Source organism: Saccharopolyspora sp. NPDC047091, from assembly GCF_040643635.1.
GTDB lineage: Bacteria > Actinomycetota > Actinomycetes > Mycobacteriales > Pseudonocardiaceae > Saccharopolyspora_C.
In genome coordinates this window covers 1-56672 of the sequence record NZ_JBEYUS010000035.1, presented here as the reverse complement: position 1 = coordinate 56672, position 56672 = coordinate 1, and the positions used below count along the sequence as shown (strand labels likewise).

The window sequence follows — 56672 nt, the reverse complement described above, 5'->3', positions numbered from 1 at the left end:
TGCGGGTTGCGGTAGTGGTCCAGGATGATCTCCTGGTACATCTGTTCGAGCTGCATCACACGTCCTTCAGCCGTTCACCCGACACCGAAGAAACGCTGGGCCTCCCGCACAGCTTCCCCGAGCGCCCGGACCTCGTCCAGATCGTTGTACAGGTAGAAGCTGGCGCGGACCGTCGCGGGCACGCCGAACGCCCGGTGCAGCGGCCACGCGCAGTGGTGGCCGACGCGCACCTCGACGCCCTGGCTGTCGAGGACCTGCCCGACGTCGTGCGGATGCACGCCGTCGACCACGAACGCGACGGTGGCGCCGCGGGACTCGGTGGTCCCCGGGCCGATGATGCGCACCCCGTCGATCGCCGAGAGCTCCTCGATCGCCGCCGCGGCCAGCTTCTTCTCGTGCGCGGCGATGCGTTCCATGCCGACGACCGACAGGTAGTCCACGGCCGCGCCGAGCCCGACGACCTGGGAGGTCATCGGCACGCCGGCCTCGAACCGCTGCGGCGGTTCGGCGAACGTGGACCGGTCGATGTGCACCATCTCGATCATCGACCCGCCGGTGAGGAACGGCGGCATCGCGCGCAGCAGCTCGTGCCGCCCGTAGAGCACGCCGACCCCCGAGGGCCCGAGCATCTTGTGCCCGGAGAACACCGCGAAGTCCACGTCGAGCTCGGCGAAGTCCACCGGCGCGTGCGGCACCGACTGGCACGCGTCGAGCACGACCAGCGCGCCGACCTGGTGCGCCCGCGCCACGATCTCGCCGAGCGGGTTCACCGTGCCGAGCACGTTGGACTGGTGCGCGACGGCGACGACCTTGGCCCGCTCGGTGAGCACCCCGGACAGGTCGGACAGGTCGAGCCTGCCGTCCTCGGTGACGCCGAACCAGCGCAGCGTCGCCCCCGTGCGGCGGCACAGCTCCTGCCACGGCACGAGGTTCGCGTGGTGCTCCATCTCGGTGACCACGACCTCGTCGCCCGGGCCGAGGCGGAAGCGCTCCGCCTCGGGCCCGGACGTCGCGGCGTTGCTCATCGCGTACGCGACCAGGTTGACGCCCTCGGTCGCGTTCTTGGTGAACACGACCTCGTCCACCCCGGCACCCACGAAGCGGGCGATCTTGGCGCGGGCGTCCTCGTAGGCGTCGGTGGCCTCTTCCGCGAGCTGGTGGGCACCGCGGTGCACCGCCGCGTTGGAGGTCTCCACGAAGGCGCGCTCCGCGTCCAGCACCTGGCGGGGGCGCTGCGACGTCGCCCCCGAGTCCAGGTACACCAGGCGCCGGTCGTCGCGGATCGTGCGGCCCAGGATCGGGAAGTCGGAGCGGATCGCCGCGACGTCCAGCGGGCCCGCGGCCGCACCGGCAGTGGTGAGGGGCTGAGCGGTCATGACTGCGCGACGGCCTCCTTCTTGCCGGTGAACCGCACGTAGCCGTTCTTCTCGAGCTCGTCGGCCAGCTCCGGCCCGCCCGACTCGACGACCTTGCCGCCGGCGAACACGTGCACGTGGTCCGGCGTGATGTGGTTCAGGATGCGGGTGTAGTGCGTGATCAGCAGCACGCCCTTGTCACCCTTGGACGTGTACCGGTTGACGCCCTCGGACACGACGCGCAGCGCGTCGACGTCGAGGCCGGAGTCGGTCTCGTCGAGGATGGCGAACTTCGGGTCCAGCAGGTCCAGCTGCAGGATCTCGTGCCGCTTCTTCTCGCCGCCGGAGAAGCCCTCGTTGACGCTGCGCTCGGCGAACGACGGGTCGATGTCGAGCTCGGTCATCGCCTGCTTGACCTCCTTGACCCAGTGCCGGATCTGCGGTGCCTCACCGCGGACGGCACCGGCGGCGGTGCGCAGGAAGTTCGACATGGACACGCCCGGCACCTCGACCGGGTACTGCATGGCGAGGAACAGGCCGGCGCGGGCGCGCTCGTCCACGCTCATCTCCAGCACGTCCTCGCCGTCGAGCAGGACGGAGCCGGAGTCGATCTGGTACTTGGGGTGCCCGGCGATGGCGTAGGCCAGGGTGGACTTGCCGGAACCGTTCGGGCCCATGATCGCGTGGATCTGGCCGGAGTCGATCGTGAGGTTCACGCCGTTGAGGATCGGCTTGGCGCCCTCCTCGGTGAGGACGGAACCGTGCAGGTCCTTGATCTCCAGGGTGGCCATTGTGCTGTGTTCTCCTGGTACGTGGGGAAAGGAAGTGGGGGCGGCGTCAGGCGCCGACGACGGCCAGCTCGGCCTCGATCGCGGCCTCCAGCCGCTCCCGGACCGCGGGCACCGTGATCTTCTGCAGGATCTCGCCGAAGAAGCCGCGGACCACCAGTCGGCGGGCCTGCTCCTTCGGAATGCCGCGTGCCTGCAGGTAGAACAGCTGCTCGTCGTCGAACCGGCCGGTGGCGCTGGCGTGACCGGCGCCTTCGATCTCACCGGTCTCGATCTCCAGGTTCGGCACCGAGTCGGCGCGGGCGCCTTCGGTGAGTACCAGGTTCCGGTTCAGCTCGAAGGTCTCGGTGCCTTCGGCCGCGGCCCGGATCAGCACGTCGCCGATCCACACCGAGTGCGCCGCGTCGCCCTGCAGCGCGCCCTTGTAGAGCACGTTGCTGCGGCAGTTCGGCTGCGCGTGGTCGACCAGCATCCGGTGTTCCAGGTGCTGGCCCGCGTCGGCGAAGTACAGGCCGAGCAGCTCGGCGTCCCCGCCCTTGTCCCCGTAGGTGATCGTGGTGTTGACCCGGACCAGGTCGCCGCCGAGGGTCACCGCCAGGTGCCGGAACACCGCGTCCCGGCCCAGGTAGGCGTGCTCGGAGCTGACCTGGGTCGCGTCGTCGGCCCAGTCGTGCACGGACACGACCGAGAGCCGGGCGGAGTCGTCGGTGATGAACTCGACGTTCTCGCCCAGCACGCCGGAGCCGCGGTAGTCGAGGACGACGACCGCTTCGGCGAACCGCTCGGCGCGGATCTGGATGTGCCCGAACGCCGTCTCGCCCTCGCCGGGGCCGTGCACGACGACGCTGACCGGCTCGGCCGGCTGCACGTCCTTCGGGATGGTGATGACGGTGGCCTGCTCGAAGGAGCTCCAGGCCTGCGCGGCGATCCGGTCGGCGGGCACGCCGCCCTTGCCGAGGCGCTCGTCGTCGCGGCCGACGGTCTCGACCGTGACCTCGGCGCTCGCCTCGACCTCGACGTTCAGCGAAGCGGTGGCCTGCGCGGTGCCGTCGTGCAGCCCCTTGAGCCGCTTGATCGGGGTGAACCGCCAGTCCTCCTCGCGGCCGCCGGGGACCTCGAAGGCCTCGACGTCGTAGGAGGTGAAGCGCTCGCCGCGGGAGGACTGCGGCACGACCGCGCCCCCGTGCGAGTGCTCCGTCAGGCCGTGCTGGGCGTCGGCGGTGTCAGTGGTGCTCGTCATGTCAGCCGACGGCCCCTTCCATCTGCAGCTCGATCAGGCGGTTCAGTTCCAGCGCGTACTCCATGGGCAGCTCCCGCGCGATCGGCTCCACGAAGCCGCGCACGATCATCGCCATCGCCTCGTCCTCGGTCAGACCGCGCTGCATCAGGTAGAACAGCTGGTCGTCGCTGACCTTGGAGACGGTGGCCTCGTGGCCCATGGACACGTCGTCGACGCGCACGTCGACGTACGGGTAGGTGTCCGAGCGGCTGATCGTGTCGACCAGCAGCGCGTCGCACTTGACCGTGGAGGCCGAGTGGTTGGCGCGCTTGGCGACCTTCACCAGACCCCGGTAGGAGGTGCGGCCACCACCGCGGGCGATCGACTTGGAGACGATCGTCGAAGAGGTGTGCGGAGCCATGTGCTCCATCTTCGCGCCCGCGTCCTGGTGCTGGCCCTCACCGGCGAACGCCACCGAGAGCACCTCGCCCTTGGCGTGCTCGCCCATCAGGAACACCGACGGGTACTTCATGGTGACCTTGGAGCCGAGGTTGCCGTCGACCCACTCCATGGTCGCGCCCTCTTCGGCCTTGGCCCGCTTGGTGACCAGGTTGTAGACGTTGTTCGACCAGTTCTGGATGGTCGTGTAGCGGCAGCGCGCGCCCTTCTTGACCACGATCTCCACGACCGCCGAGTGCAGCGAGTCGCTGGAGTAGATCGGGGCGGTGCAGCCCTCGACGTAGTGGACGTAGGCGTCCTCGTCGACGACGATCAGCGTCCGCTCGAACTGGCCCATGTTCTCGGTGTTGATCCGGAAGTAGGCCTGCAGCGGGATGTCGACGTGCACGCCCTTCGGCACGTAGATGAACGAGCCGCCGGACCACACCGCGGTGTTCAGCGCGGAGAACTTGTTGTCCCCGGCCGGGATGACCGAGGCGAAGTACTCCTTGAAGGTCTCCGGGTGCTCCCGCAGCGCGGTGTCGGTGTCCAGGAACTGGACACCCTTCTCCTCGAGGTCCTCGCGGATCTTGTGGTAGACCACCTCGGACTCGTACTGGGCGGCGACACCGGCGACGAGCCGCTGCTTCTCCGCTTCCGGGATGCCCAGCCGGTCGTAGGTGTTCTTGATGTCCTCGGGCAGGTCCTCCCAGCTCTGGGCCTGCTGTTCGGTCGAGCGCACGAAGTACTTGATGTTGTCGAAGTCGATGCCCGACAGGTCGGCGCCCCAGTTCGGCATCGGCTTGCGCTCGAACAGCCGCAGCGCCTTCAGCCGCGCCTCGAGCATCCACTCCGGCTCGTCCTTCTTGGCCGAGATCTCCCGGACGACGTCCTCGTTGAGCCCGCGTCGCGCGCCTTCGCCCGCGACGTCCTTGTCGGCCCAGCCGTACTCGTAGTTGCCCAGGGTCGCCAGCGTCTCCTCTTGGCTGAGCTGGCCAGAGGTGTTCGACGCCGTGGTGGGTGTGCGCTGCTCGGCAGCGGCAGTCATACGGACTCCCCTCCGTCAGGAATCGGGGCGGTCTGCCGCCCGTCGGTCTGGGACCGGTCGTGGGCGGCCGGATCGGTTTCGGCCGACGCGGATTCCGGGATGACCTGGGTCTCCGGGCCGCGATCGGCGGTTCGCTCGGACCGCGTGAGCGGTACGTGCGTCGTGCAGGCCGCGTCGCCGTTGGCGATGGTGGCCAACCGCTGCACGTGGGTGCCGAGGACTTCGGCGAAGGCCTCCGTCTCGGCTTCGCACAGCTGCGGGAAGTCCGCAGCGACGTGCGCCACCGGGCAGTGGTGCTGGCAGAGCTGCTCGCCGGAGGCCACGCTGCGCGTCGAGGCAGCGTAGCCCTCGCGGGTCAGCGCACCGGCGAGGACCTCGGCCCGTTCGGCCCTGGTCCGCGCGGCGGCCAGCGCCTCCCGGTGGTGGGCGACCAGTGCGGCGATCCGCTTGCGCGCGAACTCCCGCACCGCCTGTTCACCGTCGGTGTCGGCGATGAACCGCAGCGCCGCCACGGCCAGGTCGTCGTAGGCGTGCCCGAACCTGGCCCGGCCGACCTCGGTCAGCAGGAACAGCTTCGCGGGCCTGCCCCTCCCCCGGCGCTGCCGGGCGGAGGACTCCCTGGTGTAGGCCTCGCCTTCGGCGACCAGCGCGTCGAGGTGCCTGCGCACCGCGACCGAACTGATCCCGAGGGCTTCGGCCACCGCCGCGGCGGTGATCGGCCCGCGCTCCAGCAGGAGGCGGGCGACCGAGTGCCGGGTCCGCCCGTCCCCGGACGGCGCACCGGCACCCGGGGCTGCGGCGCCCGAGTCGGCGGCCGCGGCCGGAGGTGACGTTCCAGCGTTTTTCACAACACCGATGTTACCTATTTAGCTCCGGCACACCAGACCGCAGGTCCATCAACGTGACCCGGATCACTCCGATCGGCGGTTGCGCGACGGCGGGACGCCCCGCCCGACCCCTGCCCTAAGCTTCGGTGCCGTGGGCGCAGGCGAGACGAACCAGCAGGACGAGGCCGGGCCGGGCGAGTCAGCGACCTCCGGCACACCGGACGCGGGCACCGGATCCCGGAACGCGACCGGACGGCAGGACGCCACCGGCACCGCGCCGACCGGCGCTGAGCAGGACGAACGCGGCACCACCCGGGTCGCCGAAGCGCCCCCCAGCAGCGACACCGCCTACGCGGGCGATGCGCCCGCCGAGCACCAGCCCGCCCCGCTGGACGCCCCCGAACGCCGCCAGCTCGACCTGGTCCGCCGCTTCGGCACCACCGGCTCGCTCGTGCTCGCCTTCGGCGCCATCGGCGCGGGCGCGGCGCCCGTCGACAACCCGCTGATCGGGGTGCGGCTGCTCGGGCTGCCCGCGCGCATCCCCACCGTCGCCATGGCCTGCGCCTGGCTCGGCATGCTCATGGTCGTCACCGCCTGGCTGTGGCTCGGCAAGCTCTCCTGGCCCGGCCGGGACCGGATGGTCAGCCGCACCCAGATGGACCGCACCGTCGTCATGTGGGGGCTGCCGCTGGCCGTCGCGCCACCGCTGTTCAGCACCGACATGTACACCTACCTGGCGCAGAACGCGGTGGCCGCGCTCGGCATCAACCCGTACACGCTGGGGCCCGCCACCGCGCTCGGCGTGGACCACCCGCTGGTCGCCAACGTGCCGAACATCTGGCGGGACACGCCCTCCCCGTACGGGCCGCTGTTCCTGCTGTTCGGCCAGCACCTCGGCCGCGTCATCGGCGACGACGTCGTGTTCGGCGTGCTGCTCTGGCGAGTCGTGATGATCATCGGGCTGGTGCTGGCGATCTGGGCGATCCCGCGGCTCGCCGCCCGCTGCGGGGTGCACCCGGTGGCCGCGCTGTGGCTCTCCGCCGCCAACCCGATCACGCTGTTCCACGTGGTCAGCGGCGCGCACAACGAGGCGCTGCTGGTCGGCATCATGCTCGCCGCGATCGAGCTCGGGCTGCGCTGGCGCGGACCGATCGGCGTGGTCCTCGCCGGGGTGCTGCTCAGCATCGGCGGCGCCATCAAACCGCCGGGCTTCGTCGCGCTCGGCTTCTTCGGCATCTACGTGGCGCGCAGGCGCGGCGGGCGGATGCGCGACCTCGTCGGGGTCGCCGCCGTGCTCGGCGTACTCATGCTGGGGACCATGACGATCATCACCGTGGCCAGCGGCTGGGGCCTCGGCTGGATCGAGACCTACGACGTGCCGAACCGGATCAAGACCTGGCTGGCGCCGATGACCGCGTTCGGCATGACCGGCGGCGGCGTCGGCATGCTGCTCGGCCTCGGCAACCACACCAACTCGATGCTGGTCATCACCAAGATCTTCGGGTACGCCATCACCGGTGTGGTGTGCGTGCGGCTGCTGTGGCTGTCGTTCAAGGGGCGGATCGAACCGCTCGCCGCGCTCGGCATCACCCTCGGCACGCTCGCCGTGTTCGGGCCGGTGCTGCACCCCTGGTACCTGCTGTGGATGGTCGTACCGCTGTCGCTGTCCACCAACGACCACCGGTTCCGGATCGGCGCGGCCACGATCTGCTCCATCGTCGCGCTGGTGGTCCCGCCGACCGGGGCCGCCTACATCCTGCGCGCCTACCAGATCCCGTTCGCCGTCATCGCCTCGCTGCTCGCCTTCGGGATCCTGCTGTGGCTCGTGCGGGGCAAGGTGCCGCCGCTGCTGCCGACCCGGAAGGATGAGCGCCCCGTCACGTCATAGGCTTGGACGTCGTGAACGAAGCCGCGAGCACCCCCACGCCCGGCCCGGTGATCGCAGGACCGGCCGCCGACGGCGACGCGCTGGACGTGCGCGGGCTGACCAAGCGCTTCGGCGGCACCACCGCCGTCGACGGCTTGGACCTGCGGATGCCGCGCGGCAGCGTGCTCGCCCTGCTCGGGCCCAACGGCGCGGGCAAGACCACCACCGTCGAGATCTGCGAAGGCTTCCAGCGGCCCGACGGCGGGACGGTGCGGGTGCTCGGGCTCGACCCCGCCACCCAGGGCGAACGGCTGCGGCCCCGGATCGGCGTGATGCCGCAGGGCGGCGGGGCCTACCCGGGCGTGCGGGCCGCCGAGATGCTGGAACTCATCGCCACCTGCTCCGCGGACCCGATCGACCCGCGCTGGCTGCTCGACGTCCTCGGGCTCACCTCCGCCGGGCGCACCCCGTACAAGCGGCTCTCCGGCGGCCAGCAGCAGCGGCTGTCGCTGGCCTGCGCGCTCGTCGGCAGGCCCGAGCTGGTGTTCCTCGACGAACCCACCGCAGGGCTCGACCCGCAGGCCCGCCACCTGGTGTGGGACCTGGTCGCCGCGCTGCGCCGCGACGGCGTCGGCGTGCTGCTCACCACGCACCTGATGGACGAGGCCGAAGCGCTCGCCGACCGGGTCGTCATCGTCGACCACGGGCGCGCCGTCGCCGACGGCACCACCGCCGAGCTCACCGCCGACCCGCAGGGCAGGCAGGAGCTGAAGTTCCACTCCGAACCCGCGCTCGACCTGGACCTGCTGCTGGCCGCGCTGCCCGAGGGCTACGAGGCCGTCGAGCAGCGCGCGGGCCGCTACGTGGTGCGCGGCACCATCGACCCGCAGGTCGTCTCCACCGTGACCGCGTGGTGCGCGCGGCACGGCGTGTTCGCCAACGAGCTGCGGGTGAGCAGGCGCAGCCTGGAGGACGTGTTCCTCGACCTCACCGGACGGGAGTTGCGCTCGTGAACCACGGCGCCACCAGGACAGGCGGGACCGGCACCACCGGGACCGAACTCGCGCACGACGACCGGGACGCCCCGCGCCCCGGCGAGCGGTTCCCCGCGGGCACCTTCGCGCCCGCCCCGGGGCGCGGCCGGGCGCTGCGGATGCTCGCCGCGCACACCCGCATCGAGGCGCTGCTGATCATCCGGCACGGCGAGCAGGCGCTGCTCACGCTGATCATCCCGCTGGCGCTGCTGATCGGGCTGAGCACGCTGCACATCGGCACCGTGCCGGAACCGCGGGTCGACTCGGTGGCGCCGCGCATCCTCGCGCTGGCCGTGATGTCCACCGCGTTCACCGGGCAGGCCATCGCGCTCGGCTTCGACCGCCGCTACGGGGTGCTCAAGCGGCTGTCCGCGACGGCGCTGCCGCGCTGGACGCTGATCAGCGGCCGGGTGCTGGCGACGCTGCTGGTGGTGGCGCTGCAGGCGGTGCTGCTGGGGATCACGGCCGCGCTGCTGGGCTGGACGCCGAGCCCGGTCGGGATCGTGGCGGCGCTGCCGCTGCTGGTGCTGGGCACGCTCGCGTTCGGCGCGGCCGGGGTGCTGGTCGGCGGCGCGTTCCGCGCGGAGATCGTGCTGGCGGTGGCGAACGCCATCTGGTTCGTGCTGCTGCTGGCCGGCGGCCTGGCGCTGCCGATGAGCGATCTGCCAGGGCCGGTGGGCGCGATCGCGGGACTGCTGCCCTCGGGTGCGCTGGCCACCTCGCTGGAAGCGGCGCTGGAGCACGCGGCGCTGCCGGGCTGGCAGCCGGTGCTGGTCCTGGTGGCCTGGGCCGCGGCAGCCGGAGCGCTGGCGGTGCGGACTACTCGGTTGACTTGATGTTCCGCTCCTTCGGCGAGAGGGTCGGGTGGCGGAACCTCAGCGCTTTCCTCGCTGCGGGATCGTTTTCACCGGTGGCTCCGCCACAGGCGAAAACGCTGTCCTCGCGAGGAAACCGCTGAGAACCCGCTGCGGTGCCGGGTGCGCGCGTCGTTGCTGCTCAGCGGCTTCGCCGCTGACAGGACAGTGCGCTGCCGCGGGTGCGGGGGTGCTCGCGGGACTTCCGGGCCCTGGGGTTACCGGAAGTAGGGTGAGGGCATGACCGAACCGCACGCCGACGCGACGCCCGGTGCCGAACTGGCCCGCCCCTGCCACCGCAGCCTCGAACCGCTGCACTCGCTGATCTACTTCAGCCCCGAGGCCGACGAGGCCTTCGCCGCACTCGGCCTCGACGGCACCCGGATGCGCTACTTCGCCGGCCGCGCCGCCCCGATGGGCGCCGTCGGCGCCGGGGTCGTCGCCGCCACCTTCTACAACTTCAACCCGCTGGTGATCGCCGAGGTCATCCCGCAGGCCTGGGCGATCACCACCCCGGATGCCGTCGTGGCCGCCCGGTTCCGCGCCGCCGACGCCGCGCTGCGCAAGCTGCTCGGCCCCGACACGATCGCCTCCGAAGAGCTCGCCGAGGCCGCCGCGCTCGCCCGCCGCGCCACCGAGGCCTGCCGCCCCGAAGCCCGCCCGCTCTACGCCGGGCACGCCGACCTGGCCTGGCCGGAAGAACCGCACCTGGTGCTCTGGCACGCCCAGTCGCTGCTGCGCGAGCACCGCGGCGACGGTCACCTGATGGTGCTGCAGGCGGTGGGCCTCACCGGGCTCCAGGCGCTGGTCCTGCAGTCCGCGGCCGGCGACGGGCTCTCCCGCCAGTTCTCGCAGGCCAGCCGCGGCTGGTCCGACGACGAGTGGGCGCAGGCGCAGCGCGAGCTCGCCGACCGCGGCCTGCTCGACGCCGACGGCGAGCTCACCGAGCAGGGCGTCGCGTTCCGCGAAGACGTCGAGCAGCGCACCGACGCGCTCGCCGCCGCCCCCTGGGCGCACCTCGGTGCCGAGAACGCGCAGCGCCTCGCCGGGTACGGCAAGAAGCTCAGCACCCAGGTCCTCAAGGCCGGAGCGTTCCCGAAGGGCACCTTCGCCCGCGAGAAGCGCGTGGAGTGACCTGCGGCGCACCACCTGGCGGCCGGGGGATGCGGGACGGCGAATACCATCGATGCGTGCCGTCGTCGATGCTGTCCCGGATCCCGGCCGCCGACCACCGCCTGGTGCGCTGGCTCGCGCTCGCCGTCCTCATCACCCAATCGCTGATCTCGGTGACGGGTTCGGTGGTGCGGGTGACGGGTTCCGGGCTCGGCTGCCCCACCTGGCCGCAGTGCTTCCCCGGCAGCATGGTCCCGATCGACCACCCCGAGGTCGCGACGCTGCACCAGGTGATCGAGTTCGGCAACCGCACGCTGACCGGCCTGGTCGGGTTCGTCGCGCTGGCCTGCCTGATCGCCGCGTGGCTGGTGCGCCCGCGCCGGCCGCGCCTGGTGAAGCTGGCGCTGGTCATGCCGCTGGGCGTGGTCGCGCAGGCCGTCATCGGCGGCATCACGGTGCTGGTGGACCTGAGCTGGTGGAGCGTGTCCATCCACTTCATGGCCTCGGCGGTGCTGATCTGGCTGGCCGCGTACCTGTACAAGGCCGCCGGTGAGGGCGACGAGCCCGCGACGCAGGTGCTCCCGGACCGGATGCGGTGGCTGCTGGTGGCGCTGACCGCGGTGACCGCGGCGATGCTGGTCGCGGGCACGCTGGTGACCGCCGCCGGGCCGCACGCCGGGGACGCCGACACGCCGCGGCTCGTCGTGGCGGTGCCGACGCTGGTCGAGGTGCACGGGCTGCTGGTGATGGCGTACGTGTGCCTGCTCGCGGTGTTCGGGGTGTGGCTGCGCGCCGCCCGGCCGACGAAGGCGCTGCTGAAGGCCTACGGCGCGGCGTGCGTGCTGGTGCTGGCGCAGGGCGCGCTCGGCTCGGCGCAGTACCTGCTCGGGGTGCCGGGGGTGCTGGTGGTGCTGCACGTGCTGGGCGCCACGCTGGTGATCACGGCGACCGCGCTGCTGTGGTGCGAATCCCGCTACCGCGGACCGGTCCCGCAAGTCCCCGCCGCCGAGTCCGCGGAACCCGTTCCCGCCTGACTCACATCCGCAGCGCGCCGCGGCGTTCCCGCTCCCAGCGCTGCCAGAGCTGGGGCATCTCGCCCGAGAGCCACTTGTAGAACTCGTGCACGGTGCGCAGCCGCCGGGCCCGCTCGCCTTGGCCGCTGAACATCCGCAGGCCGTCCTCGGTGAGCTGTTCCAGGCCGGTGACCTGCTCCATCCGGTGCCGCACGAGTTCCGGCCAGTGGTGCTCCTCGACGCGGTAGAGCGCCGCTTCGCGGCCCTGCCGGGTCGTCTTGGAGATCACCCCGAGGCGCAGCAGCAACCGCACGTTGGTGCTGACGGATCCGCTGCTGGCGTTGAGGCCGTGCGAGAGCTCGGCCGCGGTGCGCTCCGGTGGGTCGCAGATCAGCAGGAACGCGAGGATGCGCCCGGCGATGAGCGGCATTCCCTCGGTGGCTTCGAAGTGCGCCGCCATCTGCTCGATCCACTCGGGCATGGCGGGACGGTCGGTGCGCTGGGCGTACTCGGTCACCTCTGGTGCCTCCGACTGATCGACTTCAACCGATGCTGAAACCATAGGCGGAGAAGAACGGCGAAGCCACCCCGACACGCCCCCGAGCAGCTCAGCCGCGCAGCGCCGCGCGCACCGCAGACGCGAACCGCGGCTTCGCCTCCGGATCGGCCTGCCGGAACCCCAGCGACGGTTCGGTGAGCTCCAGCTCCAGCAGCAGCGGCGATCCGTCGTCCCGGCGCACCAGGTCCACCCGCGCGTACAGCAGCTCCGACCGGCGCATCCGGTGCAGCGCCGCCGCCGCGTCCAGCGCGTCCTCGGCGAGCCTGCGCAGCGCCGGATCCGGCCGCACTCCGAACCGCTCCCCCGGTCCCGGGCCCGCGGCCACTGGATCCGGCAGCATCGCGCCCTTCCCGAACGCGTGCGAGAAGGTCCCGCCGAGGAACACCAGGGCCGTCTCGCCCTCCCGGTCCACCGCCCGCTGGTAGGGCTGCACCAGCACGGTGTGGTCCTCGGCGTGCAGCGCGGCCAGGTGCGCGCCCGCCGCGTCCCGCTCCCCCGCCGCGAACCGCGCCGCACCCCGCGAGCTCGCCCCCACCGAGGGCTTCAGCACGAACTCGAAGTCCGGGCAGCGCAGCGGTTCGCCCGGGGCGACCAGCTCGGTCGGCACCACCGGAAGGCCCTGCGCCGCCAGGTCGGCGAGGTAGGTCTTGTCGGTGTTCCAGCGCGCCACTCGCGCCGGGTTCACCAGCGCGGGCACCGACTCGCACCAGGCCAGGAAGTCCTTGCGCCGCAACGGGTAGTCCCAGGTGCTGCGCAGCACCACGAGCTCGGCGGAACCGAACGGTGCCGTCGGGTCGTCCCACGGCGCCCAGGCCGCGGGCACTCCCAGCTCGGCCAGCACCTCCGGCAGGTCCGCGTCGTCCGCGTTCGAACCGGGGAGCTCGGCGCAGCTGGCGAGCAGAACCCGAGGTGCCGGTCTCACCGGGCTCGCGGGCCGGCCATCTTGCGGCGGTGCGCCGGCCCGATCTGCAGAGCGGCCGTCGTGTCGCCGTCCCACTCGCCCCCGGTGACCTGCTCGACGGCCTCGACCACGGCCTCCCCCGCCGCGACGTCGGCGACCAGCACGTCGCCGAGCGCGCCGTCCTCGCCGATCAGCACGATGCGGGCGCCCGCCTGGCCGAGGTTCTCCACCACGGCTCGCGCGGAACCGCCGTGGCCCGCGGCGAACGCCTTCACCCTGGCGATCGCCTTCGGCTCGGGCGCGGTGCTCTGCTCGGTGTCGTTCTCGGCTGCCATGCGGGTGATCCTAGACAACCACCCCGACGACACGGGCCGAACAGTTACCCAGGCCACCGCCCGCCCGCCGCCACGCCTGCGAGAGTGGGAACCGTCCCGGCGGCCGTTCCGGTGCCGGGCGGACGAGGCGAGATCTTGGAGGCACGCATGCGCGCGATTCGGATTCCGGCCCACGGCGGACCGGAGGTGCTGGAGGCCGCCGAAGCGGACCGGCCGACGCCGCAGTCCGGGGAGCTGCTGGTCGAGGTGTCCGCGGCCGGGGTGAACTTCATCGACACCTACCAGCGCAGCGGCCTCTACAGCGTGCCGCTGCCGTTCACCCCCGGTGTCGAGGGCGCGGGCACCGTCCGCGAGGTCGGCCCGGACGTCACCGGCTTCGCCCCCGGCGACCGGATCGCGTGGGCCATGTCGCCCGGCGGCTACGCCGAGCAGGCCGTGGTGCCCGCCCGCGGCGCGGTGCACGTCCCGGACGGCGTCGAGGACCGGACGGCGGCCGCCGCGATGCTCCAGGGCATGACCGCGCACTTCCTCGTCGACGCCACCCACCCGATCCGCCCCGGCGAGACGGCGCTGGTGCACGCGGCGGCGGGCGGGGTGGGGCTGCTGCTCACCCAGCTGATCAAGGCGCGCGGCGGGAACGTGATCGGGACCGTGTCCACCGACGAGAAGGAACGGCTGGCGCGCGCGGCGGGTGCCGACGAGATCATCCGCTACACCGAGGCCGACGTGGCCGAGGAGGTCCGCGACCTCACCGACGGGCGCGGCGTGGACGTGGCCTACGACGGGGTCGGCAAGGACACCTTCGACGGCAGCCTCGCGTCGCTGCGCCCGCGCGGCACGCTCGCGCTGTTCGGCGCCTCCAGCGGGCCGGTGCCTCCGGTGGACCCGCAGCGGTTGAACTCGGGCGGCTCGCTGTTCCTGACCCGGCCGTCGCTGGCGCACCACATCCTGGACCGGGAAGAACTGGACCGGCGGGCCCGGGAGATCTTCCAGGCGGTGCGGGCGGGCGAGCTCGACGTGCGCATCGGCGGGACCTACCCGCTCGACCAGGCGCGGCAGGCGCACGAGGACCTCGAAGGCCGCCGCAGCACCGGGAAGCTCCTGCTGCTGCCCTGATCGCACCGGGCGCGCGGCCGCTCCGTCCCGCGGTCGGGCCGGCCGCTCACCTGGAACTTCCGGGGTGTCGCAGCCGACTGGTCGACCGTGATCGATCGTGTGATCGGGCGGCGCGGCGCGCTGGCCCTGCTCGCGGCCGGGCTGCTCGGCGGCTGCCGCCCGGCTCCGGCCGAGACCGGGCGCGGACTGGTGACCTTGGACGGCGGGACGGCCCGGCTCGCCCTGCTGCTCGGCCGCGAGCAGGTGGGCACGGTGGCGCTGCCCGGTGGTGATCCGGTGCTGCCCGCGATCGAGGCGGCGCAGGGCTCGCCGGTGCGCGACCTCGGCGGCGCGGGCGGGCTCGACCTGGAGGCGCTGGCACGGCTGCGCCCGGAGGTGCTGGCCGGGCACCGGCTGCCCGGCGTCCCGGCGGAACTGCTGCGCGGCCTCGCCCGGTTGCGGCTGGTGCGGCGGACCGGGGACGTGCGCGCGGACGCGCTGGCGCTCGGCGCGGCGGTGGGCTCGACCGGAGCCATCGCCGCGTGGGAGGACTTCGAACGGGACCGCGCCGACCTCGCCGCCCGGCTGGCGAACCGCCGGATGCCGACGATCTCGGTGCTCGGCGCGGGCCGCGGCGACGGGGTCGTCACCACCGTGTCCACCGCGACCGCCGCCGGGCAGGTGCTGCGGGCGCTCGGCGCGGCCCGGCCACCGGCGCAGGAGGCGGTCGCCGACGGTCCACTGCCGTTCCCGGAGATCTCCGGTGAGCGGCTCGGCGAGCACGATGCGGACCTGCTGGTGCTGCTGCGCGGCGGCGCCGGTTCGGTGCGGGAGCAGCCGCTGCTGCGGACCCTGCCCGCGGTGCGCGCGGGCCGGGTCGTGGCGGCCGACCGGTTCGAGTGGGCCGCGCTGGCCTCGCTGCCCAGCGCCCGCTGGGTGCTGGCCGACCTGGCCGGGCTGCTGCTGGACCGGGCGGAGCCGCTGCTGGGGATCGGCTCTCCCCCGGGCTTGGACCGGCTCCGCGCCTTCCGCGCCCGCTGACCGACCTACCGGCGGCACCCTTGGCCGGAGCTCAGCCGACCGGCGTCGCCGCCCTCCGGAGGTCAGCCGACCGCACGCTCCCGTCCGGAGACCAACCGGCCCGCGTCGCTCCCGTCCGGACACCGACCGACCGCACGCTCCCGTCCGGAGACCAACCGGCCGGCACTGCTCCCGCCCGAGGTCGACCGACCCGCAGCGCCCCTGACCGGAGATCAACCGAGCGGCATGGCTCCCGCCCGAGGTCGACCGACCCGCGTCGCTCCCGTCCGGAGCTCAGCCGACCCGTTTGCGCAGCCGCAGCCCGAAACCGCCCGCGGCCAGCAGCACCACGCCCACCAGCAGCACGATCAGCGGACCGCCCAGCGCACCACCGGTCCAGTGGTACAGCGCCTCCGGCACGGCCACGGTCACCCCGAGCACGCCGAACACCAGCAGCACCGCGGAGCGCAGCGCCACGAACGCGGCGAAGCAGCCGACGGCCAGCACGAACGTGATCGCGTAGCTCCACGACTGGTGCGCCACGGCGGTCCACTGCGCACCGGTGAGCGCGGTCGCCGCCGCGATCCCGAAACCCACGTCGCGCCGCACCCGGCCCGCGCGGCCGCGAGCGGGCAGGTCGAGCACGCCGCGCACCGCGAGCACCGCCCACAGCCCGCCGAGCACGATCAGCACCAGCATCTCCGGGACCGACCCGCCGCCCGGCAGCTCACCGGCCAGCGCGATCCCGGACCAGTAGGCGAAGACACCGGTCGCGACCAGACCCGGCACCGCGGGCAGCAGCGCGTACCCGGCGGCGGCCGCGACCAGCCCCAGCGCGCTCGCGGCCAGCGAGGAATCGGTGCCGTCCAACCCGGCCACGACCGCCATCGCCGCGGCTCCGGAGGCCAACGCGAGCAGCGCGGACACGATGCGGCTGCGCCGCGAGGGCGCGTCGGCGGCGAGCTCCCGCGCGCCGCGCGGACCGCCCGCGATGAACCCGGCGGCGAGCACGAGCACCGCGGTGGCGGCGACCAGCAGCCCTACCCGGGCCGGGACGGACAACGTCTCCCAGGACATGCCGACCAGCAGCGACGCGCCGCCGAGCACCAGGGCACCGCCCGCGTACCCGAGGACCTCCCAGATGCCGCCCGCGCGCTGCGGTGCCGGTTCGGCGGCGAACTCGGTGCGCACCGCCTCGGCCTGCTCGGACGTCAGCGTGCCGCGTTCGACGAGGCGCTCCAGCGCCTGCCGCTGCCGCGGGGGCAGTTCCGCGCTCATCGGTCTCCCTCCGCCGTTGATCGGCGCCCACGGTCGCACACCTGCACGAGCGCGTGGTGGACGGTCGCGGCGGCCCGCAGGAAGGACCAGGTGAACGCCTCGCTCGCCCCGGCGGGGAGTCGCCCGGGAAGGGTCAGAACGGCCAGCCCAGCACCGGCAGGCCCAGCGCCGAGTCCACCGCCAGCGCCACGCACACGATCATCAGGTACGTGTTGGACATGTGGAACAGCCGCATCGGCTTCGTCGGCTCGCCCCGCTTGGTCGCGGTGTGCAGCCGGTGCGCCAGCCACAGGAACCAGGCGCCGGAGAGCACCGCGAACGCGGTGTACAACCACCCGGTGGCCGGAGCGAGCAGCAGCGTCCACAGCACCATCAGCCAGCTGTAGGCGACGATCTGCCGGGACACGTAGGCCGGTTCGGCGACGACGGGCAGCATCGGCACGCCCGCGCGCTCGTAGTCCGCCTTGTACTTCACCGCCAGCGCCCAGGTGTGCGGCGGCGTCCAGAAGAAGATGATCCCGAACATGACCAGCGCGGGCCAGTCCACCCGCCCGGTCACCCCGGCCCAGCCGATCACCACCGGCATGCAGCCGGCGGCACCGCCCCAGACGATGTTCTGCGCGGTGCGGCGCTTGAGCACCAGCGTGTAGACGAGGACGTAGAACAGGATCGTGGCGACCGCCAGCACCGCGGCCAGCAGGTTCGTCGTCGCCCACAGGAACCCGAACGAACCCAGCCCGAGCACGATCCCGAAGATCAGCGCGTGCCGGTTGGAGACCGTGTGGCGCACCAGCGGCCGGGCCCTGGTGCGCTGCATGACCTGGTCGATGTCGGCGTCGGCGACGCAGTTGAGCGCATTGGCGCTGCCCGCGGCCAGGGTGCCGCCGACCAGGGTGGACAGCACCAGCCACGGCGAAGGGATGCCGCGCTCGGCCAGCAGCATCGCCGGGATGGTGGTGACCAGCAGCAGTTCGATGACGCGCGGCTTGAGCAGCCCCAGGTAGGCCTTGAGCAGGTCGCCGGGCCGCGTCGCGTGCCGCTGCGCTCCGCTGACCGGGGTCTCGGTGCTGGTCACGAGGCCGCTCCCGCGAGCCGTCCGGCGAGCTCCGCCGCACCGGGGAGCGCGGCCGGGACCGCGCCGTGGTGTCCGCCCGAAGCGCACCGCATCGCAGGCATGGGACTCCTCGTCAGCTCGGGGTGACCGCCGGAACGACGGCGACCGACCGCCCTGAATAGTAGGCGCGCTACACCCCGCCGCCGACCGCAGGGTCCGGGCCGCGGCGCCGCGGGACCGGAGTCGGCGGCGCCGGTACCGTGGGGTGAGCCACCGGACACGCTCCGCGCGGAAGGAACACCCGCCGCGCCGCGTTGCCGGTGGTGGGTCCGCCGCACCGTCGCGAGATCGGTCCCGCGGCGGTCGAGGCGCCGCCGGGCGGGCGACGTACCGCGAACCGGGCCGGACACCGGCCGTGGCGCCCCGGGCACGCACCGTCGGCAGCCTGGGGAGCACGGCGGTGGCGATGCCGGTGCGCTGCACGAACACCGACCGGCACGGTTCGACTCCGCACGACGAGGGGTCTCCGGCGATGCACGCGGTTGACCCGCGATCCTCTCACCCCGGTGGGGGACCGCATCAATTCAGGCGGGCCGCCGCGCGTCCACGAGGTCACGACTAGGCTGCCCGCTGGACGAGGGATAACTGCGGTCCGAATCGGTCCGGGTCAGCGGGCGACGCGCCGGAGCCGCGAAGGACCGCTTCGATTGAAACTTGGAGCTGCGTCCGTGTCCGTCACCGACGATCTTGCCCGCTTGACCACCAAGCGACTGCCCGCAGACTGGACCGAGTTGGACCAGCGCGCCGTGGACACGGTCCGGGTGCTGGCCGCCGACGCGGTCGAGAAATGCGGCAGCGGGCATCCAGGCACCGCCATGAGCCTGGCCCCCGCCGCCTACGCGCTGTTCCAGCGCGTCATGCGGCACGACCCCACCGACGCCGACTGGATCGGCCGCGACCGCTTCGTGCTGTCCGCCGGTCACTCCAGCCTGACGCTGTACCTCCAGCTGTTCCTGTCCGGGTACGGGCTGGAGCTGGACGACATCAAGGCCCTGCGCACCTGGGACTCCAAGACCCCCGGTCACCCGGAGTACTGGCACACGCCCGGCATCGAGACCACCACCGGCCCGCTGGGCCAGGGCCTCGCCAACGGCGTCGGCATGGCCATCGCCGCCCGCCGCGAGCGCGGCCTGCTGGATCCGGAGTCGGCACCGGGCGAGAGCCTGTTCGACCACCAGATCTACGTGATCGCCTCCGACGGCGACATCGAGGAGGGCGTCACCTCCGAGGCGTCGTCGCTGGCGGGAACCCAGCAGCTGGGCAACCTCACGGTGATCTACGACGCGAACGAGATCTCCATCGAGGACGACACCAAGATCGCGCTGTCCGAGGACACCGCGAAGCGCTACGAGGCCTACGGCTGGCACGTGGTGACCGTCGACGGCGGTGAGGACGTGGCCAGCATCCTCGACGCGCTGGACGCCGCCAAGGGCAAGCCCGACCAGCCGACGCTGATCGTGCTGCGCACCGTGATCGGCTTCCCGGCGCCGACGAAGATGAACACCGGCAAGGCGCACGGCGCCGCGCTGGGCGGCGACGAGATCGCCGGCATCAAGAACGCGCTGGGCTTCGACCCGGAGCAGACGTTCGAGATCTCGGACGAGGTCCTCGCGCACGCTCGCAAGGTCGTCGACCGCGGCCAGGCCGCGCACGCCGAGTGGCAGCAGCGTTACGACGAGTGGGCCGCGGCGAACCCGGAGCGCAAGGCGCTGCTGGAGCGCATCCGCGTCCGCGAGCTGCCCGCGGGCTGGCACGAGAAGCTGCCGACCTGGGAGGCCGACGGCAAGGGCGTCGCCACCCGCAAGGCCTCCGGTGAGGTGCTGTCCGCGCTCGCCGACGTGCTGCCGGAGCTGTGGGGCGGCTCCGCCGACCTGGCGGAGAGCAACAACACCACGATGAAGGGCGTCGACTCGTTCGGCCCCACCCAGATCTCCACGAACTCGTGGAACGCGCAGCCGTTCGGCCGGACGCTGCACTTCGGCGTCCGCGAGCACGCCATGGGCTCCATCCTCAACGGCATCGCGCTGCACGGCGGCACCCGCCCCTACGGCGGCACGTTCCTGATCTTCAGCGACTACATGCGGCCCGCGGTGCGGCTCGCCGCGCTGATGAAGGCCCCGACGATCTACGTGTGGACGCACGACTCGATCGGCCTGGGCGAGGACGGCCCGACGCACCAGCCGATCGAGCAGCTCTCCTCGCTGCGCGCCATCCCCGGCCTGTCGGTGGTCCGCCCCGCGGACGCGAACGAGACCTCGTTCGCGTGGAAGGCCGTGCTGGAGGACACCAGCGCCCCCGCCGGTCTGGCGCTGACCCGCCAGGGCGTGCCGACGCTGGAGGGCACCGACGCCGAGGGCGTCGCCAAGGGCGGCTACGTGCTGGCCGAGGCGTCCTCCGGCACGCCGGAGCTGGTGATCATCGCCACGGGTTCCGAGGTCCAGCTGGCCGTCGAGGCCAGGAAGGTCCTGGAGGCCGACGGCGTTGCCACCCGTGTGGTGTCGATGCCGTGCGTCGAGTGGTTCGACCGGCAGGACGTGTCCTACCGCAGGCAGGTGCTGCCGCCGTCGGTGCGCGCCCGCGTCTCCGTCGAAGCCGGCATCGCCCAGTCCTGGCACCGGTTCACCGGCGACTTCGGCGAGAACGTGTCGATCGAGCACTTCGGCGCCTCGGCGGACTACAAGACCCTGTTCGAGAAGTTCGGCTTCACCACGGAGGCGGTCGTCGACGCCGCCCGGCGGAGCCTGGAGAACGCGCGCTCGAACGCGTGAGTGGAGGTATTGCAGTGACGAACAACCAGAACCTCACCGCGCTCAGCCAGGCGGGCGTGGCGATCTGGCTGGACGACCTGTCCCGCCAGCGGATCACGTCCGGCAACCTGACCGAGCTGATCAACGACTACGCGGTCGTGGGTGTCACCAGCAACCCCACGATCTTCGCGAAGGCGCTGTCCAACGCGGCCGACTACAACGACCAGGTCCGCGAGCTCGCCGCCCGCGGCGCGGGCGTGGACGACACGGTCCGCGAGCTGACCACGAAGGACGTGCGCGACGCCGCCGACGTCTTCCGCAACGTCTACGAAGCGGGCGACGACGGCCGGGTCTCCCTGGAGGTCGACCCGCGGCTGGCCCACGACACCGACCGCACCGTCGCCGAGGCGCTCGAGCTGTGGAAGGCCGTCGACCGGCCGAACCTGATGGTCAAGATCCCGGCGACGGTCGAGGGCCTGCCCGCGATCACCCGGGTGCTGGCCGAGGGCGTCAGCGTGAACGTGACGCTGATCTTCTCCGTGGAGCGCTACCGGGACGTCATGGACGCCTACCTGGCGGGCCTGGAGCAGGCGAAGGCCAACGGCCACTCGCTGAGCTCCATCGCCTCGGTCGCCTCGTTCTTCGTGTCCCGGGTGGACACCGAGATCGACAAGCGGCTGGAGGGCATCGAAGGCGGCCAGGACCTGCAGGGCAAGGCGGCCATCGCCAACGCCCGGCTGGCCTACGCGGCTTACGAGGAGGTCTTCTCCTCGGACCGCTTCCAGGCGCTGGCCGCCGACGGTGCGAAGCCGCAGCGCCCGCTGTGGGCCTCCACCGGCGTGAAGGACCCGGCGTACTCCGACACCCGCTACGTCGACCAGCTGGTGGCGCCGAACACGGTGAACACCATGCCGGAGGCGACGCTGTTCGCCACCGCCGACCACGCGCAGGTCGAAGGTGACCAGGTCCGCGGCACCAAGGACGCCTCGCAGCAGGTGTTCGACGCGCTGACCGAGATCGGCATCGACCTCGACGACGTGTTCGCGGTGCTGGAGCGCGAAGGCGTGGAGAAGTTCGAGAAGTCCTGGGAGGAACTGCTCGACACCGTGCGCGAGCAGCTCGACCAGGCCAAGTAGGCGAACGGCCGTTCCACCGCGGGTGTGCCCCGCGCCCGCCCGGGGCACGCGACATTCCACGGAATTCGCGTGCCCCGGGTGCTGTGGCGGGTGGGCCCGGTCAGGCTCATCGGGGTAAGCCCGCGGCGGAGGCGTCCGGTCCGCCCACCGCCGACGTCGCCCATTCCCTAGACACGAGGAAGCAGATGGCAACCGAAACTTCAGTCGAGATCGCAGACGAAGGCCTGGCCGGGGAGGCTCGTGCGCTCGCCGAGCGGCTGGCCGCCGACGGCGCGGCGAGCGGTCTCGCCGCAGGCGACGCCACCCTGTGGGGCCCGGACGCCGAGAGCGAGGCGTCGATCCGGCTCTCCTGGACCACCCTGCACGAGACCTCCCGTCCGCTGCTGGCGGAGATCGCCGAGCTGCGCGCGGAACTGCACGCCGACGGCGTCGACCGGGTCGTGCTCGCCGGCATGGGCGGGTCCTCGCTCGCCCCCGAGGTGATCACCGCGACCGCGGGCGTGCCGCTGACCGTGCTGGACACCACCGACCCGGGTCAGGTCGGGGATGCGCTGTCCGGCGACCTGGACCGCACCGTGCTGGTGGTGTCGTCGAAGTCCGGCACCACCGTCGAGACCGACAGCCACCGCCGCATCTTCGAGGCCGCGTTCGCCGCGAACGGAATCGATCCGGCTACCCGCATCGTCGTGGTCACCGACCCCGGGTCACCGATGGAGACCGCGTCCCGCGAGGCCGGGTACCGGCGGGTCTTCACCGCCGACCCGAACGTGGGCGGCCGCTACTCGGCGCTGACCGCGTTCGGGCTGGTCCCGGCCGGGCTCGCCGGCGCCGACATCACCGCGCTGCTCGACGAGGCCGCCGGCGCGTTCGAACTGGTCCGGGCGGACTCCGCGGACAACCCGGCGGTGCGGCTGGCCGCGGCGTGGGGCGCGGCGCACGAGCGCGGTGCCGAGAAGCTGGTGCTCGCCGACGGCGGCTCCGGCATCCCCGGCTTCGGCGACTGGGCCGAGCAGCTCATCGCCGAGTCCACCGGCAAGCAGGGCACCGGCCTGCTGCCCGTGGTCGTGGAGAACCCGCAGGCCCCGGGCTTCGCCGACGCGGGACGCGACGCCACCACCATCGCCATCGGCGGCGCCGTCGACGGCGCGCAGCTGGTGACCTCCGGCCCGCTGGGCGCCCAGATCCTGCTGTGGGAGTTCGCCACCGCGCTGGTCGGCAGGCTGCTCGGCATCGACCCGTTCGACCAGCCCGACGTGGAGGCCGCGAAGAAGGCCGCCCGCGCGCTGCTCGACGGCCCCGACGGCGGCCCGGTGGTGACGCCGTCGCTGGTGTCCGGTTCCGTCGAGGTCTACGCCTCCGGTGACTGGCTCACCGCGGGCGTGGGCACGGTGGCCGAGGCGCTGCGCGCCTTCGTCAAGGCCGCGCCCGAGCACGGCTACCTGGCGGTGCAGGCCTACCTGGACCGCCTCGACGACGCCTCCGCCGCGCTGCTGCGCCCGGAGCTGGCCCGCCGCACCGGGCTGCAGACCACGTTCGGCTGGGGACCGCGCTTCCTGCACTCCACCGGCCAGTACCACAAGGGCGGCCACCAGAACGGCGCGTTCCTGCAGGTCACCGGCGAAGCCGAGGAGGACCTGCCGGTGCCGGAGCGGCCGTACGCGCTGGCGGGCCTGCAGCGCGCGCAGGCGCTCGGTGACGGCCAGGTGCTCGCCCAGCACGAGCGCCCGGTGCTGCGGCTGCACCTGACCGACCGGGCCGCCGGCCTGGTCGAACTGGTCAAGGCCGTTCAGGAACTGCACGACGAGAGGGGTGGGGCGTGAGCTCCAGAGACCTGCCGCGCAACCCGCTGCGGGACCCGCGCGACAAGCGGCTGCCGCGGATCGCCGGTCCGTCCGGCCTGACGATCTTCGGCGTGACCGGGGACCTGTCCCGCAAGAAGCTGATGCCCGCGATCTACGACCTGGCCAACCGGGGGCTGCTGCCGCCGGGGTTCGCCCTGACCGGCTTCGCCCGCCGGGACTGGGAGGACCAGGACTTCATGCAGGTCGTCTACGAGGCGGTCAAGGAGCACGCGCGCACGCCGTTCCACCAGTCCGTGTGGGACCGGCTGGCCGAGGGCATCCGCTTCGTGCCGGGCTCGTTCGACGACCCGGCCGCGTTCGACCGGCTCGCCGAGACCGTCAAGCAGCTCGACAAGGAGCGCGGGACCGGCGGCAACCACGCCTTCTACCTGTCGGTGCCGCCGTCGGCGTTCCCGACGGTGCTCACCCAGCTGTCCCGCTCCGGGCTGACCGACCAGTCCCCCGACCAGTGGCGCCGGGTGGTCATCGAGAAGCCGTTCGGGCACGACCTGGAGAGCGCCCAGCACCTCAACAAGATCGTCAACGAGGTGTTCCCCGAGGACTCGGTGTTCCGCATCGACCACTACCTCGGCAAGGAGACGGTGCAGAACATCCTGGCGCTGCGCTTCGCGAACCAGCTGTTCGAGCCGCTGTGGAACGCCCACTACGTCGACCACGTGCAGATCACGATGGCCGAGGACATCGGGCTCGGCGGCCGCGCCGGGTACTACGACGGCATCGGTGCGGCGCGCGACGTCATCCAGAACCACCTGCTGCAGCTGATGGCGCTGACCGCGATGGAGGAGCCCGTCAGCTTCTCCCCCGAGGACCTGCGCGCGGAGAAGCTGAAGGTGCTCTCGGCGACCAAGCCGGTCGGCCCGTTCAGCGAGACCACCGCCCGCGGGCAGTACACCGGTGGCTGGCAGGGCGGTTCGCTGGTGCCCGGCCTGCACGAGGAGGGCGGCTTCGCCGGCGACTCGACCACCGAGACCTACGCGGCGATCACCCTCGAGGTGGAGAGCCGCCGGTGGGCCGGGGTGCCGTTCTACCTGCGCACCGGCAAGCGCCTGGGCCGCCGCGTCACGGAGATCGCCGTGGTGTTCAAGCGCGCCCCGCACCTGCCGTTCGACGACACCATGACGGAGGAGCTGGGCCAGAACGCCCTGGTCGTCCGGGTGCAGCCGGACGAGGGCGTGACGATGCGCTTCGGCTCGAAGGTCCCGGGCACCTCGATGGAGGTGCGGGACGTGACGATGGACTTCGGCTACGGCCACGCGTTCACCGAATCCTCCCCGGAGGCCTACGAGCGGCTGATCCTGGACGTGCTGCTCGGTGAGCCGTCGCTGTTCCCGGTCAACGCCGAGGTGGAGCAGTCCTGGCGGATCCTCGACCCGGTGCTGGACTACTGGGCGGCGCACGGAGCGCCGGAGAACTACAAGGCCGGGACGTGGGGGCCGTCGACCGCGGACTCCATGATGACCCGCACCGGACGTGTCTGGAGGCGCCCGTGATCATCGACCTGCCGTCGACGACCACCTCGCAGGTCAACAAGAAGATGGTCGAGCTGCGCGAGACCGGCGGTGCCGTCGCGCTCGGCCGGGTGCTGACCCTGGTGATCGTCACCGGTGACGGCACCGAGACGGAGAAGGCCATCCAGGCCGCCAACGACGCCAGCCGGGAGCACCCCGCGCGGGTGATCGTGGTGGCCCGGGGCTCCAAGGAGGCCGCGCCGCGGCTGGACGCGCAGATCCGCATCGGCGGGGACGCGGGTGCCTCGGAGGTCGTGGTGCTGCGCCTGTACGGCGCGCTGGCCGACGAGGGCGCCGGTTCCGTGGTGCCGCTGCTGCTGCCGGACGCTCCGGTGGTGGCGTGGTGGCCGACCGAGGCCCCGGAGGTCCCGGCGAAGGACCCGATCGGGCTGCTCTCGCACCGCCGGATCACCGACGCGGCCGCGGAGCCGGACCCGATCGAGTTCCTGAAGACCCGCGTCGGCTCCTACGTGGAGGGCGACACGGACCTGTCCTGGACCCGGCTCACCTCGTGGCGCGCGATGCTCACCGCCGCGCTGGACCTGCCGCCGTACGAGGCGGTGACCAGCGCCGTCGTCACCGGTGCCGCGGACTCCCCGTCCACGGACCTGCTGGCGGCGTGGCTGGGCGCCTACCTGGAGGTGCCGGTGTACCGGGTGGAGCACCCGCGCGGACCGGGCATCGTCTCGGCCGAGCTGCGGCGGCCCTCCGGTTCGGTGAAGATCGTGCGTCCGGATGGCAAGGTCGGCACGCTGACCCAGCCGGGCCAGCCGGACCGGCGGCTCTCGCTGCACCGCCGCGAGGTGCGGGACTGCCTGGCCGAGGAGCTGCGCAGGCTCGACCCGGACGAGATCTACGAGATCACCCTCGGCGGGCTGGCCGGGATCCGGCGGGTGGACGAAGCCCCGCCCGCCGACGAGCAGGAACCGGCGCAGGCGGAGTCCGAGCCGGAGCAGGCGGAAGGCGAGGCATGAGCGGGCAGGAAGTCGTCGTGCACGGCGACGGCGAGGTCCTGGCGGCGGCCGCCGCCGCCAGGCTGATCACCCGGATCGTGGACGCGCAGGCCGCGCGCGGTTCGGCGTCGGTGGTGCTCACCGGCGGCCGCACCGGCATCGGCGTGCTGGAGCAGGTCCGGAACTCCCCCGCCCGGGACGCCGTGGACTGGGCGAACGTGGACGTGTACTGGGGCGACGAGCGGTTCCTGCCGGACGGCGACCCGGAGCGCAACGAGACCCAGGCGCGGGCGGCGCTGCTCGACCACGTGGCGGTGGACCCGGAGCGGGTGCACCCGATGGCCCCGTCCGGCGGGAAGTTCGGTGAGGACGCCGACGCGGCCGCCGCGCACTACGCGGAGCTGCTGGCCACGATGGCCGAGCCCGCCGTGGAGTTCCCGGTGCCACGCTTCGACGTGCTGCTGCTCGGCGTCGGCGAGGAGGGGCACACGGCTTCGCTGTTCCCCGACACGCCGTACGTGCGGGAGCAGGAGCGCGCGGTGGTGGGCGTGCACGACTGCCCGAAGCCGCCGCCGACGCGGATCTCGCTGACGCTGCCCGCGATCCGCGCGGCCGCCGAGGTGTGGCTGATGACCACGGGTGCGGCGAAGGCCGAGCCGGTGGCTGCCGCGCTGGGCGGTGCGGATCCGGTGGACATCCCGGCCGCGGGCGCGGTCGGGCTGGAACGCACCCTGTGGCTGCTGGATCCGTCGGCGGCGCCGCGAGGCTGAGCACCGCTGATCGAGCCCGGGCCGTCCGCTCCCCCTCGGAGCGGACGGCCCGTTCGCGTGAAGTGGCCTTTCGTTTTTCCGCAAAATTGGACCTTGGGGGCGTCCACTTCGGCGGCGCAGGATGAGCGCATGACCGAGCCGACCACCGCACCGCCGTTGTCCGCGACGCCCCGCACCTCGCTGGGCCGCAAGAAGGACCGGGCGCGTACCGACCGCGCCGACCTGCACGACGTCCTCGACGGGGCGCTGATCTGCCACCTCGGACTGGTCCTGGACGGACATCCGCAGGTGCTGCCCACCGGGTACGGGCGGGACGGCGACGTGCTGTACCTGCACGGCTCGACCGGGGCGCGCAGCGTGCTCGCGGCGAGCGGGGAACCGGAGGTGTGCGTCGCGGTCACCCTGCTGGACGGCGTCGTGTACTCCCGCACCATCAACGACCACTCGATGAACTACCGCAGCGCGGTGATCTACGGCAGGCCGCGGGCGGTGCTGGACCCGGCGGAGAAGCTGCACGGGCTGCGGGTGCTGTCCGAGCACCTGGCGCCGGGTTCGTGGGAGCACGCGCGGGAACCGGACGCGAAGGAGCTCGCGGGGGTGGCGGTGCTGGCGCTCTCGCTCGCGGAGGCCTCGGTGAAGGTCCGCTCGGGTCCGCCCACCGACGACCCGGCGGAGCACGGGGCGGGTGCCTGGGCCGGCGTGCTCCCGCTCCGCACCGAGTGGGGTGTTCCGGAGGCCGCCCCGGACCTCGCCGACGGCATTCCCACCCCGCCGCACATCACCGACCGCCGGAACCCCGCAGGCTGAGCGTCCACCGCGCCACGAACGAGCCTGTCGTCCTCCGGTCGGCGGCGACACCGCTGAGCCCGACCGGCCACTCGATCGACCGGCGCGGCCGCGAGCTCTCGGCCACCTCCTCGCGAGCACGGCGCCGTCGCCTGGAACCACCGGCCCCCCGCGGCGAGGACGCGGCCGAGGACCCACCGAGCCGCACGAGCCCGATCACGCCCGGCGGAGCCAGGTGTCGAAGTGGCGGTGCCGGAGCGCGTAGCGGCAGCGCAGCAGCCGCCACTGGCCGTACCCGGTGAACCCCGCGTGCTGCTCGGCGCGCGCCCCGGCCAGCAGCGCCCACGCCCCCACCGCCAGGTCGTCGGCGATGGCGTTGAGCCGGTAGCGGGCGAGGCGCTGCTGGTCGGGCCTGCCGTCGACGATCTCGGCGGCGCGCCGCCACTCGTCGTCGAGCTGGCAGGTCTCCACCAGCAGCGCCGCGATGTCGTGGTGCGGGTCGGCGTTGCCCGCGACGTCGAAGTCGACGAGCCGCACCTCCCCCGCCGCGCCGAGCAGCACGTTGGAGGGGCTGCCGTCCCGGTGGCAGGGCCGCGAGTCCCGGCCACCTGCGCGCAGCACCGCGCCGATCCGGCGCACCCGCTCCCGCATCCAGGTGAAGTCGACCGGCAACGGGACCTGCACGGCCGCGGCGGCCTCGGCCCACTGCTCGACGTCGTCGAACACGTCGCGGTCGACGGGCATCTTCGGCCCGCGGTGCAGCATCCGCTTCGCCGCGACGACCGCACCGAGCACGTCCGGTTCGCGCAGGTGGTGCGGCTGCAGCGCCTGGAACGTGGCGGGCAGGCGTTCATAGCCCACGGCTCCCACCTCGGCCGCGATGGCGCGGACGGCGGGCCCGACGCCGGTGGTGTGCGCGACGGCCGCGGATCCGGCGGCCCGCGCGGTGTCGACGAGGCCGGTGAGCGCGTCGGGCAGCACCGTCGCGAACCAGCCGTCCAGGTCACCGCCGAGGAACAGGCAGTCGTGCACGGCGGCCTGCCGGGTGCGGTCCAGCCGCGGCGGCACCGCCCGCTCGTACTCGACGTCGTGGCGTCCCGTCAGGGCGTGCAGCGCCCGCCGGGTACGCGGCTCCCGCGTGTCCGGACCGGCGCTCATCCGGCAGTGCTTCCCACTCCTCGGACGTTAGGAGCGGGAGGCGCCGGTCCTGCTACGCGCGCGTGTCCGGCGGGTCAACTGCCGCGGCGCAGATGTCCACCAGGTAACCGAACCGGACATCCGCCACCATCCGGGCGAGATCCGATGTCCGCCGCGTGTCCGGCCGCGCACCGGCACGCCGGCGACCTCGGCAGCACCGAGGTGAACGACCCATCAGCCCAGCAGGAGTGGGCGGGTGGGCCATTCACCCGGGTGAATCCGGCGTTCCGGGCTCGTTCACGGCTCGGCGAGGACGACGACCCCGTCGTGATCGCTGACCAGGTATTCGCCGGGCACGAACCGCACGCCGCCGAGCTCCACCGGCTCGTCGAGGACGCCGTCGCCGTTCTTGCTGCTCTTGCGCGGGTTCGAGCCGAGCGCCTTGACCCCGAAGTCCATGCCCGCCAGCACCGCGGTGTCGCGCACCGCGCCGTTCACGACGATGCCGGTCCAGCCGTTGGACCGGCCGAGCTCCGCGATCAGGTCCCCGACGAGCGCGGTGTGCACCGATCCGGCGCCGTCGATCACCAGCACCTGCCCGTCGCCCGGTTCGGACAGCACCTTCTTGAGCAGCGCGTTGTCCTGGAAGCAGGTGACCGTGCGGATGCGTCCGGCGAACACCTCGCGGCCGCCGTACTGCCGGAACTGCACGTCGCAGCTGCGGATGGCCGGGCCTTCGCGGTCCGCGAGGTCGGCGGTCGACAGGTCCATCGCAATCTCCTCGGCTGGGCCTGCGGCGCTCGCGGCGCCGCACCTTCCCGGGCGCCGAGCCGGCGCGGGCGGCAGCGCCCGGAGCATGATCCGGCGAGCGTATCCGCGGATCAGCGCGCGATGCGGGTTCGGGCGAGCAACGCCACAGCGCTCAGGCGGGAACGGGCGCGGTCCCGTCGTGCTGCGCGCGCAGCCAGCCGCACCATTCGGCGAATCCTTCACCGCGTTTCGCGGACAACCGCACCACCCGGATCCGCGGATTGATGCGCTGCGCGTGCGCGATGAATCGGTCCACGTCGAAATCGAGGTGCGGCAGCAGATCCACCTTGTTCAGCAGCACCAGATCGGTGCTGCGGAATACGTGCGGATATTTCAGCGGTTTGTCCTCGCCCTCGGTGACCGAGGCGATGAGCACCCGGTGGTGCTCACCGAGGTCGAACAGCGCGGGCGCGGCGAGATTGCCGATGTTCTCGATGAACACCATGGATCGCCCGGCCGGTTGCAGGGAACGCAATCCTTCGTCGACCATGTCGGCGTCGAGGTGCCCGCCGGAACCGGTGTTGATCTGCACCACGCGGCAGCCCGCGGCGCGCAGCCGGTCGGCGTCGAGGTGGGTCTCCTGGTCGCCTTCGATGGCCGAGATCGACATGGTCGAGCCGAGCTCGCGCAGCGTGCGCTCCAGCAGCGTGGTCTTCCCGGAGCCGGGCGAACTCATCAGGTTCAGCGCGAGAATCCTGCGCCGTGCCAACGAGTTCCGCGTCCGCTCCGCCTGCGCGTCGGAGATCCGCTGCCGGGGGACCGCACCGTCCGAAGCGGACGGTCCTTCGTGGCCGCACGGTTCGGGGAAGTCCGGCCCCGACACCCGGACCCCGGCGCGGCCCGCTGCTGCGTACCCACCGCGCATGATCTCTCGCACCTCCAGCTGTGGCGTCCGGGCGGATTCCGGCTGATCCGTCCAGGCGCGGTAAAGATCATCTCATCGTCGCAGAGAACCGTTCGGTTCTCCATACCGGAATGGCCCGCGAAACGCACTCCGCACGCACATCACGCGGATAGAGCAATGCGCACGGCATCGCCGGAAACGGTCAGTGACCTGGCGGCGAGCCGGAACCGCGCTTTCCCGTTCCGCTCCCCCGCCGGCGCCGTCGAATGGTTCGGCGCACCGCGGCGGATCCCCCGACATCCGACCACCGCCGATGGGCGGCGCGCATTCGTCGCGGAACGCGCGCACGACCCGGCCCCCAGCGCAATTCCCACCGGCCCCGGCACGCACGCCCTCCCCCGGAACGGGGCAACCGCGCCCGCGCGGGGCGGCTGCTCTCGGACGACACCATGCGGGCCTGCTTCCTGCGACGACGCCGTGCTGCGGTGCGCCCCAAGCTACGACCGGGCCGCGACGGCCCACAACTCGATGTTCCGGCCCGGAGGACGAACGAAGGCGGGCCGGAGAGGTCTCCGGCCCGCCCGCGGTGGACTCGCCGTCAGCGCCCCTGGCGCTTCTTCAGCTTCGTCAACGCCTCTTCGAGGATGGCCATGCCGTCGGAGTCGCTGCGCCGCTCCTTGACGTACGCCAAGTGGCTCTTGTACGGCTCGTTGCGCCGCGCCTCCGGCGGGCTCTGCTCGTCCTGGCCCGCGGGCAGCCCGCAGCGGGGGCAGTCCCACTGGTCCGGCACCTCGGCGTCCATCGAGAAGAACGGCCGCGTGTGGTGGCCGTTGGCGCACCAGTAGTCGACCCGCCTGCGCGGTGCCGACTCGCCCCGCTCCGATTCGCCCATCGGGCCCGCGCCGACGCGCGTGCCTCGGATCGCGTTACCGCCAGTCATGCACTCTCACCCACCAAGCCGCACGGAGGACCGGCCGCACCGGCCGGCCGCTGTTGGTCAACCGCTGCCAGCTCGCCGGACCGTCAACCGATCTTGATCAGCAGCCCGGTACCGATGATGCAGATCACCCAGACCGCGATGACCACGATCGTGATCCGGTCCAGGTTCTTCTCCGCCACGCTGGAACCGGACAGGCTCGACTGCATGCCGCCGCCGAAGAGCGAGGAGAGCCCGCCGCCCTTGGCCCGGTGCAGCAGGACCAGCAGCACCAGCAGCACGCTCGTCAGGATCAGGCCGATCTGCAGGATTAGATTCATCACGTCCTCGTTCACACAGCGGTTCGCCACCGAGAGTACCGGTTGGCGTTCGTCCGGTGGACCGCCGTCCGCCTTAGCGCCGGTGTTCCCCCGGGTTCGGTGGGTGCACCGCCCCGGCCGACGAGGTCGCGCGGCCGGGGCGGTCGCGGTGCCGGCCCGTGCGGACCGGCCTGCGGATCACGGCAGCGGGCCGCCCGCCGCCATGGCGCTGAGCTTGGTGAACTCGTCGCCGTTGAGGCTCGCGCCGCCGACGAGCGCGCCGTCGACGTCGCTCTGCGCGATCAGCTCACCGATGTTGCTGGACTTGACCGAGCCGCCGTAGAGCACCCGCACCTCGTCGGCGATCTCCTTGCCGTACTTCTCGGCCAGCGCCACGCGCAGGGCCGCGCACACCTCCTGCGCGTCGGCGGCGGTGGCGACCTTGCCGGTGCCGATGGCCCACACCGGCTCGTAGGCGACGACGACCGAGCGAACCTGCTCGGCCTTGAGGCCCTTCAGCGCGTTGATCAGCTGGGTGGTGCAGTGCTCGACGTGCCCGCCGGATTCGCGGACGTCGAGCTGCTCGCCGACGCACAGGATCGGGGACATGCCGTTCTTCAGGGTGGCCCGCACCTTGCGGCCGACGACCTCGTCGGTCTCCGCGTGGTACTCGCGGCGCTCGGAGTGGCCGACGACCACGTAGCTGCAGCCGAGCTTGGCGAGCATCGGCCCGGACACGTCACCGGTGTAGGCGCCGGAGTCGTGCTCGGAGACGTCCTGCGCGCCGTGCTTGAGCAGCAGCTTGTCGCCGTCGATCAGGGTCTGCACGCTGCGGATGTCGGTGAACGGCGGGATGACCGCCACCTCGACCTTCGCGAAGTACTTCTCGGGCAGCGCGAAGGCGACCTTCTGCACCAGGGCGATCGCTTCCAGGTGGTTCAGGTTCATCTTCCAGTTGCCCGCGATCAGCGGAGTCCTGGCCATGCGGAGTCCTTTCCTGCGGCGAAGCCGCTAGTCACCACGTCCGGAGGTTCGGGCGCTCAGGCTTCGCCTTCGAGGACCGCGACCCCGGGCAGGTCCTTGCCTTCGAGGAATTCCAGCGACGCGCCACCACCGGTGGAGATGTGCGAGAACCCGTCCTCGGGGAGGCCGAGGGTGCGGACCGCGGCCGCGGAGTCGCCGCCGCCGACGACGCTGAACGCGTCGGAGTCGACGATGGCCTGCGCGACGCCCCGGGTGCCCGCGGCGAACGCCTCGAACTCGAAGACGCCGGCGGGGCCGTTCCAGAACACGGTGCCCGCGGTGCGCAGCGCGTCGGCGAACAGCTCGACGCTGCGCGGGCCGATGTCCAGGCCCATCCAGCCTTCCGGGATGGCGTCGGCTTCGACGACCTGGGTGTTCGCGTCGGCGGCGAAGGCGTCGGCGACGACCACGTCGACGGGCAGCACCAGCTTGTCGCCGTGCTTCGCGAGCAGGTCGCGGGTGGCGTCGAGCTGGTCGTTCTGCAGCAGCGAGGAACCGACCTGGTGGCCCTGCGCGGCCAGGAAGGTGTAGGCCATGCCGCCGCCGATGAGCAGCTTGTCGACCTTCGGCAGCAGCGCTTCGATCACGCCGAACTTGTCGGAGACCTTGGAGCCGCCGAGCACCACGACGTAGGGCCGCCGCGGGTCGCCGACGAGGGTGCGCAGCACGTCCACTTCGGACAGCACGAGGCCGCCCGCGTAGCCCGGCAGCAGCTTCGCCACGTCGTAGACGGAGGCCTGCTTGCGGTGCACCACGCCGAATCCGTCCGAGACGAACGCCGCGCCGTCGCCGACCAGGTCGGCCAGTTCGCGGGCGAACGCGCCGCGCTCGGCTTCGTCCTTGCTGGTCTCGCGCGGGTCGAACCGCACGTTCTCCAGCAGCGCCACCGAACCGTCGGCCAGCGCGTCCACGGTGGACCGGGCCGACGCGCCGGTGACGTCCTCGGCGACGGCGACCTCGGTGCCCAGCAGCTCACCGAGCCTGCGCGCCACGGGGGCGAGGGAGAACTGCGGGTCCGGCTCGCCCTTGGGGCGGCCGAGGTGGGCGGTCACCACGACCTGCGCACCGGCCCCGGTCAGCTTCTCGATCGTCGGCAGCGAGGCCCGCACCCGGCCGTCGTCGGTGATCCTGTCGCCGTCCAGCGGAACGTTGAGGTCGGCGCGCAGCAGCACGCGTCGCCCCCGGACTCCTTCGGACAGCAGATCGTCGAGGTTCTTCACGTCTGCTCCTCATGTGAAAGAGAAGGCCCGCACGAGCACGGCTCATGCGGGACCTTCAACAAGCTTCCGACCATCCGAACTCGTGAGCTCGCCGTCCAGACGTCCGACCGCTGGCGACCATCGTCCTGTCAGCGGCGAAGCCGATGAGCAGTGACCACGCACGCAGCAGGACCACCCGCGGGTTCTCAGCGGGCCTCTCGCGAGGACGGCTTTTTCCCTCGTGGCGGAGCCACTTGGGAAAAAGATCCCGCAGCGAGAGGCCCACTGAGGTTCCGCTACCCGAGCTCAGAGCAGAACGAGCCCGTCAGGCCAGCTTCGCCCCGACCAAAGCGGAAAGGTCGGCGAGGCGGTTGGAGTAGCCCCACTCGTTGTCGTACCAGCCGACGATCTTGACCTGGTCGCCGATGACCTTGGTCAGCGGCGCGTCGAAGACCGTGGAGGCCGGGTCGGTGACGATGTCGCTGGAGACGATCGGGTCCTCGCTGTAGCGCAGCACGCCCTTGAGCGGGCCCGAGCCCGCAGCGGCGCGGAACGCGGCGTTGACCTCCTCGACGGAGGTCTCCTTGCCGAGGGTCGCGGTGAGGTCGGTGACCGAGCCGGTCGGCACCGGCACGCGCATGGCGTAGCCGTCGAGCTTGCCGTTGAGCTCGGGCAGCACCAGACCGATGGCCTTGGCCGCACCGGTGCTGGTGGGCACCACGTTGATCGCGGCACCGCGGGCGCGGCGCAGGTCCTTGTGCGGGCCGTCCTGCAGGTTCTGGTCCGCGGTGTAGGCGTGCACCGTGGTCATCAGACCGCGCTGGATGCCGAAGGTGTCGTCGAGCACCTTGACCATGGGGGCCAGGCAGTTCGTGGTGCAGGACGCGTTGGAGATGATCGTCTGCGAGCCGTCGTACTTGTCGTCGTTGACGCCGAGCACCACGGTCAGGTCCTCGCCCTTGGCGGGCGCGGAGATGATGACCTTCTTGGCGCCGCCCTCGTCGACGTGCTTGCGGGCGTCCGCGGCGTTGGTGAAGAAGCCGGTGGACTCGACGACCACGTCCACGCCCAGGTCGCCCCAGGGCAGCTTGCCCGGGTCGCGCTCGGCCAGGATCTTGATCTGCTTGCCGCCCACCTCGATGCCTTCGCCGGTGACCTTCACGTCCTGCTCGAGGCGCCCGAGGACGCTGTCGTACTTGAGCAGGTGGGCCATCGTCGCGACATCGCCCAGGTCGTTGGCGGCCACGATCTCGATGTCGTGGTCGCTGGCGGTCGCAGCCCGCCAGAAGTTCCGCCCGATGCGGCCGAAGCCGTTGATCCCTACGCGAACGGTCACGCCTATCTCCTCGTGACTGACCCTGCCGCCTCGACGCGACGGGTGAGCGGTTGGTGGATTCCTCAGCACCCTATCTGTCCGCGCCAACTGCGCAGACGACCGGGCGCGCGCCTTCCGGAACAATCATGGCGCAGCTCGCCGCGCCGCGGTGGATGATCACCCGCTCGTGCCGCGATATCTGCCTTTCGGGTGCCCCGACGTGCTGCATCCGCCGGTTGACCGATCTTGAGCGGGCTCTCGAGAATGTGCGGGGCCGTCGTGATCGACGTCTCTGCACCGGTACCGCCTGCGCGGCGCGACCTGCGGGGCGCGGCGGCCGGTGGAGGTCCCGGCACCCGGCCGGGCCCGACCTGAGGGAGGAGCGCGCGATGGCGCTGCCCGGACGATCGCGGAACGGGACGAGGACGGGATCGGCACCGCGCCGGCGGGGCCGGTTGGCCGCGGCGGCGCTGGCCGCGGGGATCGGCTTGACCGGCCTGGCCACCGCCCCCGCCGGGGCGGACGTCCCGCCGCCGGAAGACGGCTGGACGCTGACCTTCGGCGACGACTTCACCGGCGCGGCCGGGTCGGCGCCCGGCGATGACTGGCAGGTGGACACCGGCCGCGGCTATCCGGGCGGACCGGACGGCTGGGGCACCGGCGAGGTGCAGAACTACACCGCCGATCCGGAGAACCTGCAGCAGGACGGCGACGGCAACCTGGTGATCACCCCGCGCCGGGACGAGTCCGGGGGCTGGACGTCCGCGCGGATCGAGACCCGGCGCGGCGATTTCAAGGCCGCCGAGGGCGGGGTGCTGCGCATCGAAGGCCGCGTCCGGATGCCGGACGTGGCCGCGGACCGCGCGCTGGGCTACTGGCCCGCGTTCTGGGCGCTGGGGTCGCCGTACCGCGAGGACCTGTGGAGCTGGCCCGGCATCGGCGAGTTCGACATCATGGAGAACGTCAACGCCGAGAACCGCGTGTACGGGGTGCTGCACTGCGACGTCTCCCCCGGCGGCTCCTGCGACGAGACGGACGGGCTGGCCGCGAACCGGGAGTGCCCGGACAGCACCTGCCAGGAGGCGTTCCACACCTACCGGTTCGAGTGGGACCGCAGCGGCGAGGTCGAGGAGCTGCGCTGGTACGTGGACGGGCAGCAGTACCACTCGGTGCGCGAGTCCGATGTGGACCCGGCGGCGTGGCAGAACATGACCTCGCACGACGGGTACTTCGTGCTGCTCAACGTCGCGGTCGGCGGCCAGTTCCCGGACAAGAACTCCGGGATCACCACGCCGACCGAGGCGACCGAGCCGGGGCACCCGATGCTCGTCGACTACGTCGCCGTCTACAACAGGTGATCCGCGCGCGAACGGCCCCTCCGCACCGGAGGGGCCGTTCGGCCGTCAGACCTCGGCTTCGAGCAGTTCCGAGGTGACCGCGGACTCGGTGTCGGGGAGGTTGAGCTCCCTGGCCCGCTTGTCGGCCATCGCCAGCAGCCTGCGGATCCGCCCGGCCACCGCGTCCTTGGTCATCGGCGGGTCGGCGAGCTGGCCCAGCTCCTCCAGCGACGCCTGCCGGTGCGCGAGCCGCAGCCGCCCGGCCACCAGCAGGTGATCCGGCGCGGTGGGTCCGAGCAGGTCCAGCGCGCGCTGCACGCGGGCGGCCGCGGCGACCGCGGCGCGCGCCGAGCGGCGCAGGTTCGCGTCGTCGAAGTTCGCCAGCCGGTTCGCGGTGGCCCGCACCTCGCGGCGCATCCGCCGCTCTTCCCAGGACAGCACGCTGGAGTGCGCGCCGAGCTTGGTCAGCAGCGCGCCGATGGCGTCGCCGTCGCGGACCACGACGCGGTCGGCGCCGCGGACCTCGCGGGACTTGGCCTGCACGCCGAGCCGCCGGGCCGCCCCGACCAGGGCGAGCGCCGCCTCCGGTCCCGGGCAGGTGACCTCCAGCGCGGAGGACCGGCCGGGTTCGGTGAGCGAGCCGTGCGCGAGGAAGGCCCCGCGCCACGCCGATTCGGAGTCGCAGGAGCCGCCGGAGACGACGTGCGCGGGCAGGCCGCGCACGGGTCGTCCGCGCGGGTCGAGCAACCCGGTCTGCCGGGCGAGGCTCTCGCCGTCCTTGACGACGCGCACCACGTAGCGGGTGCCCTTGCGCAGCCCGCCGGAGGTGATCATGTGCACGTCGGAGGTGTGCCCGAACAGCTCGTGCACCTCCTTGCGCAGCCTGCGCGCCGAGGAACCGCTGTCCAGCTCTGCTTCCACCACGACCCGGCCGCCGACGATGTGCAGCCCGCCCGCGAACCGCAGCAGTGAGGAGACCTCGGATCTGCGGCAGCAGGTCTTGGTCACCGGCAACCGGCTCAGTTCGTCTTTGACCGCCGCGGTCATCGCCACCGGTCAGTCCTCCTCTCCAGCGCGGCCGCCAGGCTCGCCGCGAGCGCCTCCGGGTCGTGCCTGCCCGGCGCGGCGGGCGAGGCGACAGTGTCGAGCAGAGTTTGCGCACCCAGCCCGGCAGCCGCAGCACGAAGCCGATCAGGTGTCGGCACCGATCCGGCGTCCGCGAGAACCGCGTCCACGGACAATCGCGGTGCGTGCTGCGAGAGTACGTCGAGATGTTGCTCCGGGGAGAAACCCGCTGTTTCGCCCGGTTGTGGGACGAGGTTGAGCACCACCACGCGCCGCGCGCTCGTGGTCACCAGCGCCTCGTGCAGCTCCGGAACCAGCAGGTGCGGCAGCACGCTGGTGAACCAGGAACCGGGGCCGAGCAGCACCACGTCCGCGTCCAGCACCGCGCGCACCGCGTGCGGGCAGGCCTGCGGGGTGTGCTGCTCGCCGTTCGCCGCCGCGAGCCGCACCTTCTTCACCCGGCCCGGGGTGCTGGCGATGGCGACCTGGCCGCGGATGGTGCGCACCGAGTCCGGGTCCGCGTCCAGGCCCACCACCTCGGCCTCCATGTCGAGCGGTTCACCGGACATCGGCAGCACCCGGCCGCGGGCGCCGACCAGGCGGCAGGCCTCGTCGAGCACCGCGACCGGGTCGCCGACCACGTCGAGCAGCCCGGCCAGCAGCAGGTTCCCGACGGCGTGCCCGGCCAGCGCCCCGTTGCCGCCGAAGCGGTGCTGGAACACCTGCGCCCAGCGCTGCCCGTTCTCGTCCGGCGCGGCCAGCGCGGCCAGCGCCTTGCGCAGGTCGCCGGGCGGCAGCATGCCGAGTTCGCGGCGCAGCCGCCCGGAAGAACCGCCGTCGTCGGCGACGGTGACCACGGCGGTGACGTCCGGGGTGAGCCGGGTCAGCGCGGCGAGCGTGACCTGCAGGCCGTGCCCCCCGCCGAGCGCGACCGCGCGCAGCGGGCGCTCGGCGGGGTCGTGCGGTGGTGCGGCCGGGCTCACTCGCGCCCCAGGTCCCGGTGGACGGTCTTGACCATCATCCCTTCGTCGTCGGCGAGCCTGCGGGCCATCTCCTCGACGAGGGCGACGCTGCGGTGCTTGCCGCCGGTGCAGCCCAGCGCCAGCGTCAGGTACCGCTTGCCCTCCCGGTGGTAGCCGGCGCCGACCAGCCGCAGCAGTCCCTGGTAGCTCTCCAGGAACTCCTCGGCACCTTCTTGGCCGAGCACGTAGTTGCGGACCTCCTCGTCGAGGCCGTTGAACTCGCGCAGCTCCGGGATCCAGAACGGGTTCGGCAGGAACCGGCAGTCCATCACCAGATCCGCGTCCATCGGCAGCCCGTACTTGTAGCCGAAGGACAGCACGGTCACCCGGGTGCGGGTCTCGGCCTCGGTGCCGAACGCGTCCTCGATCTTGGTGCGCAGCTGGTGCACGGACAGCCCGGTGGTGTCCACCACCAGGTCGGCCTCGGAGCGCAGCCGGGACAGCAGCGCGCGCTCGTTGGCGATGCCGTCGGCGAGCCGCCCTTCGCCCTGCAGCGGGTGGCCGCGGCGCACCTGCTCGAAGCGGCGGATCAGGACCTCGTCGGTGGCCTCCAGGAACAGCACCTTCGGCTTGTAGCCGCGGGCGTCCAGGTCCTTGATGACCGATCCGAGGTCCTCGGTGAACGCGCGGCTGCGCACGTCCATCACGACCGCGACGCGGGTGATCGCGCCGCTGGAACGCGCCCCCAGCTCCACCATCGTCGCGATCAGTTCGGGGGGCAGGTTGTCCACGACGAACCAGCCCAGGTCCTCCAGGCATTTGGCGGCGGTGCTGCGCCCGGCGCCGGAAAGGCCGCTGACGACGGCGACCTCGATGCCCGACTTCTCCTCGCTCACTGATTCTCCCCTTCAGTGCTGGTGTCTCCCCCGCCTGCCCCGGCCGCCTCAGCGGCGAGGGCCGCGCACACGGTCTCGGCGGTACTCCTGCCGAAGCCGGGTACCGCCATGATGTCCTCGATCCTCGCCTGCTTGAGCTTGCGCACCGAACCGAAGTGCTTCAGCAGGGCGGTCTTCCGGGCCTCCCCAAGCCCGGGGACCGAATCGAGCACGGACCGGCTGAGCCGCTTGGAGCGCTTCTGCCGGTGGTAGGTGATCGCGAACCGGTGCGCTTCGTCGCGCACCCGTTGCAACAGGTACAGCGCCTCGCTGGTGCGGGGCAGGATGACCGGATCGGGCTCGTTGGGCAGCCACACCTCTTCGAGGCGCTTGGCCAGTCCGATCACGGCGACGTCGGTGACGCCGAGGTCGGCGAGCGCGTCGGCGGCGGCGTTGGCCTGCGGCGCACCGCCGTCGATGACCAGCAGGTTCGGCGGGTAGGCGAATTTGCGGGGGCGGCCGGTCTCCGGGTCGATGCCGGGGGCGGGGCCGTCGAGGTCGGCGAGCTCGCCGGAAGCGGCTCGGACGTCCACTTCGGACTCGGCGGTGCGCTCGGCGCGCTGGTCCGCGGCACCGGGTTCCGCGGCGCCGGGACCTGCCGTGCCGGAACCCGCGGTGTCGGATGCCCCTGTGCCGGAACCCGCGTTGCCGGAACCCGCCGTGCCGGAACCTGCGATGCCGGAACCCGCCGTGCCGGAACCTGGGGCGCCGGACGCTCCCGCGTCGGCCTCCCCCGCGGCAGGCCGCCCGGCACCGGTCCCCTCAGTGCCCGTTTCCTTGAGGTAGCGGGCGAACCGGCGGCGCACCACCTCGTCGATGGAGCCCACGTCGCCGCCCTCGGCGCCTTCGCGCACCGAGAACCGGCGGTACTCGGACTTGCGCGGCACCCCGTCCTCGAACACCACCAGCGAGGCCACCACGTCGCTGCCCTGCACGTGGCTGACGTCGACGCACTCGATGCGCAGCGGCGCCGTGTCCAGCTCCAGCGTCTCCTGCAGCTCCTGCAGCGCCGCCGAGCGGGCGGTGAGGTCACCGGCGCGGCGCAGCTTGTACTGGGTGAACGCCTCCTTGGCGTTGCGCTCGACGGTCTCCATCAAGGTCCGCTTGTCGCCGCGCTGCGGCACCCGCAGGTCCACCCGGCTGCCGCGCAGCTCGCCGAGCCACTGCCCCAGCGCCTCCGCGTCCTCGGGGACCTCCGGCACCAGCACCTCGCGCGGGACCGGGGTGCCGCCCGCGTCGGCCTGGTCGGCCAGCGCCGCCTGCTCCCCGTAGAACTGGGTGAGGAACCGGCCGGTGAGCTCCGCGAGCTCGGTCTCGGCCTCCAGGTCGATGACCCAGCCGCGCTGGCCGCGCACCCGCCCGCCGCGGATGTGGAAGACCTGCACGGCGGCGGCGAGCTCGTCCTTCGCGAACGCGATCACGTCGGCGTCGGTGCCGTCGCCGAGCACCACCGCCTGCTTCTCCATGGCGCGGCGCAGCGCTTCCAGATCGTCGCGCAGCCGGGCGGCCCGCTCGAACTCCAGCTCGGCGGACGCCTCCTTCATCTCGCGGTCCAGCTTGCGCATCAGGGTGTCGGTGCGGCCGCTGAGGAAATCGCAGAAGTCGTCCACGATGGACCGGTGCTCCGCGGCGTCGACCCGGCCCACGCAGGGCGCCGAGCACTTGCCGATGTAGCCGAGCAGGCAGGGCCGCCCGATCTGGCCGTGCCGCTTGAACACCCCGCTGGAACAGGTGCGGGCGGGGAACACGCGCAGCAGCGTGTCCAGCGTGTCCCGGATCGCCCACGCGTGCGCGTACGGACCGAAGTAGCGCACGCCCTTGCGGCGCGGGCCGCGGTAGACGTGCAGCCGCGGGTACTCCTCGTGCAGGGTCACCGCCAGCACGGGGTAGGACTTGTCGTCCCGGTAGCGCACGTTGAACCGCGGGTCGTACTCCTTGATCCAGGAGTACTCCAGCTGCAGCGCCTCCACCTCGGTGCCGACGACGGTCCAGCGCACGCCGGTGGCGGTGGTGACCATCCGCCGGGTGCGCGGGTGCAGCCCGGAGAGGTCGGCGAAGTAGTTCGCCAGCCTGCTGCGCAGGCTCTTCGCCTTGCCGACGTAGATGATCCGCCCCTCGGCGTCGTGGAAGCGGTACACGCCGGGGGCGTCCGGAATCGTTCCGGGTGCTGGGCGGTACGTCGACGGGTCGGCCACGGCTCCACCCTACGTGCGCGACCGACACTCCCCGTCACGGCATCGGCGCCCGTGCGGGGACCTTCGCCCCTTGGTGATGCCGCCGTCACGCGGTGTCCTGGGAGGCCCGCCGGGTCGGCCCGGGGGCGTGCGCGGCGACGAGGAGATGATCACCGATGGCGCAGGTCGGGCACGGCGGTGCGCACGCCGTGCGCCGCACCGGCGGTGCCCGGGTGCGCGGGCCGGCGCGGTTCGCCGGGATCATGCTGGTGCTGGTGGGCGCGTTCCACCTGGCCGTCGCGGTGGCCACGGTCGCCGCGGACCTGTTCCTCGTGGTGCTGGGCAGCTACGTGTTCGGCTACGACGTGGCGACGTGGGGCTGGCTGCACCTCGTGCTGGCGGTGCTGGTGGCGGCCACCGGGATCGGGCTGCTCGCGGGCGGGCGCCCATCCCGGCCCGCGGCACTGACCGCCGCGGTGCTCAGCGCGGTGGCCGGGTTCCTGTTCGTGCCCTACCAGCCGCTGTGGTCCCTGCTGATCATCGCGGGTGATGTGGCGGTCCTGTGGTCGCTGACCGGGAACCACCCGGCCGACGCTCCCTGAATCTCCGGCCCCGCCCGCGGCGGGACCGGAGCGGAGCTCACAGCGGGTGCGGGAGCCGGTCGTGCACCGGCAGCAGCCCGAACGGCTTCGACGGCAGGGTCTGGTACCAGTAGGCGACCGAGGAGACGTCGTCGGAGCGCTTGTTGGCGTGCCCGTGCTCGATGCTCACCTCGATCGACGAGTCGAAGGTGATCGGGTCCTCCACGTGGAACCGGTAGTAGGACACCTGCCCGCTCCAGTTCCGCCCGCCCGGCAGCGTGAGCCCGTGGTACGGCGCGTGGTACGGCTGGCTGGGACACCAGGCGGTGTTGAAGTAGTCCTCGGTGCCGGTGCCGTGCAACCGGGGCGGCCACGGCTCACCGTCGATGAAGATCATGTCATCGCCTTCGCCGTACCAGTTCCAGTCGGTGGTGGAGCGCAGGTTGTGCACGTTGAGCACCGAACCGACGTAGTGCCCGCGGCCCTCGGCCTGCAGGATCACGTAGTTGCCCGCCCCGTCGAGGTTGGTGCCGCCGAACAGGAACTCGTCGTTGGTCTGGTCGCCCTGCTCGACGCCGTCGGTGGGGTCCTCGCGGCGCCACTGGGCGTGGAAGTAGCCGAGGTCCGGGTCGGCCTGCTGGTACTGCTCGTAGTCGACGTAGTAGTAGAAGATCACCGTTTTGAGGCTGAGCTCGCTGATCAGCTCGAACCGGGCGCCTTCGGCGAAGGGCATGGCGAACCAGCAGTTGAAGCCCTTGCCGTCCTGCGGGCTCATCTGCAGCGGCGCGGACACGAAGTTCTCGGTGCGGCCGTGGCCCATGCCGAAGAAGTCGCCGAGCGGGACCAGCACGCTCGGGTGCGAGGCGTCGTCCCAGGTGATCTTGAGGACGAGCCTGCGCAGGTAGTCGCCCTCCACCTCGGGCCGGTGCGGCCCGTCCTCGACGGCGACCGTGCACCAGATGTGGGTCACCGCACCGGGGCCGGTGAGCCGGGCGAGCTCGCGGCTCTCGCCGGGTTCGAGCCGGATGTTGTCGTCGTTGCCCCCGGTCCGGTCCCAGCTGGAGACCCGCCCCCGCTTGGACTGCCGCAGTCGCGGCAGATCCCGCAGGCTGCTCCCGAACGTCCCGTAACCCGACATGCACCCCTCCCAGTTCGCGTGCTGGACCGGTGATCCCCGCCCCCGGAGAGTCAACGTTCCGCGACCCGTTCGTGTCGAGATCATTCATCCGATCGGCATTTCCCAAGATCACCGTTTCCAGCGGGCGGAGTCCGGCGCGGCCGATCCTCGGTGCGGGAGGTGTAGCGCATGATCCAGTGGTCCCGTTCCGGGTCGTGGAGCACCTCGACGCCGAATTCGGTCCAGCCCCGGACGGGGTGGCGCACGGTCTTGACCGCGGACCGCCCCGCGTCGACCTCGCCCCGCGCCCAGTGCTCGCGGAAGGCCGGGCTGGTCGCGGTCAGTTCGGCGAACACGGCGCGGAGGTAGGGGTCGCCGGGATACCGGCTCAGCGCCGCGCGGAACTCGGCCGCCGCGAGGCGGGAGAACAACGCGGCGCCCTCCTCGCCGAGGAGTTCGGGCAGCGCTGGGCTGGTGAACGCCTGGTAGGCGATGTTGCACCCGGGCCTGCCGCTGCCCAGCAGCGGTCCCAGCAGTTCCGCGGCGGCCTCGTTGCGGGCCAGCAGGTCCAGGCGGCCGTCGTGCACGGTGACCGGCATCGTCGCGTCCAGCCCGCGCAGCAGCCGCAGGAGACCGGGGCGGACCACGTCGCCGGGGGAACTCGGACCGGCCGGAACCGCACCGCCCAACCGGAAGAGGTGGTCCCGCTCGGCGGCGGAGAGCTCGAAGGCGCGTGCCAGCGCGGTGAGGACCTCGCGGGACGGATGCGGCGCCCGGCCCTGTTCGAGGCGGGTGTAGTACTCGACGGAGATCCCGGCGATGCCCGCGATCTCCTGCCTGCGCAGCCCCGGAACCTTCCGCCGCGACGTCCGCGCGCCGCCCGGTTCCGGCGGGGACATCGCCGCCCGGCGCCTGCGCAGGTAGTCCCCGAACTCGCTCCGGTCCTCGGTGGGCATGCGCACCATTCTCGCCGCCGACCCGCGTCCGCCCGGTTGACGGGTCCTGCCGGTACCAGGTTCGGCGCGGTCTTCCCGCCCGTCCCGCCGTCGCGAACGCTGTGCCGGAGCACGAGCGGCTCCGCGCGCACGGCAGGCGGCGGAGCCCGGAACCGAACCGCGGGAGGCCGCATGACCGAACGAGCACCCGACACCGGAGCCGCCCTCGACGTGGCTCGCGAGCTCGTCCGGGCCGTCGAGGCGAAGGACCTCGACGCGGTGGCCCGGACCTTGGCCGCCGCCGTGCGCCAGCTGTTCCTGCACTCCCGGAAGACCACCACGCCGGAAGAGGTCGCGGAGATCGTCGCCGGCCGCGGCGGGAGGTGCTGCGTCGCGGACGTGGCAGGGCGGGACGAGGTGCCGGCCTACACGCGGGGGCTGTTCGCCGAGTTCGCGCCGCTGCGCTGGCGCGACCACGGGTGGGAGACCACGCCCGACGGCGCGGTCTTCTTCCGCGGGAAGGGGGACATGGTCGTCGCCCGCACCGGCAAGCCGTACCGCAACGCCTACGTGGGCCGCTTCGAGGCCGCGGACGGCCGGATCGTGCGCATGGCCGAGCACGGGGACGTGTTCCGGTACGCGGGCCTGCGCGTGCCGCCCAACGGCGCCGAGTTCCGGGCGCTGCTGCGCGCGATCGGGCGCCCGCTGCACCCGGCCCGGTCGGCGACCGCCGGGCGGTGACCGCTCGGGTGCCGGTCCTCCCGTCGGGAGGACCGGCGCCCGCTCAGCGGTTCGGCGGCCGGTAGTGCTCGATGCGGCGCAGCACGCTGCGGATGCGGGCGCCGTGCACCGGGGACAGCGCGTAGCCCGGGTAGCTGGCGAACCAGCTGGCGCTGCCCATGCTCACCGCGTCGGCCCCGGCCCAGAAGTACTCGCGGCAGTCGTCGAAGCTGCGGATGCCGCCGGTGCCGATGATCGGCAGCTTCACCCCGGAGTCGCGCAGCTCCTTCACCACGCGCAGCCCGATCGGCTTGATGGCCCGCCCGGACAGCCCGCCGAACCCGTTCTTCAGCAGCGGCTGCCCGGTGTTCGGGTCCAGCCGCAGGCCCTTCACCGTGTTGATCGCGGTCAGCGCGGACACCCCGTGCCGGGCGGCCAGCTTGGCGTGCGCCAGGTAGTCGTAGTCGGAGGACAGCTTCAGGATCACCGGGTGGTCGCTGCGCGGCACCGCCTGCGCCAGCACCTGCTCGATGATCGCGTTGAAGTCGAAGTTGACGTTGTGGCAGGAGACGTTGAACTCGACCGCCGCGATGTCGCCCGCGGGCACCGCCGCGTTGACCTTCTCGACGAGGGTGACGAACTCCTCCGGGGAGAAGCCGCCGACCGAGATGATCGTGTTCTGCGAGCGGGTGCGCGGGTAGTAGTCGCGCAGGTAGGCGTCGATGCCGACGTTGCACCAGCCGAACGCGTTCATCCAGCCGCCGTCGACCTGCCGCAGCGCCTGCCCGTAGCGCTTGATCAGCGCCGGGACCTCGTGCAGCGGCCACACGTCCTGGGTGGTGAAGTGGCCTTCGCGCGGTTCGACCGTGACGGTGCGGGCGGTGACGGCGCCGAAGCGCTCCAGCGGGACGAACATCGAGATCGGGCTCATGCCGTAGGGCACCAGCTTGGAGTTCGCGACGCCGTAGCCCAGCAGGCTCGACGCGGTGACCAGCCGGTTGCGCAGGTGGATGTCACCGATCCGGACGGCGGGCGCGCGGGGCTCGTCCCGCACCAGCCGAAGATTTCGCTCCTGGGCCACGCTCACGGTCTCCTCCTCCATCGCCGCCCGGCCGCACCGGTGCACCCGCCCGTTCGGCGGCCGCGCCGGAGCCGGGTCCCGGCGCGCGTGCCGGGGTTTCCGGCGCTCGACGCCTGCGCCATTGTCCCTCACCCGTTCGCCCCCTTCACAGCCGCCGTGCCGCGGTGATCGATTGCACTCGGCGGAGACCGGACGATGCGGTCTCGGAAACAATCGCGTGGCGCCGGGACGGGGCCTGCGCGGACCGAACCCCGGCAGCCGGACGAGAGGACAGCGGTGCCCGAGACGACACCGGTCGAGCCCGACGCGGCCGCGCGGCGCGCGCGGTGGGCGGTGACCGCGTACTTCGTGGTGAGCGGTTTCGCGCTGGCGACCTGGACGGCGCGGATCCCGACGATCAAGCGGGACCTGGCCCTCGACGACGGCGGCGTGACGATCGCGCTGTTCGCGGTCGCCGCCGGATCGGTGCTGGCCATGCAGGTATGCGGACACCTCACCGACCGGTTCGGCAGCACCCGGGTGGTGCCGCCCGCCGGGGTGCTGGTCGCGCTGTCCGGGCTGACACCGGGCCTGGCGGGCGGGCTGGGAGCGCTGGTGGCAGGGCTGCTGCTGTTCGGCGCCGCGCACGGGGCGATCGACGTGGCGATGAACTCGCACGCGGTGCGGGTGGAGCAGCGCTACCGCAGGCCGATCATGAGCACCTTCCACGCGACGTTCAGCCTCGGCGGTCTGCTCGGCGCCGGATCGGGGGCGCTGGCCGCGCACCTCGGGATGAGCCCGGCCGCGCACTTCGCGCTGAGCGGGGTGGTGCTGCTGGCGCTGTCCCTGCTGGCCCGGTCCCGGCTGCTGCCACCGGAACCCGCGCCGCCCGCCGCGGACGGACCGCGGGTGCGCGGGTTCCCGCCGGCGATCGTGTTCCTCGGCGCGCTCGGGTTCTGCTGCTCGGTCGGCGAGGGCTCGATGGGCGACTGGTCCTCGATCTACCTGCACGACGAGCTCGGCACCGGGCCCGGGTTCGCGGCGCTGGGCCTCGCCGTGTTCTCCGCCACGATGGGGCTGTTCCGGTTCCTCGGCGACGGGCTGGTGCGGCGGTTCGGGCCGGTGCCGCTGGTCCGGGTGTGCGGGATCGTCGCGGGCAGCGGGCTCGCGGCGGCGCTGCTGCTGCACCACCCGGTGGCGGCGCTGGCGGGGTTCGCGCTGTTCGGGGTGGGGCTGTCCTGCATCGTGCCGCAGATCTTCAGCGCCGCCGGGCACCGGAACCCGGGGCGCAGCGGACGGGACCTCGCGCAGGTCAGCACCCTGTCCTACGGCGGGCTGCTGGCCGGGCCGGTGTTCATCGGACTGCTGGCGCAGGGCTTCGGGCTCACGGCCGGGCTGGCGGTGCCCGCGGCGCTGGCGCTGCTGGTGGCGGGCGCGGCGGGCGCGGTGCGGCCGGAACCCGCGGCGTCGGCGGCTCCCGGACGGGCGTGATCAGCCACTCCGGGTGAGGGCGTAGCCTCCGGAACGCTTGATCGGGTGATGCGGTGGCCGAGATCGCGATTGATCGACGTCACTGCGGGGAACCCGTGGGAAGAGCGTGTGCGCAGCGCGCCGCCTACCGGCGCGCCAACGGAAGGAGGGACACCGTGGGCATCCTCAGCTGGATCATCTTCGGCCTGATCGCGGGTGCGATCGCCAAGTTCATCCTGCCCGGCAGGGACCCGGGCGGCATCATCGTGACGATCCTGATCGGCGTCGTCGGTGGTCTGCTCGGCGGCTGGATCAGCAGCCAGTTCGGCGGCCAGGGCGTCACCGGGTTCAGCTTCATGAGCTTCGTGTGGGCCGTGATCGGCTCGCTCATCCTGCTGATCGCCTACCGGCTGGTCTTCAACCGGTCGCGTTCCTGACGCAGGGTTCGACGCGCAGGTGCCCGGGAGCGCTCGCTCCCGGGCACCTCTCGCGTTCGGGGTCATTCCCCGCCGCGGCGGATCTCCACTTCGCGGCGGAGCTCGCGGAGGTCGCGCATCGCCTGGACGGCGTGCGCACCGTCGGTGGACTGGATGGCCATCACCGAGGCGTACTCGTCCTGCGGCAGCTCCAGCCGGGCCCAGGCGGCGCCGTCCGGGAAGCTGACGGCCTGCACCTCGTCCCACGAGTAGCGGTGGGTGCCGATCACGTTGCGCACCTCCAGCCCGGACAGGTCGGCGCGCAGCCGCGGCCGCGCCAGCAGCAGCGCACCGCAGGCCAGCAGCACGCCCAGCCCGGCCATCGCGACCTGGTCGGACACCCGGAAGTACACGCCGGTCGGGGTGTTGCGCAGCAGCACCGCCACCACGGCGAACACGACCACCAGCACCACGGCCACCGGGATCACCACCCGGCGGATCTTGATCGGCCGCACCACCACGGACCGGACCGCGTCCGAGGACTCCACCGCGTCCCCACCTCCCGCCGGTTCCGGACCGGCCACCTCGTCCCGAGCCTCAGCTGACTGCATGCGTCCAGTTTGCCCGTCCCGCGGCGACCTCCCGGTCGCGGGTCAGCGGGAGCGCAGGTCGCGCAGCACCAGCGCGGTCTCCAGGGCGGCCGCGGTCGCCTCGAAGCCCTTGTCCTCCACCGATTCCGGGAACCCGGCCCGGTCCCTGGCCTGCTGGTCGGTGTCGCAGGTGAGCAGTCCGTTCCCGACCGCCGTCGACTCGTCCAGCGCCACCCGGGTCAGCCCGGCGGTCACCGAGTCGCAGACGTACTCGAAATGCGGGGTGCCGCCGCGGATGACGACGCCGAGCGCCACCACCGCGTCGTGCCCGCGCGCCAGTTCCTGGCACACCACCGGAAGTTCGATCGAGCCCGGCACCCGCACCACGGTCGGTTCCGCAATGCCCGCCTCGTGGGCGGCGGCGAGCGCCCGCTCCAGCATCCGGCCGGTGATCTTGTCGTGCCAGCGGATGCCCGCGATCGCCAGCTTCAGCCCGTCGGCCCGCGGGACCTCGACGCGGGGCCTGCCTTCGCCGCTCATGCGGTGACCCCCGGCCTGCCGAAGCCGGTCTCGTCGCCGTCGCCGGTGATCGAGGAGTCCTCGCCGTCGTCGAGGTGGTTCAACTCGTGCCCCATCCGATCGCGCTTGGTGCGCAGGTATCGCAGGTTCTCCGGGTTCGGGCGGATCGGCAGCGCCTCCCGGCCCAGCACCCGCAGGCCGTAGCCCTCCAGGCCGATCCGCTTCTCCGGGTTGTTCGTCAGCAGCCGCATCGACTTCACGCCCAGGTCGCAGAGGATCTGCGCGCCCTGCCCGTAGTCGCGGCTGTCCACCGGCATGCCCAGCGCCACGTTCGCGTCGACGGTGTCGGCGCCGTCGTCCTGCAGCTGGTACGCCTGCAGCTTGTGGATCAGCCCGATGCCGCGGCCTTCGTGGCCGCGCATGTAGAGCACGATGCCGCGGCCCTCGGCGGCGACCTTCTCCATCGCGGCGGACAGCTGCGGGCCGCAGTCGCAGCGCAGCGAGCCGAGCACGTCCCCGGTCAGGCACTCCGAGTGCACCCGCACCAGCACGTCCTCGCCGTCACCGATCTCGCCGTAGACCAGCGCCAGGTGCTCGATGCCGTCGAGGGTGCTGTCGTAGCCGAAGGTGCGGAAGGTGCCGTGCGCGGTGGGGATGCGCGCCTCGGCGACCCGCTCCACCTGCTTCTCGAACCGCCTGCGGTAGGCGATGAGGTCGGCGATGGTGATCAGCCGCAGGTCGTGCTCGTCGGCGAAGACCTCCAGCTCGTCGCGGCGGGCCATGTCGCCCTCGGACTTCTGGCTGACGATCTCGCACAGCGCGCCCACCGGCCGCAGCCCGGCGAGGCGGGACAGGTCGACGCTCGCCTCGGTGTGCCCGGGCCTGCGCAGCACGCCGCCGTCGCGGGCGCGCAGCGGCACCACGTGACCGGGTCGGTGCAGGTCCGCGGCCTGCGACCCGCCGTCCGCGAGGACTTGCAGGGTGCGGGCCCGGTCGCTGGCGGAGATGCCGGTGCTGACGCCCTCGGCCGCGTCCACCGCGACCGTGTAGGCGGTGCCCTTGCGGTCCTGGTTGGAGTGGTACATCGGCGGGAGGTCCAGGCGGTCGCAGTCCTCGCCGGTCATGCCGACGCACAGGTACCCGGACGTGTAGCGCACCATGAACGCCACGAGTTCCGGCGTCGCCTTCTCGGCGGCGAAGATCAGATCGCCTTCGTTCTCGCGATCCTCGTCATCGACCACGATCACCGGGCGGCCGGCCGCGATGTCGGCCAGGGCGCGCTCGATGTCGTCGAACCTGTTGCTCACCGTGTCCCGTGTTCTTTCGCTCTGGGGCTGCGGCGCACCACCGGTGCGCCCGCCCTCGGTTCGGACTGCCGGGCGCTGTGCGTTCCCGGCACCGTCATTGTCCTCCCGCCACCCGGGTCCAGGGCCGCCGATCGGGCGGTCAGGACCCGGCGGCTCCGGTGCGCGGCCGGTCGAGCTGCGCGGCGGCGAGCCGTTCCAGGTGCTTGGCCAGCACGTCGACCTCGATGTTGACCTCTTCACCCGGTCGGCGCACCCCCAAGGTGGTGAGTTCCCGCGTGGTGGGAATCAGCGCGACGCTGAACTCGGTGCGTCCCGCTTCGACCACGGTGAGCGACACCCCGTCCACCGTGATCGAGCCCTTCTCCACCAGGTAGTGCGACAACCCGGCGGGCAGCTCGAAGCGGGTGAGGTCGCCATCCGACTCCAGCAGCACCGCGGTGCCGTCCACGTGGCCCTGCACGATGTGCCCACCGAGGCGGTCGCCGAGCGCCATCGCGCGCTCCAGGTTCACCCGGTCCCCGGCGGCGATGTGCCGGATCGCGGAGCGGCGCACCGTCTCGGCCACCACGTCCACGGTGAACCGGCCGGCACCGGAGTCCACGACGGTCAGGCACACGCCGTTCACGGCGATGGAGTCGCCGTGCTTCGCGTCGGAGGTCACCAGCGGGCCCTCGACGGTCAGCCGCACCCCGTCGCCGTCCGCGTCGACGGACGTGACGGTGCCGAGCTCCTCGACGATGCCGGTGAACATGTCTTCCTCCTCAGCGACCGGTGGGCACGGCGCTGACGCGCACGTCCGGTCCGCTCATCGTGGTCTCTTCGATGTCCCACCACCATGCTTGGGAGACGCTCGCCACCCCGGCGTCGCCGAGCGCGGCGGGACCGGCTCCGAGCAGCGCGGGCGCCAGGTAGGCCAGCACCCGGTCGACGCATCCGGCGGCGACGAACGCCCCGGCCAGCGTCGGCCCGCCCTCCAGCAGCACGTCCACCACGCCGCGCCGCCCGAGCTCGGCCAGCGCGGCCGCCGGGTCGCCGCCGGGCAGCCGGATCGTGGCGGCCGAGTCGTCGAAGACGCGCGCCCCGGCGGGCACCTCGCGGTCACCGACGACGACGCGCAGCGGCTGGTGCGGGCGCAGGCCGCCGTCGGCTTCGCGGGCGGTCAGCTGCGGGTCGTCGGCGAGGACGGTGCCGGTGCCCGCGAGGATCGCGTCGACCTTGCCGCGCAGCTCGTGCACCTCGGCGCGCGAGGTCGCCGAGCTGATCCACTTGCTGCTGCCGTCGGCGGCGGCCGAGCGCCCGTCCAGGCTCGCCGCGTACTTCCAGGTGACGTGCGGGCGGCCGGTGCGGGCGAAGTGCAGCCAGGCGCGCAGCGGGCCGCACGCGATCTGCTCGCCGAGCAGGCCGGACTCGACGCGGACCCCGGCGGCGCGCAGCACTTCGGCGCCGCCCGCGGCCTGCGGGTTCGGATCGGCCACGGCGTGCACCACCCGCGCCACCCCGGCCGCGAGCAGCGCCGTGGTGCACGGCGCGGTGCGGCCGGTGTGCGCGCACGGCTCCAGCGTGACCACGGCGGTGCCGCCACGGGCGCGGTCCCCGGCGGCGCGCAACGCCACCACCTCGGCGTGCGGCCCGCCCGGCGGCTGGGTCGCGCCGGTCCCGGCGACGGCGCCGTCGGCGTCGAGCACCACGCAGCCCACCGGCGGGTTCGGGCTGGTGCTGCCGCGGACGCGTTCGCTCGCGGCGAGCGCGGCGAGCATCGCGGCGCGCACCGGGTCCGCGGTCGCGGTGGTCACTTCCGGGCGTGCGCGAAGTTCGGGGCGGCCTGGGCGCGCAGCGCCTCCACCGCGCGGGCCGGGTCGTCGGCGCCGTAGACGGCGGAACCGGCGACGAAGCAGTCGACCCCGGCTTCGGCGGCCTGCTCGATGGTGTCGGCGTTGATGCCGCCGTCGATCTCCACGACGAGGTTCAGGTGCCCGGTGTCGACGAGGTTGCGGGCGGCGCGGGCCTTCTCCAGCACCTCGGTGATGAACTTCTGTCCGCCGAAGCCGGGTTCGACGGACATCACCAGCAGCGTGTCGAAGTGCTTGAGCACCTCGACGTACTGGTCGAACGGGGTGCCCGGCTTGATCGACAGCCCGGCCTTGGCGCCCGCCGCGCGCAGGTCCTTCGCGATCTTCACCGGGTCCTCGGCGGCTTCGGCGTGCACGGTGACGTTGTGCGCGCCCGCTTCGGCGTAGCCGATCGCCCAGCGGTCCGGGTTCTCGATCATCAGGTGGCAGTCCAGCGGGATGTCGGTGGCCTTGAGCAGCGACTCGACGACCGGGAGCCCGAGGGTCAGGTTCGGCACGAAGTGCGCGTCCATCACGTCGACGTGCACCCAGTCGGCGCCCTTGACGGCGTCGAGCTCGGTGGCGAGACGGGCGAAGTCCGCGGACAGGATGGAGGGCGCGATCATCGGCTGGTTCGACACATGCGGGAGTGTAAATCTCACCCGCACGCCACCCGCGCCCGCGTCGACCCGACGGGGGAACCGCCCGCGGGCGGCGGCCGCTCGCCGCCCGGGCCCCGGGCGCGGATCACGAGCGGCCGGCGGCCCGGCGGCGCAACAGGTAGTAGGCCGCGCACAGCAGGACGAGGAACGGCACCCCGGCCTTCCACGCGGTGTCGAACTGCTCGGTGAACGGCGTCGTCAGCAGCACCGCCGCCACGAACACCATCGCCAGCACCGTCGTCACCGGCGCCCCGGCCAGCCGCACCGGCGATGCCGGCAGTCCCGCGGCGGCCCGCTTGCGCCGGAACGCCAGGTGGCTGGCGAAGATGAGCAGCCAGGTGATCAGCGCCCCGAACAGCGCCAGTCCCAGCAGCAGCGGGAACGCGGTGGACTCGGCGAACACCGAGATGCCCGCCGCCAGCACCAGCCCGCACGCGGAGAGCAGCAGCGCCCGCTGCGGCGCGCCGTGCCGGCTCAACCCGGCGAACCACTTCGGCGCGTAGCCGTCCTGGGCGAGCGAGTACGTCATCCGCGCCGTCACGTACAGGTTCGTGTTCATCGCCGAGAGCGCCGCGGTGAGCACCACGAAGTTCATCACCCCGGCGGCGGCCGGGATGCCCGCGGTGGCGAACAGCGCCACGAACGGGCTCTGCGTCACGTCCTCCTCCGTGGACACCTGGTTCCACGGCAGCACCGAGACGACCACCAGCATGCCCAGCACGTAGAACAACCCGAGCCGCAGCACCATGTTCCGCGCCGCCCGCGGCACGTCGCGGCGCGGGTTCCGCGACTCGGAAGCGGTGACGGCGACGGCCTCGGTGCCCAGGTAGGAGAAGGTGACCACGGTCAGCGCCAGCCACACCGCGCCGATCCCGTTCGGCAGGAACCCGCCGTGCTCGGTGAGCGCGTCGACGCCGGTGGCGGGGCGCCCGGGCAGGCCGAACACGATGTAGGTGATGCCCAGCAGCACGAACACGACGATCGTGACGACCTTGATCAGCGCGAACCAGTACTCGAACTCGCCGAAGAACCGCACCGCCGAGGCGTTGATCGCCAGCATGATCAGCGAGAACACCACGACGGGCAGCCACAGCGGCAGTTGCGGGTACCAGAACTGCACGTAGAGCCCGGCGGCGACGACCTCGCTGCCGATGTTGACGACCTGCGCGGCCCAGTAGATCCACCGCTGCACGAACCCGGCCAGACCACCGAGGTAGCGCTGCGCGATGGGCCCGAACCCGCCCGCCTCGGGGTGCACCACGACCATCTCGGCGAGCGCGTAGGCCAGGGCGAGCGCGGCGAACGCGGCCACCGCGTAGGCGATGATCACGGCCGGGCCCGCGATGTTGATGGCGAGTCCGGAGCCGAGGAACAGCCCGGTGCCGATCGCTCCACCGATGGCGATCATGCCGACCTGGCGGCTGCTCAGGTCGCGGCGGAGCCCGCCGCCGTCCGCAGCCCGCTCCGGGTCCGTTCCCGCTGGTTCCAACTCGCCGCCTCCTCGCCTGGCGCGCACTCGCGCGCACAGCACCCTAACGACGGCGAATCCGGGAGCACGCGACAGTCTCCCCACCGCAGCGCTTCCCCGGCACGAATACCCCGTTCGTCCGCCCGGACAGGCCGAACGGCCCACTCACCAGCGCCGGACCGCCACCGCCCTCACACGGCAGTTGCCGTTGATCCTGTCAGCGGCGAAGCCGATGAGCGGCGACCCAGCACGCAGCTCGACCACCCGCGGGTTCTCAGCGTCCTCCTCGCGAGGACAGCGTTTTCTCCTGTGGCGGAGCCACCGGTGAAAACGATCCCGCAGCGAGGAGGGCGCTGAGGTTCCGCCAGCCGACCACCACCGTCACCGAGGCAGCTCCAAAGAAATAGGAGTGCCCTCCTGGACGGAGCGGGACACGGTGCAGTACCGCTCGACGGCGCGTTCCACCGCGTCGAGCAGCTTCGCCCGGTCGGCGTCGGCGACGGAGCTCAGGTCGACGTCGAAGCGCACCTGCACCGCGGAGAACTTGTTCGGGTCCTCGGCGGTCTTGTCCCGGTCGGCGTGCACCGCGATGTCGGCGTCCTCGCCCGCGCGGCGCACCAGCAGGTTCTCGCTGGTGACGGCGGAGCACCCGGCGATGGCGGCGAGCAGCAGCTCGCCGGGGGTGAACGCGTCGGGAGCGCCGTCGCGGCCGATGGTGACCTCGCCGCCGCGGCCGTTGGTGGCGGTGAAGGTGTGCTCGCCGGTGCGGTGCACTTCGACCGGGGTGCCTGGCATGTCGTCCTCCGCTGCTGGTGGTTCGATCGCCCCGCACGACCGGGGACGGGCCCGGGGTCAGCCGGTGCCGGTGTCCTGGCCGCGGGTGCGGTTGAGCAGGTTCTCGCGGGCCCGGGCGACGCGGGAGCGCACGGTGCCGATCTCGCAGCCGCTCACCTCGGCCGCTTCCTGGTAGGTCAGCCCGAGGACCTGGGTGAGCACGAGCGCTTCGCGCCGGTCGGCGTCGAGCCCGTCGAGCAGGACGTTGACCTCGACGAGTTCCTCGAAACCGCGCCCGGTGCGCCCGCCGCGCTCGGCGGCCTGCACCCAGTCGGCGGTGACGGTGCGCGGCCGGGCGCGTTCGGAGCGGATCTGGTCGACGACGACGCGGCGGGCGATGGCGAGCAGCCAGGTGCGCGCGGAGGAGGAGCCGCGGAAGGTGCGCACGGCCCGCATGGCCCGCAGGTAGGTCTCCTGCGCGAGGTCGTCCGCGGCGGGCACGCCCGCGAGGTGCGCGAGGAACCGCCAGACGTCGCGCTGGGTGGCCCGGACGAGCTCTTCGAGGGCGCGGCGGTCGCCCTTCCCGGCAGCCAGCGCGAGCTCGGTCACACGGCTGTCTTCGGCCTCCGAGTGCGTCACGGTGGTCGAGACTAGTCGAAGCCCCGCCGGGAACTCCTCCCCCTGCTCGGCCGACAATCTGACTGTGAACTGTGAACGATGCCGGACCTCGGTGTCGGCTCTGCTGGACGGGGAGCGGCCGGAGGCTCCGGAGTCCGAGGTCGACGCCCACCTGGAGACGTGCGCGGCCTGCCGGGCCTTCCAGGCCGAGGCGGGCGAGCTGACCCGGCACCTGCGGGTGCGGGCGGTGACGCCCACCCCGGACTTGGCGGGGGCGGTGCTGGCGGCGGCGGAGCGGCCGGGCCGCTGGCGCGGTGTGGCGCGCGGGGCGCTGGCGCTGACGGCGGTGGCGCAGATCCTGCTCGCGCTGGGCCAGCTGCTGGGGCTGATCGGGGTGCACGGGCACGAGGTGCACGGCGGGCCGGGCATGGCGGCGCACCTGTTCAACGAGAGCACCGCGTGGAACCTGGCGCTGGGCGTGGGGATGTTGTGGGCGGCGTGGCGCGATCGCACGGTGGCGGGAGTGCTGCCGGTGCTGAGCGCGTTCGTGGCGGCGCTGGCGGGTTTCTCGGTGCACGACCTGGTGATCGGGGCGGCGACGGTGGAGCGGGTGGCGTCGCACGCGCTGCTGCTGGTGGGGCTGGGCCTGCTGTTCGCGGTGCACCGCACCGGCGGCGGTGGCCCGGCGGACGCGGACCGCACCGCGGCCGACGGCCCGCACGCGGCGGACGACACCTCCACCGCTCCCCGAGCCCCGGAAGGCCCACCCCACCTCCGCCCCACAGCCCACCACGAAGCCGCCTGACAGCGCTCACCGATCAGTTGATCCTGTCAGCGGCGAAGCCGCTGAGCAGCGACCACCAGAGCACCCGGCACCGCAGCGGGTTCTCAGCGTTCTCCTCGCGAGGACAGCGTTTTCTCCTGTGGCGGAGCCACCGGTGAAAACGAT

At 72.6% G+C, this 56672-nt stretch carries 55 protein-coding genes (1 of these 55 running past the window's edge); 20 read left to right on the top strand and 35 right to left on the bottom strand.

Annotated elements, in window-relative coordinates:
* The 6 genes in view from sufU to ABZ805_RS16935 are tightly spaced (at most 46 nt apart) and all read right to left on the bottom strand, a layout consistent with a single transcriptional unit that may run on beyond the window.
* Nucleotides 1-56, bottom strand: the start of a protein-coding gene (sufU, locus tag ABZ805_RS16960; protein WP_224957670.1) for a Fe-S cluster assembly sulfur transfer protein SufU. The gene continues 406 nt to the left of window position 1, outside the view; the window shows 56 of its 462 coding nt (coding positions 1-56); it begins with the start codon at nt 54-56; the stop codon falls past the left edge of the window.
* 18 nt (nt 57-74) lie between these two features.
* Entirely contained in the window at nt 75-1376 is a 1302-nt protein-coding gene (locus tag ABZ805_RS16955; protein ID WP_358440693.1) for a cysteine desulfurase, read from the bottom strand.
* Entirely contained in the window at nt 1373-2146 is a 774-nt protein-coding gene (gene sufC, locus ABZ805_RS16950; protein ID WP_224957672.1) for a Fe-S cluster assembly ATPase SufC, read from the bottom strand. Before sufC ends, ABZ805_RS16955 begins: the two co-directional genes overlap by 4 nt.
* A gap of 46 nt (nt 2147-2192) precedes the next feature.
* A complete protein-coding gene (gene sufD, locus ABZ805_RS16945; protein ID WP_358440691.1) occupies nt 2193-3383 on the bottom strand; it encodes a Fe-S cluster assembly protein SufD in 1191 nt (396 codons plus the stop codon).
* Nucleotide 3384: 1 nt separating this feature from the next.
* Nucleotides 3385-4848 carry a Fe-S cluster assembly protein SufB gene (gene sufB, locus ABZ805_RS16940; protein WP_358440688.1) on the bottom strand — a complete coding sequence of 488 codons (1464 nt, stop codon included), beginning with the start codon at nt 4846-4848 and terminating at the stop codon, nt 3385-3387.
* Nucleotides 4845-5696 (bottom strand): metalloregulator ArsR/SmtB family transcription factor, encoded by an 852-nt coding sequence (locus tag ABZ805_RS16935; protein WP_358440686.1) that lies wholly within the window; start codon nt 5694-5696, stop codon nt 4845-4847. Before ABZ805_RS16935 ends, sufB begins: the two co-directional genes overlap by 4 nt.
* Nucleotides 5697-5826: 130 nt before the next feature.
* Here ABZ805_RS16935 and mptB point away from each other — a divergent pair, with 130 nt between their 5' ends.
* The 5 genes from mptB to ABZ805_RS16910 all read left to right on the top strand — a co-directional run bounded on the left by mptB (nt 5827) and on the right by ABZ805_RS16910 (nt 11577).
* Complete coding sequence (gene mptB / locus ABZ805_RS16930; RefSeq protein ID WP_358440683.1) at nt 5827-7563, top strand: polyprenol phosphomannose-dependent alpha 1,6 mannosyltransferase MptB; 1737 nt, start codon at nt 5827-5829, stop codon at nt 7561-7563.
* Nucleotides 7564-7643: 80 nt separating this feature from the next.
* Nucleotides 7644-8555 (top strand): ABC transporter ATP-binding protein, encoded by a 912-nt coding sequence (locus ABZ805_RS16925; RefSeq protein WP_358440718.1) that lies wholly within the window; start codon nt 7644-7646, stop codon nt 8553-8555.
* A 134-nt stretch (nt 8556-8689) separates the two neighbouring features.
* Nucleotides 8690-9412, top strand: a complete 723-nt coding sequence (locus ABZ805_RS16920) for an ABC transporter permease (RefSeq protein WP_358440715.1) — start codon at nt 8690-8692, stop codon at nt 9410-9412.
* 258 nt (nt 9413-9670) lie between these two features.
* The gene (locus ABZ805_RS16915; RefSeq protein WP_358440680.1) at nt 9671-10564 is read left to right on the top strand and encodes a hypothetical protein; all 894 of its coding nucleotides are present in this window, start codon (nt 9671-9673) and stop codon (nt 10562-10564) included.
* 56 nt (nt 10565-10620) lie between these two features.
* Nucleotides 10621-11577: a COX15/CtaA family protein gene (locus ABZ805_RS16910; RefSeq protein WP_358440678.1), complete on the top strand. Its 957-nt coding sequence runs from the start codon at nt 10621-10623 to the stop codon at nt 11575-11577.
* Nucleotide 11578: 1 nt separating this feature from the next.
* On the opposite strand, the gene ABZ805_RS16905 is transcribed toward ABZ805_RS16910, so the two are convergent.
* The 3 genes from ABZ805_RS16905 to ABZ805_RS16895 form a co-directional block, all read right to left on the bottom strand.
* Nucleotides 11579-12073: a helix-turn-helix domain-containing protein gene (locus ABZ805_RS16905; protein WP_358440675.1), complete on the bottom strand. Its 495-nt coding sequence runs from the start codon at nt 12071-12073 to the stop codon at nt 11579-11581.
* A gap of 91 nt (nt 12074-12164) precedes the next feature.
* Nucleotides 12165-13037 (bottom strand): hypothetical protein, encoded by an 873-nt coding sequence (locus ABZ805_RS16900; RefSeq protein WP_358440672.1) that lies wholly within the window; start codon nt 13035-13037, stop codon nt 12165-12167.
* Complete coding sequence (locus ABZ805_RS16895; RefSeq protein ID WP_358440669.1) at nt 13034-13351, bottom strand: hypothetical protein; 318 nt, start codon at nt 13349-13351, stop codon at nt 13034-13036. The genes ABZ805_RS16900 and ABZ805_RS16895 overlap by 4 nt, the downstream gene beginning before the upstream one ends.
* 147 nt (nt 13352-13498) lie before the next feature.
* Between ABZ805_RS16895 and ABZ805_RS16890 the strand changes: the two genes are divergently transcribed.
* Both ABZ805_RS16890 and ABZ805_RS16885 read left to right on the top strand, forming a co-directional pair.
* A complete protein-coding gene (locus ABZ805_RS16890; RefSeq protein WP_358440667.1) occupies nt 13499-14467 on the top strand; it encodes a quinone oxidoreductase in 969 nt (322 codons plus the stop codon).
* Nucleotides 14468-14554: 87 nt separating this feature from the next.
* Entirely contained in the window at nt 14555-15487 is a 933-nt protein-coding gene (locus ABZ805_RS16885; RefSeq protein ID WP_358440664.1) for a hypothetical protein, read from the top strand.
* Nucleotides 15488-15760: 273 nt separating this feature from the next.
* Here the strand turns inward: ABZ805_RS16885 and ABZ805_RS16880 are convergent, their stop codons facing one another.
* Both ABZ805_RS16880 and ABZ805_RS16875 read right to left on the bottom strand, forming a co-directional pair.
* Nucleotides 15761-16744: a hypothetical protein gene (locus tag ABZ805_RS16880; protein ID WP_358440662.1), complete on the bottom strand. Its 984-nt coding sequence runs from the start codon at nt 16742-16744 to the stop codon at nt 15761-15763.
* A 133-nt stretch (nt 16745-16877) separates the two neighbouring features.
* Nucleotides 16878-17819: a heme o synthase gene (locus ABZ805_RS16875; protein ID WP_358440660.1), complete on the bottom strand. Its 942-nt coding sequence runs from the start codon at nt 17817-17819 to the stop codon at nt 16878-16880.
* A gap of 707 nt (nt 17820-18526) precedes the next feature.
* Here ABZ805_RS16875 and tkt point away from each other — a divergent pair.
* The 7 genes from tkt (at nt 18527) to ABZ805_RS16840 (ending at nt 27641) form a co-directional block, all read left to right on the top strand.
* Nucleotides 18527-20626 (top strand): transketolase, encoded by a 2100-nt coding sequence (gene tkt / locus ABZ805_RS16870; RefSeq protein ID WP_358440657.1) that lies wholly within the window; start codon nt 18527-18529, stop codon nt 20624-20626.
* Between the two features lie 14 nt (nt 20627-20640).
* Nucleotides 20641-21741 carry a transaldolase gene (tal, locus tag ABZ805_RS16865; protein ID WP_358440655.1) on the top strand — a complete coding sequence of 367 codons (1101 nt, stop codon included), beginning with the start codon at nt 20641-20643 and terminating at the stop codon, nt 21739-21741.
* 185 nt (nt 21742-21926) lie between these two features.
* Nucleotides 21927-23561: a glucose-6-phosphate isomerase gene (locus tag ABZ805_RS16860; protein WP_358440652.1), complete on the top strand. Its 1635-nt coding sequence runs from the start codon at nt 21927-21929 to the stop codon at nt 23559-23561.
* Nucleotides 23558-25093, top strand: a complete 1536-nt coding sequence (gene zwf / locus ABZ805_RS16855) for a glucose-6-phosphate dehydrogenase (protein WP_358440650.1) — start codon at nt 23558-23560, stop codon at nt 25091-25093. The genes ABZ805_RS16860 and zwf overlap by 4 nt, the downstream gene beginning before the upstream one ends.
* Nucleotides 25090-26085 carry a glucose-6-phosphate dehydrogenase assembly protein OpcA gene (opcA, locus tag ABZ805_RS16850; protein ID WP_358440648.1) on the top strand — a complete coding sequence of 332 codons (996 nt, stop codon included), beginning with the start codon at nt 25090-25092 and terminating at the stop codon, nt 26083-26085. Before zwf ends, opcA begins: the two co-directional genes overlap by 4 nt.
* The gene (gene pgl, locus ABZ805_RS16845) at nt 26082-26834 is read left to right on the top strand and encodes a 6-phosphogluconolactonase (RefSeq protein WP_358440645.1); all 753 of its coding nucleotides are present in this window, start codon (nt 26082-26084) and stop codon (nt 26832-26834) included. Before opcA ends, pgl begins: the two co-directional genes overlap by 4 nt.
* 129 nt (nt 26835-26963) lie before the next feature.
* Nucleotides 26964-27641: a pyridoxamine 5'-phosphate oxidase family protein gene (locus ABZ805_RS16840; protein ID WP_358440643.1), complete on the top strand. Its 678-nt coding sequence runs from the start codon at nt 26964-26966 to the stop codon at nt 27639-27641.
* Between the two features lie 195 nt (nt 27642-27836).
* Here ABZ805_RS16840 and ABZ805_RS16835 read toward each other — a convergent pair whose 3' ends face one another.
* The 8 genes from ABZ805_RS16835 to gap form a co-directional block, all read right to left on the bottom strand.
* Nucleotides 27837-28778, bottom strand: coding sequence for a phosphotransferase (locus ABZ805_RS16835; RefSeq protein WP_358440641.1), 942 nt, complete (start codon nt 28776-28778; stop codon nt 27837-27839).
* 276 nt (nt 28779-29054) lie between these two features.
* On the bottom strand, nt 29055-29528 hold the full coding sequence (gene rraA, locus ABZ805_RS16830; protein ID WP_358440639.1) for a ribonuclease E activity regulator RraA: 474 nt from the start codon (nt 29526-29528) through the stop codon (nt 29055-29057).
* A 151-nt stretch (nt 29529-29679) separates the two neighbouring features.
* Entirely contained in the window at nt 29680-30432 is a 753-nt protein-coding gene (gene hypB, locus ABZ805_RS16825) for a hydrogenase nickel incorporation protein HypB (RefSeq protein WP_358440636.1), read from the bottom strand.
* Between the two features lie 577 nt (nt 30433-31009).
* Nucleotides 31010-31351: an RNA polymerase-binding protein RbpA gene (locus ABZ805_RS16820; RefSeq protein WP_358440634.1), complete on the bottom strand. Its 342-nt coding sequence runs from the start codon at nt 31349-31351 to the stop codon at nt 31010-31012.
* An 83-nt stretch (nt 31352-31434) separates the two neighbouring features.
* Entirely contained in the window at nt 31435-31668 is a 234-nt protein-coding gene (secG, locus tag ABZ805_RS16815; RefSeq protein ID WP_224957705.1) for a preprotein translocase subunit SecG, read from the bottom strand.
* Nucleotides 31669-31845: 177 nt separating this feature from the next.
* The gene (gene tpiA / locus ABZ805_RS16810) at nt 31846-32631 is read right to left on the bottom strand and encodes a triose-phosphate isomerase (protein WP_358440630.1); all 786 of its coding nucleotides are present in this window, start codon (nt 32629-32631) and stop codon (nt 31846-31848) included.
* Between the two features lie 56 nt (nt 32632-32687).
* The gene (locus tag ABZ805_RS16805; RefSeq protein WP_358440628.1) at nt 32688-33890 is read right to left on the bottom strand and encodes a phosphoglycerate kinase; all 1203 of its coding nucleotides are present in this window, start codon (nt 33888-33890) and stop codon (nt 32688-32690) included.
* Between the two features lie 304 nt (nt 33891-34194).
* Entirely contained in the window at nt 34195-35205 is a 1011-nt protein-coding gene (gene gap / locus ABZ805_RS16800; protein WP_358440625.1) for a type I glyceraldehyde-3-phosphate dehydrogenase, read from the bottom strand.
* 368 nt (nt 35206-35573) lie between these two features.
* Between gap and ABZ805_RS16795 the strand changes: the two genes are divergently transcribed.
* Nucleotides 35574-36542, top strand: a complete 969-nt coding sequence (locus tag ABZ805_RS16795) for a glycoside hydrolase family 16 protein (RefSeq protein WP_358440623.1) — start codon at nt 35574-35576, stop codon at nt 36540-36542.
* Between the two features lie 45 nt (nt 36543-36587).
* On the opposite strand, the gene whiA is transcribed toward ABZ805_RS16795, so the two are convergent.
* Genes whiA through uvrC form a run of 4 tightly spaced genes read right to left on the bottom strand, consistent with a single transcriptional unit; the run spans nt 36588 to nt 41678 of the window.
* The gene (whiA, locus tag ABZ805_RS16790; protein ID WP_224957711.1) at nt 36588-37574 is read right to left on the bottom strand and encodes a DNA-binding protein WhiA; all 987 of its coding nucleotides are present in this window, start codon (nt 37572-37574) and stop codon (nt 36588-36590) included.
* Nucleotides 37565-38527: a uridine diphosphate-N-acetylglucosamine-binding protein YvcK gene (yvcK, locus tag ABZ805_RS16785; protein ID WP_358440713.1), complete on the bottom strand. Its 963-nt coding sequence runs from the start codon at nt 38525-38527 to the stop codon at nt 37565-37567. Before yvcK ends, whiA begins: the two co-directional genes overlap by 10 nt.
* 38 nt (nt 38528-38565) lie before the next feature.
* Complete coding sequence (rapZ, locus tag ABZ805_RS16780) at nt 38566-39444, bottom strand: RNase adapter RapZ (protein WP_184478207.1); 879 nt, start codon at nt 39442-39444, stop codon at nt 38566-38568.
* Complete coding sequence (gene uvrC / locus ABZ805_RS16775) at nt 39441-41678, bottom strand: excinuclease ABC subunit UvrC (RefSeq protein WP_358440618.1); 2238 nt, start codon at nt 41676-41678, stop codon at nt 39441-39443. Before uvrC ends, rapZ begins: the two co-directional genes overlap by 4 nt.
* A gap of 155 nt (nt 41679-41833) precedes the next feature.
* Between uvrC and ABZ805_RS16770 the strand changes: the two genes are divergently transcribed.
* Nucleotides 41834-42259: a hypothetical protein gene (locus ABZ805_RS16770; protein ID WP_358440616.1), complete on the top strand. Its 426-nt coding sequence runs from the start codon at nt 41834-41836 to the stop codon at nt 42257-42259.
* A gap of 37 nt (nt 42260-42296) precedes the next feature.
* Here ABZ805_RS16770 and ABZ805_RS16765 read toward each other — a convergent pair whose 3' ends face one another.
* Together ABZ805_RS16765 and ABZ805_RS16760 are read right to left on the bottom strand one after the other, a co-directional pair.
* Entirely contained in the window at nt 42297-43376 is a 1080-nt protein-coding gene (locus tag ABZ805_RS16765; protein ID WP_358440613.1) for a glycoside hydrolase family 172 protein, read from the bottom strand.
* Nucleotides 43377-43456: 80 nt separating this feature from the next.
* Nucleotides 43457-44311 carry a helix-turn-helix transcriptional regulator gene (locus ABZ805_RS16760; protein WP_358440610.1) on the bottom strand — a complete coding sequence of 285 codons (855 nt, stop codon included), beginning with the start codon at nt 44309-44311 and terminating at the stop codon, nt 43457-43459.
* Nucleotides 44312-44482: 171 nt separating this feature from the next.
* On the opposite strand from ABZ805_RS16760, the gene ABZ805_RS16755 reads away from it, so the two are divergent.
* Nucleotides 44483-45031, top strand: coding sequence for a nuclear transport factor 2 family protein (locus ABZ805_RS16755; RefSeq protein ID WP_358440608.1), 549 nt, complete (start codon nt 44483-44485; stop codon nt 45029-45031).
* A 43-nt stretch (nt 45032-45074) separates the two neighbouring features.
* On the opposite strand, the gene ABZ805_RS16750 is transcribed toward ABZ805_RS16755, so the two are convergent.
* Entirely contained in the window at nt 45075-46097 is a 1023-nt protein-coding gene (locus ABZ805_RS16750) for a dihydroorotate dehydrogenase (protein WP_358440605.1), read from the bottom strand.
* A 270-nt stretch (nt 46098-46367) separates the two neighbouring features.
* Between ABZ805_RS16750 and ABZ805_RS16745 the strand changes: the two genes are divergently transcribed.
* Entirely contained in the window at nt 46368-47561 is a 1194-nt protein-coding gene (locus ABZ805_RS16745; RefSeq protein ID WP_358440603.1) for an MFS transporter, read from the top strand.
* A gap of 155 nt (nt 47562-47716) precedes the next feature.
* Nucleotides 47717-47977 carry a GlsB/YeaQ/YmgE family stress response membrane protein gene (locus ABZ805_RS16740; protein ID WP_358440710.1) on the top strand — a complete coding sequence of 87 codons (261 nt, stop codon included), beginning with the start codon at nt 47717-47719 and terminating at the stop codon, nt 47975-47977.
* A gap of 62 nt (nt 47978-48039) precedes the next feature.
* Here ABZ805_RS16740 and ABZ805_RS16735 read toward each other — a convergent pair whose 3' ends face one another.
* From ABZ805_RS16735 to ABZ805_RS16695, 9 genes are all read right to left on the bottom strand, one after another.
* Nucleotides 48040-48567: a PH domain-containing protein gene (locus ABZ805_RS16735; RefSeq protein WP_358440600.1), complete on the bottom strand. Its 528-nt coding sequence runs from the start codon at nt 48565-48567 to the stop codon at nt 48040-48042.
* A gap of 42 nt (nt 48568-48609) precedes the next feature.
* Complete coding sequence (ribH, locus tag ABZ805_RS16730; protein ID WP_358440597.1) at nt 48610-49086, bottom strand: 6,7-dimethyl-8-ribityllumazine synthase; 477 nt, start codon at nt 49084-49086, stop codon at nt 48610-48612.
* Nucleotides 49083-50372 (bottom strand): bifunctional 3,4-dihydroxy-2-butanone-4-phosphate synthase/GTP cyclohydrolase II, encoded by a 1290-nt coding sequence (locus tag ABZ805_RS16725; RefSeq protein WP_358440594.1) that lies wholly within the window; start codon nt 50370-50372, stop codon nt 49083-49085. The genes ribH and ABZ805_RS16725 overlap by 4 nt, the downstream gene beginning before the upstream one ends.
* A gap of 139 nt (nt 50373-50511) precedes the next feature.
* Nucleotides 50512-51123: a riboflavin synthase gene (locus ABZ805_RS16720; protein WP_358440591.1), complete on the bottom strand. Its 612-nt coding sequence runs from the start codon at nt 51121-51123 to the stop codon at nt 50512-50514.
* 10 nt (nt 51124-51133) lie between these two features.
* Nucleotides 51134-52129, bottom strand: coding sequence for a bifunctional diaminohydroxyphosphoribosylaminopyrimidine deaminase/5-amino-6-(5-phosphoribosylamino)uracil reductase RibD (gene ribD, locus ABZ805_RS16715; RefSeq protein WP_358440707.1), 996 nt, complete (start codon nt 52127-52129; stop codon nt 51134-51136).
* A gap of 32 nt (nt 52130-52161) precedes the next feature.
* A complete protein-coding gene (gene rpe, locus ABZ805_RS16710) occupies nt 52162-52827 on the bottom strand; it encodes a ribulose-phosphate 3-epimerase (protein WP_358440705.1) in 666 nt (221 codons plus the stop codon).
* A gap of 121 nt (nt 52828-52948) precedes the next feature.
* Complete coding sequence (locus ABZ805_RS16705) at nt 52949-54352, bottom strand: amino acid permease (protein WP_358440588.1); 1404 nt, start codon at nt 54350-54352, stop codon at nt 52949-52951.
* 360 nt (nt 54353-54712) lie between these two features.
* A complete protein-coding gene (locus ABZ805_RS16700; RefSeq protein ID WP_358440585.1) occupies nt 54713-55126 on the bottom strand; it encodes an OsmC family protein in 414 nt (137 codons plus the stop codon).
* A gap of 57 nt (nt 55127-55183) precedes the next feature.
* Nucleotides 55184-55744, bottom strand: a complete 561-nt coding sequence (locus tag ABZ805_RS16695; RefSeq protein WP_358440583.1) for a sigma-70 family RNA polymerase sigma factor — start codon at nt 55742-55744, stop codon at nt 55184-55186.
* A gap of 64 nt (nt 55745-55808) precedes the next feature.
* On the opposite strand from ABZ805_RS16695, the gene ABZ805_RS16690 reads away from it, so the two are divergent.
* The gene (locus ABZ805_RS16690) at nt 55809-56528 is read left to right on the top strand and encodes a zf-HC2 domain-containing protein (RefSeq protein ID WP_358440580.1); all 720 of its coding nucleotides are present in this window, start codon (nt 55809-55811) and stop codon (nt 56526-56528) included.
* Nucleotides 56529-56672 lie beyond the last annotated feature (144 nt).

Bases quoted from the DNA above. Each gene is read 5' to 3' on its own strand.
- secG (WP_224957705.1), bottom strand. From the start codon at position 31,668: ATGAATCTAATCCTGCAGATCGGCCTGATCCTGACGAGCGTGCTGCTG.
- ribH (WP_358440597.1), bottom strand. From the start codon at position 49,086: ATGAGCGGCGAAGGCAGGCCCCGCGTCGAGGTCCCGCGGGCCGACGGG.
- ABZ805_RS16720 (WP_358440591.1), bottom strand. From the start codon at position 51,123: ATGTTCACCGGCATCGTCGAGGAGCTCGGCACCGTCACGTCCGTCGAC.
- ABZ805_RS16835 (WP_358440641.1), bottom strand. From the start codon at position 28,778: ATGAGCGCCGGTCCGGACACGCGGGAGCCGCGTACCCGGCGGGCGCTG.
- ribD (WP_358440707.1), bottom strand. From the start codon at position 52,129: ATGCTCGCCGCGCTCGCCGCGAGCGAACGCGTCCGCGGCAGCACCAGC.
- ABZ805_RS16765 (WP_358440613.1), bottom strand. From the start codon at position 43,376: ATGTCGGGTTACGGGACGTTCGGGAGCAGCCTGCGGGATCTGCCGCGA.
- ABZ805_RS16760 (WP_358440610.1), bottom strand. From the start codon at position 44,311: ATGCCCACCGAGGACCGGAGCGAGTTCGGGGACTACCTGCGCAGGCGC.
- ABZ805_RS16880 (WP_358440662.1), bottom strand. From the start codon at position 16,744: ATGAGCGCGGAACTGCCCCCGCGGCAGCGGCAGGCGCTGGAGCGCCTC.
- hypB (WP_358440636.1), bottom strand. From the start codon at position 30,432: ATGCGCGGTGGGTACGCAGCAGCGGGCCGCGCCGGGGTCCGGGTGTCG.
- ABZ805_RS16795 (WP_358440623.1), top strand. From the start codon at position 35,574: ATGGCGCTGCCCGGACGATCGCGGAACGGGACGAGGACGGGATCGGCA.
- ABZ805_RS16770 (WP_358440616.1), top strand. From the start codon at position 41,834: ATGGCGCAGGTCGGGCACGGCGGTGCGCACGCCGTGCGCCGCACCGGC.
- sufC (WP_224957672.1), bottom strand. From the start codon at position 2,146: ATGGCCACCCTGGAGATCAAGGACCTGCACGGTTCCGTCCTCACCGAG.
- ABZ805_RS16700 (WP_358440585.1), bottom strand. From the start codon at position 55,126: ATGCCAGGCACCCCGGTCGAAGTGCACCGCACCGGCGAGCACACCTTC.
- ABZ805_RS16915 (WP_358440680.1), top strand. From the start codon at position 9,671: ATGACCGAACCGCACGCCGACGCGACGCCCGGTGCCGAACTGGCCCGC.
- sufD (WP_358440691.1), bottom strand. From the start codon at position 3,383: ATGACGAGCACCACTGACACCGCCGACGCCCAGCACGGCCTGACGGAG.
- ABZ805_RS16890 (WP_358440667.1), top strand. From the start codon at position 13,499: ATGCGCGCGATTCGGATTCCGGCCCACGGCGGACCGGAGGTGCTGGAG.
- ABZ805_RS16820 (WP_358440634.1), bottom strand. From the start codon at position 31,351: ATGACTGGCGGTAACGCGATCCGAGGCACGCGCGTCGGCGCGGGCCCG.
- pgl (WP_358440645.1), top strand. From the start codon at position 26,082: ATGAGCGGGCAGGAAGTCGTCGTGCACGGCGACGGCGAGGTCCTGGCG.
- ABZ805_RS16840 (WP_358440643.1), top strand. From the start codon at position 26,964: ATGACCGAGCCGACCACCGCACCGCCGTTGTCCGCGACGCCCCGCACC.
- ABZ805_RS16735 (WP_358440600.1), bottom strand. From the start codon at position 48,567: ATGCAGTCAGCTGAGGCTCGGGACGAGGTGGCCGGTCCGGAACCGGCG.
- ABZ805_RS16895 (WP_358440669.1), bottom strand. From the start codon at position 13,351: ATGGCAGCCGAGAACGACACCGAGCAGAGCACCGCGCCCGAGCCGAAG.
- ABZ805_RS16860 (WP_358440652.1), top strand. From the start codon at position 21,927: ATGGCAACCGAAACTTCAGTCGAGATCGCAGACGAAGGCCTGGCCGGG.
- rpe (WP_358440705.1), bottom strand. From the start codon at position 52,827: ATGATCGCGCCCTCCATCCTGTCCGCGGACTTCGCCCGTCTCGCCACC.
- sufB (WP_358440688.1), bottom strand. From the start codon at position 4,848: ATGACTGCCGCTGCCGAGCAGCGCACACCCACCACGGCGTCGAACACC.
- rraA (WP_358440639.1), bottom strand. From the start codon at position 29,528: ATGGACCTGTCGACCGCCGACCTCGCGGACCGCGAAGGCCCGGCCATC.
- ABZ805_RS16755 (WP_358440608.1), top strand. From the start codon at position 44,483: ATGACCGAACGAGCACCCGACACCGGAGCCGCCCTCGACGTGGCTCGC.
- ABZ805_RS16955 (WP_358440693.1), bottom strand. From the start codon at position 1,376: ATGACCGCTCAGCCCCTCACCACTGCCGGTGCGGCCGCGGGCCCGCTG.
- tpiA (WP_358440630.1), bottom strand. From the start codon at position 32,631: ATGGCCAGGACTCCGCTGATCGCGGGCAACTGGAAGATGAACCTGAAC.